56 protein-coding genes and 3 tRNA genes (1 of these 59 cut by a window edge) are annotated in these 54,545 nt (G+C 69.9%); 30 read left to right on the top strand and 29 right to left on the bottom strand.

Going from position 1 to position 54,545, the window contains the following annotated elements; translation table 11 throughout:
• The 3 genes in view from D7D94_RS12875 to D7D94_RS12885 are tightly spaced (at most 46 nt apart) and all read left to right on the top strand, a layout consistent with a single transcriptional unit that may run on beyond the window.
• Positions 1-632: the 3' portion of a class I SAM-dependent methyltransferase gene (locus tag D7D94_RS12875; protein WP_281349292.1), read on the top strand. The gene continues 130 nt to the left of window position 1, outside the view; 632 of the gene's 762 nt are visible here — the last part of the coding sequence; the start codon falls outside the window, past its left edge; the stop codon is at positions 630-632.
• A 46-nt stretch (positions 633-678) separates the two neighbouring features.
• Complete coding sequence (locus D7D94_RS12880) at positions 679-1,740, top strand: polyprenyl synthetase family protein (protein WP_156242998.1); 1,062 nt, start codon at positions 679-681, stop codon at positions 1,738-1,740.
• 35 nt (positions 1,741-1,775) lie between these two features.
• Positions 1,776-3,146, top strand: a complete 1,371-nt coding sequence (locus tag D7D94_RS12885; protein ID WP_156242999.1) for an FAD-dependent oxidoreductase — start codon at positions 1,776-1,778, stop codon at positions 3,144-3,146.
• Positions 3,147-3,167: 21 nt separating this feature from the next.
• On the opposite strand, the gene D7D94_RS12890 is transcribed toward D7D94_RS12885, so the two are convergent.
• Complete coding sequence (locus D7D94_RS12890; RefSeq protein WP_246171805.1) at positions 3,168-4,193, bottom strand: LacI family DNA-binding transcriptional regulator; 1,026 nt, start codon at positions 4,191-4,193, stop codon at positions 3,168-3,170.
• 33 nt (positions 4,194-4,226) lie between these two features.
• Positions 4,227-5,867 (bottom strand): glycoside hydrolase family 13 protein, encoded by a 1,641-nt coding sequence (locus tag D7D94_RS12895; protein WP_156243001.1) that lies wholly within the window; start codon positions 5,865-5,867, stop codon positions 4,227-4,229.
• A gap of 187 nt (positions 5,868-6,054) precedes the next feature.
• Here D7D94_RS12895 and D7D94_RS12900 point away from each other — a divergent pair, with 187 nt between their 5' ends.
• The 3 genes from D7D94_RS12900 (at position 6,055) to D7D94_RS12910 (ending at position 9,981) form a co-directional block, all read left to right on the top strand.
• Complete coding sequence (locus D7D94_RS12900) at positions 6,055-7,296, top strand: sugar ABC transporter substrate-binding protein (RefSeq protein ID WP_156243002.1); 1,242 nt, start codon at positions 6,055-6,057, stop codon at positions 7,294-7,296.
• A 145-nt stretch (positions 7,297-7,441) separates the two neighbouring features.
• Positions 7,442-9,064: an ABC transporter permease subunit gene (locus tag D7D94_RS12905; RefSeq protein ID WP_156243003.1), complete on the top strand. Its 1,623-nt coding sequence runs from the start codon at positions 7,442-7,444 to the stop codon at positions 9,062-9,064.
• A complete protein-coding gene (locus tag D7D94_RS12910) occupies positions 9,061-9,981 on the top strand; it encodes a sugar ABC transporter permease (RefSeq protein ID WP_156243004.1) in 921 nt (306 codons plus the stop codon). The genes D7D94_RS12905 and D7D94_RS12910 overlap by 4 nt, the downstream gene beginning before the upstream one ends.
• A gap of 253 nt (positions 9,982-10,234) precedes the next feature.
• On the opposite strand, the gene D7D94_RS12915 is transcribed toward D7D94_RS12910, so the two are convergent.
• On the bottom strand, positions 10,235-11,797 hold the full coding sequence (locus D7D94_RS12915) for a DEAD/DEAH box helicase (RefSeq protein ID WP_156243005.1): 1,563 nt from the start codon (positions 11,795-11,797) through the stop codon (positions 10,235-10,237).
• Positions 11,798-12,070: 273 nt separating this feature from the next.
• Between D7D94_RS12915 and D7D94_RS14390 the strand changes: the two genes are divergently transcribed.
• Complete coding sequence (locus D7D94_RS14390; RefSeq protein ID WP_216648667.1) at positions 12,071-12,355, top strand: hypothetical protein; 285 nt, start codon at positions 12,071-12,073, stop codon at positions 12,353-12,355.
• A 233-nt stretch (positions 12,356-12,588) separates the two neighbouring features.
• Positions 12,589-13,566, top strand: coding sequence for an acetylxylan esterase (locus tag D7D94_RS12925; protein WP_156243006.1), 978 nt, complete (start codon positions 12,589-12,591; stop codon positions 13,564-13,566).
• Positions 13,567-13,804: 238 nt separating this feature from the next.
• Here D7D94_RS12925 and D7D94_RS12930 read toward each other — a convergent pair whose 3' ends face one another.
• Entirely contained in the window at positions 13,805-14,149 is a 345-nt protein-coding gene (locus tag D7D94_RS12930) for a helix-turn-helix domain-containing protein (RefSeq protein WP_173024336.1), read from the bottom strand.
• A gap of 119 nt (positions 14,150-14,268) precedes the next feature.
• Between D7D94_RS12930 and D7D94_RS12935 the strand changes: the two genes are divergently transcribed.
• Entirely contained in the window at positions 14,269-15,105 is an 837-nt protein-coding gene (locus D7D94_RS12935) for a GAF domain-containing protein (RefSeq protein WP_156243008.1), read from the top strand.
• A gap of 11 nt (positions 15,106-15,116) precedes the next feature.
• Positions 15,117-15,284, top strand: coding sequence for a hypothetical protein (locus tag D7D94_RS12940; protein ID WP_156243009.1), 168 nt, complete (start codon positions 15,117-15,119; stop codon positions 15,282-15,284).
• A 69-nt stretch (positions 15,285-15,353) separates the two neighbouring features.
• On the opposite strand, the gene D7D94_RS12945 is transcribed toward D7D94_RS12940, so the two are convergent.
• The 13 genes from D7D94_RS12945 to D7D94_RS13005 form a co-directional block, all read right to left on the bottom strand.
• Positions 15,354-15,527, bottom strand: a complete 174-nt coding sequence (locus D7D94_RS12945) for a hypothetical protein (protein WP_156243010.1) — start codon at positions 15,525-15,527, stop codon at positions 15,354-15,356.
• 260 nt (positions 15,528-15,787) lie between these two features.
• Positions 15,788-16,570, bottom strand: coding sequence for a hypothetical protein (locus D7D94_RS12950; protein WP_173024337.1), 783 nt, complete (start codon positions 16,568-16,570; stop codon positions 15,788-15,790).
• 16 nt (positions 16,571-16,586) lie between these two features.
• Complete coding sequence (locus D7D94_RS12955) at positions 16,587-16,859, bottom strand: hypothetical protein (RefSeq protein WP_156243012.1); 273 nt, start codon at positions 16,857-16,859, stop codon at positions 16,587-16,589.
• The gene (locus D7D94_RS12960; RefSeq protein WP_156243013.1) at positions 16,856-17,086 is read right to left on the bottom strand and encodes a hypothetical protein; all 231 of its coding nucleotides are present in this window, start codon (positions 17,084-17,086) and stop codon (positions 16,856-16,858) included. Before D7D94_RS12960 ends, D7D94_RS12955 begins: the two co-directional genes overlap by 4 nt.
• An 8-nt stretch (positions 17,087-17,094) precedes the next feature.
• Positions 17,095-17,487, bottom strand: a complete 393-nt coding sequence (locus D7D94_RS12965; RefSeq protein WP_156243014.1) for a hypothetical protein — start codon at positions 17,485-17,487, stop codon at positions 17,095-17,097.
• Positions 17,484-18,095, bottom strand: coding sequence for a hypothetical protein (locus tag D7D94_RS12970; RefSeq protein WP_156243015.1), 612 nt, complete (start codon positions 18,093-18,095; stop codon positions 17,484-17,486). Before D7D94_RS12970 ends, D7D94_RS12965 begins: the two co-directional genes overlap by 4 nt.
• Positions 18,096-18,466: 371 nt before the next feature.
• Positions 18,467-19,624: an AAA family ATPase gene (locus D7D94_RS12975; protein WP_156243016.1), complete on the bottom strand. Its 1,158-nt coding sequence runs from the start codon at positions 19,622-19,624 to the stop codon at positions 18,467-18,469.
• 89 nt (positions 19,625-19,713) lie between these two features.
• Complete coding sequence (locus D7D94_RS12980) at positions 19,714-20,097, bottom strand: hypothetical protein (protein ID WP_156243017.1); 384 nt, start codon at positions 20,095-20,097, stop codon at positions 19,714-19,716.
• Positions 20,084-20,335 (bottom strand): hypothetical protein, encoded by a 252-nt coding sequence (locus D7D94_RS12985; RefSeq protein WP_156243018.1) that lies wholly within the window; start codon positions 20,333-20,335, stop codon positions 20,084-20,086. The genes D7D94_RS12980 and D7D94_RS12985 overlap by 14 nt, the downstream gene beginning before the upstream one ends.
• The gene (locus D7D94_RS12990) at positions 20,332-20,706 is read right to left on the bottom strand and encodes a hypothetical protein (protein ID WP_156243019.1); all 375 of its coding nucleotides are present in this window, start codon (positions 20,704-20,706) and stop codon (positions 20,332-20,334) included. Before D7D94_RS12990 ends, D7D94_RS12985 begins: the two co-directional genes overlap by 4 nt.
• On the bottom strand, positions 20,703-21,296 hold the full coding sequence (locus D7D94_RS12995; RefSeq protein ID WP_173024339.1) for a hypothetical protein: 594 nt from the start codon (positions 21,294-21,296) through the stop codon (positions 20,703-20,705). The genes D7D94_RS12990 and D7D94_RS12995 overlap by 4 nt, the downstream gene beginning before the upstream one ends.
• Complete coding sequence (locus D7D94_RS13000; RefSeq protein WP_156243021.1) at positions 21,244-21,549, bottom strand: hypothetical protein; 306 nt, start codon at positions 21,547-21,549, stop codon at positions 21,244-21,246. The genes D7D94_RS12995 and D7D94_RS13000 overlap by 53 nt, the downstream gene beginning before the upstream one ends.
• Positions 21,546-21,737 (bottom strand): helix-turn-helix domain-containing protein, encoded by a 192-nt coding sequence (locus D7D94_RS13005; RefSeq protein WP_156243022.1) that lies wholly within the window; start codon positions 21,735-21,737, stop codon positions 21,546-21,548. Before D7D94_RS13005 ends, D7D94_RS13000 begins: the two co-directional genes overlap by 4 nt.
• Positions 21,738-21,846: 109 nt before the next feature.
• Between D7D94_RS13005 and D7D94_RS13010 the strand changes: the two genes are divergently transcribed.
• Positions 21,847-22,407, top strand: coding sequence for a helix-turn-helix domain-containing protein (locus D7D94_RS13010; RefSeq protein ID WP_156243023.1), 561 nt, complete (start codon positions 21,847-21,849; stop codon positions 22,405-22,407).
• Positions 22,404-23,615 (top strand): tyrosine-type recombinase/integrase, encoded by a 1,212-nt coding sequence (locus tag D7D94_RS13015; protein ID WP_216648668.1) that lies wholly within the window; start codon positions 22,404-22,406, stop codon positions 23,613-23,615. The genes D7D94_RS13010 and D7D94_RS13015 overlap by 4 nt, the downstream gene beginning before the upstream one ends.
• 5 nt (positions 23,616-23,620) lie before the next feature.
• Here the strand turns inward: D7D94_RS13015 and D7D94_RS13020 are convergent, their stop codons facing one another.
• Entirely contained in the window at positions 23,621-24,109 is a 489-nt protein-coding gene (locus D7D94_RS13020) for a YajQ family cyclic di-GMP-binding protein (protein WP_156243024.1), read from the bottom strand.
• Between the two features lie 81 nt (positions 24,110-24,190).
• On the opposite strand from D7D94_RS13020, the gene D7D94_RS13025 reads away from it, so the two are divergent.
• Both D7D94_RS13025 and D7D94_RS13030 read left to right on the top strand, forming a co-directional pair.
• Positions 24,191-24,682: an FBP domain-containing protein gene (locus D7D94_RS13025; RefSeq protein WP_156243025.1), complete on the top strand. Its 492-nt coding sequence runs from the start codon at positions 24,191-24,193 to the stop codon at positions 24,680-24,682.
• Positions 24,683-24,760: 78 nt separating this feature from the next.
• On the top strand, positions 24,761-25,156 hold the full coding sequence (locus D7D94_RS13030; protein ID WP_156243026.1) for a DoxX family protein: 396 nt from the start codon (positions 24,761-24,763) through the stop codon (positions 25,154-25,156).
• 29 nt (positions 25,157-25,185) lie between these two features.
• On the opposite strand, the gene D7D94_RS13035 is transcribed toward D7D94_RS13030, so the two are convergent.
• A complete protein-coding gene (locus D7D94_RS13035) occupies positions 25,186-26,208 on the bottom strand; it encodes a zinc-dependent alcohol dehydrogenase family protein (RefSeq protein WP_156243027.1) in 1,023 nt (340 codons plus the stop codon).
• 98 nt (positions 26,209-26,306) lie between these two features.
• Entirely contained in the window at positions 26,307-26,876 is a 570-nt protein-coding gene (locus D7D94_RS13040) for a MarR family transcriptional regulator (protein WP_173024340.1), read from the bottom strand.
• A 135-nt stretch (positions 26,877-27,011) separates the two neighbouring features.
• On the opposite strand from D7D94_RS13040, the gene D7D94_RS13045 reads away from it, so the two are divergent.
• From D7D94_RS13045 to D7D94_RS13060, 4 genes are all read left to right on the top strand, one after another.
• A complete protein-coding gene (locus D7D94_RS13045; RefSeq protein ID WP_156243029.1) occupies positions 27,012-27,350 on the top strand; it encodes a DUF7882 family protein in 339 nt (112 codons plus the stop codon).
• Positions 27,347-27,598, top strand: a complete 252-nt coding sequence (locus D7D94_RS13050) for a hypothetical protein (RefSeq protein ID WP_156243030.1) — start codon at positions 27,347-27,349, stop codon at positions 27,596-27,598. The genes D7D94_RS13045 and D7D94_RS13050 overlap by 4 nt, the downstream gene beginning before the upstream one ends.
• Before the next feature lie 206 nt (positions 27,599-27,804).
• Positions 27,805-29,253, top strand: coding sequence for an MFS transporter (locus D7D94_RS13055; RefSeq protein WP_216648669.1), 1,449 nt, complete (start codon positions 27,805-27,807; stop codon positions 29,251-29,253).
• A 99-nt stretch (positions 29,254-29,352) separates the two neighbouring features.
• The gene (locus D7D94_RS13060; protein WP_246171806.1) at positions 29,353-30,504 is read left to right on the top strand and encodes a PQQ-dependent sugar dehydrogenase; all 1,152 of its coding nucleotides are present in this window, start codon (positions 29,353-29,355) and stop codon (positions 30,502-30,504) included.
• A 74-nt stretch (positions 30,505-30,578) separates the two neighbouring features.
• On the opposite strand, the gene glgB is transcribed toward D7D94_RS13060, so the two are convergent.
• The 3 genes from glgB to treS are packed head-to-tail and all read right to left on the bottom strand — an operon-like array spanning position 30,579 to position 36,042.
• On the bottom strand, positions 30,579-32,837 hold the full coding sequence (glgB, locus tag D7D94_RS13065) for a 1,4-alpha-glucan branching protein GlgB (RefSeq protein WP_156243032.1): 2,259 nt from the start codon (positions 32,835-32,837) through the stop codon (positions 30,579-30,581).
• On the bottom strand, positions 32,834-34,276 hold the full coding sequence (locus D7D94_RS13070; RefSeq protein WP_156243033.1) for a maltokinase N-terminal cap-like domain-containing protein: 1,443 nt from the start codon (positions 34,274-34,276) through the stop codon (positions 32,834-32,836). The genes glgB and D7D94_RS13070 overlap by 4 nt, the downstream gene beginning before the upstream one ends.
• The gene (gene treS, locus D7D94_RS13075; protein WP_156243034.1) at positions 34,273-36,042 is read right to left on the bottom strand and encodes a maltose alpha-D-glucosyltransferase; all 1,770 of its coding nucleotides are present in this window, start codon (positions 36,040-36,042) and stop codon (positions 34,273-34,275) included. The genes D7D94_RS13070 and treS overlap by 4 nt, the downstream gene beginning before the upstream one ends.
• 345 nt (positions 36,043-36,387) lie before the next feature.
• Between treS and D7D94_RS13080 the strand changes: the two genes are divergently transcribed.
• The gene (locus D7D94_RS13080) at positions 36,388-37,527 is read left to right on the top strand and encodes a glutathione-independent formaldehyde dehydrogenase (protein WP_156243035.1); all 1,140 of its coding nucleotides are present in this window, start codon (positions 36,388-36,390) and stop codon (positions 37,525-37,527) included.
• 48 nt (positions 37,528-37,575) lie between these two features.
• On the opposite strand, the gene D7D94_RS13085 is transcribed toward D7D94_RS13080, so the two are convergent.
• Positions 37,576-37,657 (bottom strand) — tRNA-Tyr (locus D7D94_RS13085).
• Between the two features lie 201 nt (positions 37,658-37,858).
• Between D7D94_RS13085 and D7D94_RS13090 the strand changes: the two genes are divergently transcribed.
• From D7D94_RS13090 to D7D94_RS13115, 6 genes are all read left to right on the top strand, one after another.
• Positions 37,859-38,842 (top strand): hypothetical protein, encoded by a 984-nt coding sequence (locus D7D94_RS13090; protein WP_156243036.1) that lies wholly within the window; start codon positions 37,859-37,861, stop codon positions 38,840-38,842.
• Between the two features lie 125 nt (positions 38,843-38,967).
• Positions 38,968-39,759 carry an inositol monophosphatase family protein gene (locus D7D94_RS13095; RefSeq protein ID WP_156243037.1) on the top strand — a complete coding sequence of 264 codons (792 nt, stop codon included), beginning with the start codon at positions 38,968-38,970 and terminating at the stop codon, positions 39,757-39,759.
• Between the two features lie 206 nt (positions 39,760-39,965).
• Entirely contained in the window at positions 39,966-41,174 is a 1,209-nt protein-coding gene (locus D7D94_RS13100; protein ID WP_156243038.1) for a M23 family metallopeptidase, read from the top strand.
• An 83-nt stretch (positions 41,175-41,257) separates the two neighbouring features.
• A tRNA-Thr gene (locus D7D94_RS13105) sits at positions 41,258-41,329 on the top strand.
• Between the two features lie 23 nt (positions 41,330-41,352).
• Positions 41,353-41,426: transfer RNA gene (locus tag D7D94_RS13110), tRNA-Met, on the top strand.
• A 158-nt stretch (positions 41,427-41,584) separates the two neighbouring features.
• Entirely contained in the window at positions 41,585-42,403 is an 819-nt protein-coding gene (locus tag D7D94_RS13115; RefSeq protein ID WP_156243039.1) for a hemerythrin domain-containing protein, read from the top strand.
• Positions 42,404-42,485: 82 nt separating this feature from the next.
• Here D7D94_RS13115 and D7D94_RS13120 read toward each other — a convergent pair whose 3' ends face one another.
• The 5 genes from D7D94_RS13120 to D7D94_RS13140 form a co-directional block, all read right to left on the bottom strand.
• Positions 42,486-43,124, bottom strand: a complete 639-nt coding sequence (locus D7D94_RS13120; RefSeq protein ID WP_216648670.1) for a DUF2238 domain-containing protein — start codon at positions 43,122-43,124, stop codon at positions 42,486-42,488.
• The gene (locus tag D7D94_RS13125; protein WP_156243040.1) at positions 43,121-43,951 is read right to left on the bottom strand and encodes an endonuclease/exonuclease/phosphatase family protein; all 831 of its coding nucleotides are present in this window, start codon (positions 43,949-43,951) and stop codon (positions 43,121-43,123) included. Before D7D94_RS13125 ends, D7D94_RS13120 begins: the two co-directional genes overlap by 4 nt.
• The gene (locus D7D94_RS13130; protein WP_246171807.1) at positions 43,948-44,754 is read right to left on the bottom strand and encodes a glycosyltransferase family 2 protein; all 807 of its coding nucleotides are present in this window, start codon (positions 44,752-44,754) and stop codon (positions 43,948-43,950) included. Before D7D94_RS13130 ends, D7D94_RS13125 begins: the two co-directional genes overlap by 4 nt.
• 258 nt (positions 44,755-45,012) lie before the next feature.
• On the bottom strand, positions 45,013-46,197 hold the full coding sequence (locus D7D94_RS13135; protein ID WP_156243041.1) for an NAD(P)/FAD-dependent oxidoreductase: 1,185 nt from the start codon (positions 46,195-46,197) through the stop codon (positions 45,013-45,015).
• 75 nt (positions 46,198-46,272) lie between these two features.
• Positions 46,273-47,781, bottom strand: coding sequence for a PucR family transcriptional regulator (locus tag D7D94_RS13140; protein WP_156243042.1), 1,509 nt, complete (start codon positions 47,779-47,781; stop codon positions 46,273-46,275).
• An 84-nt stretch (positions 47,782-47,865) separates the two neighbouring features.
• Between D7D94_RS13140 and gabT the strand changes: the two genes are divergently transcribed.
• Genes gabT through D7D94_RS13165 form a run of 5 tightly spaced genes read left to right on the top strand, consistent with a single transcriptional unit; the run spans position 47,866 to position 54,530 of the window.
• Positions 47,866-49,221: a 4-aminobutyrate--2-oxoglutarate transaminase gene (gabT, locus tag D7D94_RS13145; protein ID WP_173024341.1), complete on the top strand. Its 1,356-nt coding sequence runs from the start codon at positions 47,866-47,868 to the stop codon at positions 49,219-49,221.
• Positions 49,222-49,247: 26 nt separating this feature from the next.
• Entirely contained in the window at positions 49,248-50,606 is a 1,359-nt protein-coding gene (locus tag D7D94_RS13150) for a flavin monoamine oxidase family protein (protein WP_156243044.1), read from the top strand.
• Positions 50,603-51,478 (top strand): universal stress protein, encoded by an 876-nt coding sequence (locus D7D94_RS13155; protein WP_156243045.1) that lies wholly within the window; start codon positions 50,603-50,605, stop codon positions 51,476-51,478. The genes D7D94_RS13150 and D7D94_RS13155 overlap by 4 nt, the downstream gene beginning before the upstream one ends.
• A gap of 5 nt (positions 51,479-51,483) precedes the next feature.
• Positions 51,484-53,031 (top strand): APC family permease, encoded by a 1,548-nt coding sequence (locus D7D94_RS13160; RefSeq protein ID WP_156243046.1) that lies wholly within the window; start codon positions 51,484-51,486, stop codon positions 53,029-53,031.
• A gap of 32 nt (positions 53,032-53,063) precedes the next feature.
• Positions 53,064-54,530 carry an NAD-dependent succinate-semialdehyde dehydrogenase gene (locus D7D94_RS13165; protein WP_156243047.1) on the top strand — a complete coding sequence of 489 codons (1,467 nt, stop codon included), beginning with the start codon at positions 53,064-53,066 and terminating at the stop codon, positions 54,528-54,530.
• Positions 54,531-54,545: the final 15 nt, after the last annotated feature.

Raw genomic sequence — 54,545 nt, forward strand, 5'->3', positions numbered from 1 at the left:
CGCTGTGGCGTGCGGCGACGACCCGCGCCGTCGCACCGCAGCCGGGGGAGCGGATCCTCGATCTCGCCGCCGGCACTGCCTCGTCGTCCGCGTCGCTCGCGCGCAGCGGCGCCGAGGTCGTCGCTGCCGACTTCTCGCCCGGCATGCTCGCCGAGGGGCGCCGTCGTCACGGCGGGCTGCGCAACCTCTCGTTCGTGCAGGCCGACGCGACCGATCTGCCCTTCGCCGACGGCGAGTTCGACGCGGTCACCATGTCGTACGGCCTCCGCAACGTCGAGCGCCCGAAGAAGGCGCTCGCCGAGCTCTTCCGCGTGACGAAGCCGGGAGGGCGTCTCGTCATCAACGAGTTCTCCACGCCGCCTGACCGCCGGTTCCGCGGGCTCTACCGGTTCTACAACGACCGCGTCCTGCCGCGCGTCGCGCGGGTGATCGGCTCCAACGGCGAGGCGTACGACTACCTCAACGAGTCCATCCGCCACTGGCCCGACCAGAAGACGCTCGCGGCGTGGATCCGCGACGCCGGCTGGACCGACGTGCGGTACCGCAACCTGACCTTCGGCATCGTCGCGCTGCATCATGCCGTCAAGCCGTCGGATGGCCAGGGCGCGTCCGCGGAAGATGCCTCGGCGTAGAGGCATCCATGACCGTCGTCCCGACCGCGACAGGTAGGCTTGACGGGTGACTCCGAGCCCCACTGCGCCGGGTTCGCAACTGGCGAGCCGTTTCGGTCTGAGTGACCGCGTCTTCGCCGGTCCCCTCGCGCGGCGCCTGGCCGCCAAGATCGAGCAGGGTCTCGAGCAGGTGGAGAGCGAACTGGCGGTCGAGCTGAAGGCCGCCGACCCGCTCGTCGACGCCACCAGCCGCTACCTGTACGAGGCCGGCGGCAAGCGCGTGCGCCCCATGCTCGTGCTCCTCACCGCCCAGCTGGGGAGCGGTGCGAACCAGCGCGTCGTCGACGCCGCGAAGGCGCTCGAGCTCATGCACCTGGGCTCGCTGTATCACGACGACGTCATGGACGGCGCCGACCGCCGCCGCGGCGTGCAGGCCGCGCACCAGGTGTGGGGCAACAGCATCGCCATCCTCACCGGCGACCTCCTGCTCTCGCGCGCGAGCGTCATCATGTCGCGGAACGGCGACGAGGCCATGCGCCTGCAGTCGGAGACCTTCGAGCGCCTCGTGCTCGGCCAGATGCACGAGACCGTGGGTGCGCAGCCGGGCGACGACCCCATCGACTTCTACATCCAGGTGCTCGCCGACAAGACCGGCTCGCTCATCGCGGCGGCCGCCCAGGCCGGCGCGTTCTTCTCCGACGCCGACGAGAAGTACACCGAGCCGCTGCGCGTCTACGGCGAGAAGGTCGGCGTCGCCTTCCAGCTCGCCGACGACGTGATCGACCTGTCCGCGAACCCCGCCGACACCGGCAAGGTGCCCGGCACCGATCTGCGCGCCGGCGTCCCCACCATGCCGTATCTGCTGCTCGCGCGCCGTGAAGACGAAGAGTCGCGGGCGCTGCTCGCCCGCATCGACGAGGGCGTCGCGCGCATCGCCGACGGGGCCGACCCGGCCATCCTGGACGCACCGCTCACGGAGCTGCGCGACCATGACGTGACCGAGGCGACGCGCGAGCTGTCGCTGAAGTGGACGCGCGACGCGGTCGACGCGCTCGACGTGCTCCCGCGCGGCACCGTGCGCGAGGCGCTCACGCGCTTCGCCGAGAGCCTCGCCATCCGATCCAGCTGACGCCCGCGCCCGCGGTGCGAACGAAGGGGACCGAAATGACCAAGCTCCGTCTGGCGATCGTGGGCGCAGGCCCCGCCGGCATCTACGCGGCCGACATCCTGCTGAAGACCGAGCGCAGCTTCGACGTGTCGATCGACCTCTTCGAGCAGCTCCCCGCGCCCTACGGCCTCGTCCGCTACGGAGTGGCCCCCGACCATCCGCGGATCAAGGGCGTCATCGGCGCCCTCCGCGAGGTGCTCGACCGCGGTGACATCCGCATCTTCGGCAATGTGCGCTTCGGCGAGGACATCACGCTCGACGACCTCAAGCGCCACTACAACGCCGTGCTCTTCGCCACCGGCGCCATCCGCGACGCCGACCTCGCGATCCCCGGCATCGACGCCGAGGGCTCGTTCGGCGCGGCCGACTTCGTGAGCTGGTTCGACGGACACCCCGACGTGCCGCGCACGTGGCCGCTTACGAGCTCGTCGGTGGGCGTCATCGGCAACGGCAACGTCGCGCTCGACGTCTCGCGCATCCTCGCGAAGCACGCCGAGGATCTGCTGCCGACGGAGATCCCGCAGAACGTCCACGAGGTCCTCGAGGCATCGCCGGTCACCGACGTGCACGTGTTCGGACGCCGCGGCCCCGCGCAGGTGAAGTTCACCCCGCTGGAGCTCCGCGAGCTCGGCGAGCTGCGCGACGTCGACATGGTCGTGTACGACGAGGACTTCGACTACGACGAGGCCTCGAAGGCGGCGATCGCGTCGAACAAGCAGGTCAAGGTCATCGACCGCGTGCTGCAGCAGTGGCGCACCCGGCCGAGCGCGAACAACGCGGGCGGCACGGCCTCGCGTCGCCTGCACCTGCACTTCTGGGCGAAGCCGCTCGAGGTGAAGACCGACGCCGAGGGCCGCGTCGCCGCGCTCGTCTACGAGCGCACCCGGCCGGATGGCCAGGGCGGTGTGGCGGGGACGGGCGAGCTGCGCGAGGTTCCCATGGGGCAGCTGTACCGCGCCGTCGGCTACTTCGGGTCGCCGCTTCCGGGCGTGCCGTTCGACGAGAAGCACGGCGTCATCCCCAACCACGAGGGCCAGGTGCTGCACGAGGAGTCGAACGAGCGCTTCCCCGGCCTGTACGCCACCGGCTGGATCAAGCGCGGGCCCGTCGGCCTCATCGGGCACACGAAGTCCGACGCGATGGAGACCGTGCAGCACATCGTCAACGACCAGGGCTCCTGGTGGCAGCCCGAGGACCCGTCGGATGAGGCCATCCCCGCGCTCCTCGCCGAGCGCGGCGTCATCTGGACCGACCTCGAGGGGTGGCATCGGCTCGACGCGCACGAGATCGCGCTGGGCCAGCCGCACGGCCGCGCGCGCGTGAAGGTCGTGCCGCGCGACGAGATGGTGCGCATCTCGCGCGACTGACGGCCCGAGCGCCGGGTCGGCTCAGTCGCGCGGGCGCGACGTCGACGAGCGCACGACGAGCTCGAACGACAGCAGGATGTCCGCGAGCGGCTCGGAGCCGTCGCGCGGCTCGAGCTGCTCGAGCAGGATGTCCACCGCGCGCGCTCCCTGCTTCCGCGGGAACTGCGCGACCGTCGTGAGCCCGAAGAACTCGGCCTGGTCGTGGTCGTCGATGCCCACGACCGAGACGTCGTGGGGCACGGCGAGCCCGAGGTCGCGGGCCGCGAGGATGGCGCCGATCGCCATCTCGTCGGAGGCCGCGAAGATCGCCGTCGGACGGCTGCGCGGGGGAGCGCCGAGGAGCTGCTTGGCCGCGTGGTACCCGCCCTGCACCGTGAAGTCGGCGTTCGCCACGAGGTCGGCGTCGAACGGGATGCCCGCCTCGTCGAGCGCCGCCTCGTACCCGTGCCGGCGCTGGACAGGCAGGTGGAAGTCGGAGTCGAACTCCGCTCGGCCGCCGAGGTGGCCGATCCGCGTGTGCCCGAGCCCCGTGAGGTGCTCCGTCGCGAGCTTGGCGACCGCGACGTCGTCGATCGCGAGCGTGCGCACCCCCGGGATGGGCCCGCCGACGCCGACGATGGGCTTGCCGAGCGCGTGCAGGCGGGCGACCTCGTCCTCCGTGAGCTCGAGCGACACGGCGATCACGGCATCGACGCGCTGGCGCAGGAGGAAGTGCTCGAAGACGCTCGCGCGCTCCTCCCCGCCGCCGGAGAGGTTGTAGAGCGTCACGTCGTAGCCCGCCCGGAGGAGCGCCTGCTGAGCGCCCTCGAGCACGGAGGCGAAGTACCACCGGTTGAGGAACGGCAGCACGACGCCGACGTTGCGCGTGCGCCCGCTCGCGAGGCTCGAGGCGTTCGATGAGACGACGTACCCGAGCGCGTCGGCCGCCGCGAGGACGGCCTCCTTCGCTGCCGCCGACACGCGGCCGCGGCCGGAGAGGGCGCGCGAGACCGTGGCGGTCGAGACGCCTGCGCGCTGCGCGACCTCGGCGATGCTCACGGAATGCACGCGTTCATCGTAGGAGACGCGGGGCATCCCGCGTCATCCTGCGATGAACCAGGCGGCCGTGTCGACGGGGACGACGCCCTCGCCGAGCGGCCCGCTCGCGCACAGGACCCGCATGCCCTCGGGTGCGGGGACATCCTCTGATCCCGTGTTCGCGATCACCGTCACACGCCCGTTGCGGAACGCGAGGACGTGCATCGGCCATCCGTCGACCCACTCGAGGTCGCTGCTCGCGAGGGACTCCTCGCGGCGCAGCCGCAGGAGGTCGTGGTAGAGCGAGAGCGTCGACGCGGGATCGTCGCGCTGGACGTCGCGCGCGAGCGCCCGCCACTCGGCCGGCTGGGGGAGCCACGACGCCCCGGTCGCGCTGAAGCCGAACGCCGGCGCGCCGGCCTCCCACGGGATGGGAACGCGGCACCCGTCGCGGCCGTAGCGCTCGCCGTTCGTGCGGAACCAGGTCGGGTCCTGGCGGGCTTCGTCGGGAAGCTCGATCGCCTCGGGGAGCCCGAGCTCCTCGCCCTGGTAGATGTAGGCGCTTCCCGGCAGCGCGAACATGACGGTCGTCGCCGCTCGGGCGCGGCGGAGGCCGACGACGGGGTCGGGCTTGCCCGGGGAGAGCGGGCCGATGCCGTGGCCCTGCGGGCTGTCGGCGCCCAGCGCGAGTCGCGAGGCGTGCCGGATGACGTCGTGGTTCGACAGGACCCACGTCGCGGGCGCGCCGACGGCCGGGAAGGCCTCGAGCGAGCCGGCGATGACCGTGCGCAGGGCCGCGGCGTCCCACTCGGTCATCATGTACGGGAAGTTGAAGGCCTGGTGCATCTCATCGGGGCGCACCCACAGCGCGGTCTCGCGCGCGGTCGGACGCCACGCCTCGGCGCACAGCGCGCGGTCGCCGTCGTACTCCTCGAGCAGCGCGCGCCACTCGCGGTACACCTCGTGGACGCCGGGGCGCCCCCAGTAGGGCACGTCGTCCTCGGCCTCGCCGCCCATCGAGTCGGCGTCCTCGGGCTGGATGTAGTCGGGGAGCCCGTCCTCCTTGATGAGGCCGTGCGCGACGTCGACGCGGAAGCCGTCGACGCCCCGGTCGAGCCAGAAGCGCAGGATGTCGAGGAACTCGTCGCGCACCTCGCGCTGCGTCCAGTCGAAGTCGGGCTGGCTCGAGTCGAAGAGGTGCAGGTACCACTGACCGGGAGAGCCGTCTGCCTCAGTGACGCGCGTCCACGCGGGGCCGCCGAAGATCGACTGCCAGTTGTTCGGCGGCTCGTGGCCGCCCGGGCCGCGGCCGTCGCGGAACAGGTAGCGTGCGCGCTCGCGGCTGCCGGGCGCGGCGGTCAGCGCCTCCTGGAACCAGACATGCTGGTCGGAGGAGTGGTTCGGCACGAGGTCGATGATGACCCGGATGCCCCGGGCGTGCGCGGCCTCGAGCATCGCGTCGAAGTCGGTCAGCGTCCCGAAGAGCGGATCGACGTCGCGGTAGTCGGTCACATCGTAGCCCGCGTCGCGCTGGGGCGAGGTCATGAACGGCGAGAGCCAGATCGCGTCGATGCCCAGCTCGGCGAGCGCGTCCATGCGCGACGTCACGCCCGCGAGGTCGCCGACGCCGTCGCCCGAGGCGTCGGCGAACGAGCGCGGGTAGATCTGGTAGATCGCGGCGGTGCGCCACCATTCAGGGGTCATGGTCGCCCACTCTAGAGGATTTCGGCCTCGGTTGTAAGCGTTTGCAGTTCAAGGGCGCGTAACTCGGCCCGCGATTCGTATCGAATCGGTCACGCCCGCAGATTCGCGGTTTTCGAATCGATGCTCGACGGTGTATACCTGTAAACGCTTGCACAGTTGCGGGCTCATCAACCAGGAGGACACACCAATGAAGGTGAACAGCAGGGGACGCTTCGCGGCCGTCGTCGCGATGGCCGGCGTGACGGCACTCGGGCTCGCGGGTTGTGCGAGCGACAGCGCGAACGAAGGCGCTTCGGGCGGCGGAGACGCCGAGGCGCCCTCGTCGACGCTCACCGTGTGGGTCGACGCCGAGCGCGTCGACGCGCTGCAGGCGGTGGCCGACGCGTACACCGAGAAGAGCGGCGTCGAGGTCGAGCTCGTCGGCAAGGACAACGCGACGATCAAGGACGACTTCATCCAGCAGGTGCCGACCGGTGAGGGCCCCGACATCACGATGGGCGCGCACGACTGGCTCGGCGAGCTCGCGACGAACGGCGTCGTGGCGCCGCTCGAGCTGGGCGACGCCGCGGGCGACTTCCTCGACGTCGCCGTCGAGGCCTCGACGTACGACGGCACCGTCTACATGCTCCCGTACGCGGTCGAGAACATCGCGATGCTGCGCAACGCCGAGCTCGTCCCCGAGGCCGCGACGAGCTTCGACGACATGATCGCGAAGGGCCAGGCCGCCGGCCTCGAGACCCCGTTCGTCGTCGAGCAGGGCGCGGAGGGCAACCCGTACCACCTCTACCCGTTCCAGACCGCGTTCGGCGCTCCCGTCTTCGGCACGAACGAGAACGGCTACGACGCGACGGACCTGCAGCTGGGCAGCGCCGGCGGCGAGGAGTTCGCGACGTGGCTCGGCGAGCAGGGCGGCAAGGGCGCGTTCAACACCGACATCGACGGCGACATCGCCAAGCAGGCGTTCCTCGACGGCACGGCGGCCTTCTGGCTGACCGGCCCGTGGAACGTCGGCGCAGCGGTCGACGCGGGCATCGACGTCGCGATCGACCCCGTCCCGAGCCCGACCGGTCAGCCGGCATCGCCGTTCGCGGGCGTGAAGGGCTTCTTCGTGTCGGCCGAGTCGGACGACAAGGTCGCTGCGAACGACTTCCTCGTGAACTACCTCGGCAGCGAGGAGGCGCAGCTCGCGCTCTTCGAGGCCGGCAACATCCTCCCCGCGCTCTCGTCGGCCGCGGAGACCGCCTCGAGCGACCCGATCATCGGCGGCTTCGCGACCGTCGGCGCGGAGGCCGTGCCGATGCCCGCGATCCCCGAGATGGGCGCCGTGTGGCAGTACTGGGGCATCGCGGAGGCCGAGATCATCAACGGCGCCGACCCCGTCGCGACGTGGCAGAAGTTCGCCGCCGACGTGCAGGCCGCGATCGGCTGACGCACCCGCTCGGATCGCGGACGCGGGCGGGCCGCCCCCTCGACGGGGCGTCCCCGCCCGCGGCCGCGGACCATCCGAGCGCACCGCAGCGGTCCGCCCGCCCTGGCGACCGGCCGCTGACCTCACGAGACAGCGATAGGAACCCATGACCGACACCCTCTCCGGCGCCGAGACGGCGACCGAAGACCCGAAGCCCACGGCGCGCCAGCGGCGCGCGCGGTCGATCGCCGACCAGGCCGGCGGCGGACTGGCCTCCGTGATCGTGAAGATCGCGGCCCTCGCGATCGTCGACGCGATCGCCGTCTACGCTGCTCTCGTGCTGTTCGGCCACGAGCAGTGGATCGTCCTCGCGGCGGTCGTGCTCGTGGCGGGAATCGTCAACTGGGTCTACTTCTCCCGCCGCGCGCTCGCGGCGAAGTACCTCGCGCCCGGCCTCATCTTCCTGTGCCTGTTCCAGGTCTTCGTGCTCGTCTACACGGGCTACGTCGCCTTCACGAACTACGGCACGGGCCACAACGGCTCGAAGGAGCAGGCCGTCGCCTCGCTCATGGCCTCGGCCCTCGAGCGCGTGTCCGACTCCGCGAGCTACCCGACCACGGTGGTCGAGGCCGGAGGCGAGATCGGCCTCCTCGTCACCACGCCCGACGGCGAGGCGCTCCTGGGGACCGCCGAGCAGCCCCTCGCGCCGGTCGACGCCGGCTTCGACGGCGACAAGGCCGTGTCGGCGCCCGGCTGGACGACCCTGCAGTTCGCCGACGTGCTCGAGCGCACCGACCAGATCACCGAGCTCGCCGTGCCCTTCTCGGACGACCCGAACGACGGCGCCCTCCGCACCCCCGACGGGGCGAGCGCGTACCTCTACACCTCGACGCTCGAGTACGACGAGGCGGCAGGCACGCTCACCGACCTCCGCAGCGGCACCGTCTACTCCGACCTCGGCACCGGCGCGTTCACGGCGCCCGACGGCACCGAGATCCTTCCCGGGTGGCAGGTGACGGTCGGCTTCGACAACTTCATCCGCGCCGTCACGGACGCGCGCCTCGCGAGCCCGCTCGTCTACGTCACGATCTGGACGTTCGCGTTCGCGCTCATCTCGGTCGCGTCGACGTTCTTCCTCGGCCTCTTCCTCGCGATCGCGTTCAACAGCGCGCGCATGCGGGGGCGCCGCACCTACCGCGTGCTCATGATCCTCCCGTATGCGGTGCCGTCGTTCCTGTCGGCACTCGTGTGGGCCGGCATGATGAACCAGAGCTTCGGGTTCCTCAACGAGGTGATCTTCGGCGGCGCCGACATCCCGTGGCTGACCGACCCCGTGCTCGCGAAGGTGTCGGTGCTTATCGTGAACCTCTGGCTCGGCTTCCCCTACATGTTCCTCGTGTGCACGGGAGCGCTGCAGGCCATCCCCGAGGAGCTCCAGGAGGCCGCGACCGTCGACGGCGCGAAGCCATGGGCCGTTTTCCGGCTCATCAAGCTGCCGCTCCTGCTCGTGAGCGTGGCGCCTCTGCTCATCGCGTCGTTCGCGTTCAACTTCAACAACTTCAACATCGTCTACATGCTCACGAACGGCGGTCCGCGCGACAGCGAGGCGCCGATCCCGGTCGGCCACACCGACCTGCTGATCTCGATGGTCTACAAGGTCGCCTTCACGGGGCAGACCCGCGACTACGGGCTCGCGAGCGCGTACTCGATCATCATCTTCATCATCGTGGCGGTCATCTCCGTGATCGCGTTCCGCCGCACCAAGTCCCTCGAGGAGCTGAACGGATGACCGCCTCACTCGACACCGTCGCCATCACCGGCGGCAGCCGCGGCGCGTACGCGCCCCGCCGGCGCGGCTTCGGGCGATGGTTCGCCGACACCGGATGGCGCCACCTCGTCGGCGTCGTCATGGTCGCGTTCTCGCTCCTGCCGATCGTCTTCGTCATCTCGAGCTCGCTGAACCCGAACGGCACCCTCACCGGCTCGAACGCGCTCTTCTCGAAGATCGGCATCGACAGCTACGTGCGGATCCTGAGCGACCCGAAGGTGCCGTTCGTGGCCTGGTTCGGCAACACGCTCATCATCGCGGGCATCACCGCCGTCGCGACCGTGTTCCTGGGCGGGCTCGCGGCGTACGCGTTCTCGCGCATGCGGTTCGCGGGCCGCCGGTTCGGGCTCATCGCGATCGTCGTCGTGCAGATGTTCCCGCAGCTGCTCGCCGTCGTCGCGATCTTCCTCCTCATGAGCGCGATCAGCGACTGGTTCCCCGCGATCGGCCTGAACACCCGCATCGGCCTCATCCTCGTCTACCTGGGCGGCGCGCTCGGCGTGAACACCTACCTGATGTACGGGTTCTTCAACACGATCCCGCAGTCGATCGACGAGGCCGCGAAGATCGACGGCGCAGGGCATGCGCGCGTGTTCTTCACGATCATCCTGCCGCTCGTGGCGCCCATCCTCGCGGTTGTCGCGCTGCTGTCGTTCATCGCGTCCGTGAACGAGTACGTGGTCGCGTCGGTGCTGCTCATCGACACCGACGTGCAGACGCTCGCGGTCGGCCTCACGAAGCTCGTGTCGAACCCGCGCTACGCCGACTGGAGCGCGTTCTCGGCGGGCGCCGTGATCGCGGCGCTGCCCGTCGTGGCGCTGTTCCTCTTCCTCCAGAAATACATCGTCGGAGGACTGACGGCGGGCGCCGTGAAGTAGGCCGTACCGCTCGTCGAGGGGCTCGCGCTGGGGCGCGGGCCCCTCGACGTGTCTGCGGTCCCGCGCCTGGGCGCAGTCTGCCCTGCGGGACACATTGCAGGAGTTCCTTCGGGGTGCGGATGGCTGCGCCCCGGATTCCTGCGGGTCGCGGTGCGCGCGGGGCCGGGATCTCCTGCGTTCTGTCCCGCATCGGGAGTGAACGACAGAGCCCCGGCCATCCGAGAGCGGATGGCCGGGGCTCTGTCGACGGGGATCAGCCCTGGGTCGACTGCGCGGGAGCCGAGACGCGGCGCGGCTGCCGACGGCGCGGCGGGCGCGAAGGGGAGCTCTCGGCGGCTGCGGCGTGCGTGCGGGGAGCGGTGTCGCCCGACGAGGTCGAGTACATCGGCTGCGAGCCGCCCTGCGCGCGCCCGCGGCCGCCCTGACCGCGCGCCGCGCCGCCGTTGCGACCGCCGCCGTTGCGACCAGCCGAAGCACCGCCGCGGCCGCCCGCGCGCTCGGCCGACTGCTGGCCGCCCTGGCCCTCGCGGGCCGCGCGCTTGCGACGGGCGTTCGCCCCCTGCGACGTGCCGGGAGCCGACGGCGCGGGAGCGTTGCCCGAGCCCGGGCCGCCCGGGACGGGTGCGACGCGCGGAGCGATCTCGCCGACGAGGGCGGCGACCGCCGCGCTCTCGGGCGTCACACGCTGCGGCTGGGCCGCGATGCCGGCCTTGCGGAGCAGCTGCTTGGTGTCCTGGCGCTGCGAGGGGAGCATGACCGTGACCACGTCGCCGGCCGAGCCCGCGCGGGCGGTGCGGCCGGAGCGGTGCACGTACGCCTTGTGCTCGGCGGGCGGGTCGACGTGGACGACGAGCTCGACCCCGTCGACGTGCACGCCGCGAGCGGCGACATCCGTCGCGACGAGCACGCGCACGCGGCCGGTCGAGAAGTCGGCGAGGTTGCGGTCACGCGCGTTCTGCGACAGGTTGCCGTGCAGGTCGACGGCGGGGATGCCGCGCGAGGTCAGCTGCTTGGCGAGCTTCTTCGCCTGGTGCTTGGTGCGGGTGAAGAGGATGCGGCGCGCGACGCCGGAGGCGAGGGTGCGCACGAGCTCGTTCTTGTCCTCGTCGGCCACCTCGAACACGTGGTGGGTCATCGCGGGCACCGGCGACTCCGCGGAGTCGATCGAGTGGCGCACCGGGTTCTTGAGGAACCGCGTGACGAGCTTGTCCACGCCGTTGTCGAGAGTCGCGGAGAAGAACATGCGCTGGCCATCCGCCGGGGTCTTCGCGAGGATGCGCGTGACGCCGGGGAGGAAGCCCAGGTCGGCCATGTGGTCGGCCTCGTCGAGGATGGTCACCGCGACGCGGGAGAGGTCGACGACGCCCTGGCTCATGAGGTCCTCGAGGCGGCCGGGGCACGCCACGACGATGTCGACGCCGCTGCGGAACGCGGTCTCCTGCGGCTTCTGCGAGACGCCGCCGAAGATGGTCGTCACGGTGAGGTTCGACGCGGTCGCGAGCGGCGTCACGACGCGGGCGATCTGCGTGGCGAGCTCGCGGGTCGGCGCGAGGATGAGCGCGGACGGGCGTCCGGCCATCCGCTTCGGCTTCGCCTCGGTGAGACGCGCGACGAGCGGGATGGCGAAGGCCAGCGTCTTGCCGGAGCCCGTCTTGCCGCGGCCGAGCACGTCGCGGCCGGCGAGGGTCGAGGGCAGCGTCTCGCGCTGGATGGGGAAGGGAGTGGGGCGGTCCTCGGCGACGAGCACGTCGATGAGGTGAGCGGGAACGCCGAGGTCGGCGAAGGTGGTCTCGGGCTGCGTGGTCGCAGTGGTCACAGATGACTGCTTTCGAGAGGGTGCCGTCGCGCGCTTCGAACGCGGATGATCGTGGGCGCTTCGGCAGATGGCGAACTCGGCGGGTGCCGGATCCGTTCGCCGCGGCAGGATGTTCGCGAGGCGCTGGGCGGGATGTTCCCGCTGGCGCGATCAAGACACGACGACGCACGACAGAAGTCGCGCAGACCCCGACTGTAACACCCGCCGCTGTGAGGCGGCCTCGCATGGTCGGTACTGTGCAGGAGACAGCAGTCCACTGACGAAGGGGGTCCCATGTACCAGGACGACTATGGATGGATGGCCGGATTCGGGGTGGGAGTGCTGATCTTCGGGATCATCCTCTACCTCGCGATCCTGGCGCTCGTGCTCTGGATCGGCTACCTGATCATGCGCACGGCCGTGAAGAACGGCATCCTGCTCGCCGACGAGGCGCGCGCCGCGCGCGGCATCCCGCAGCGACCGGGTGGGCAGTACCCGCAGCATCCGGGCTACCCGGGTGGTCCTGTCGGACCGGGCGCTGGGCCTGCGGGCGGGCCATCCGCGCCGCCGACGCGCTGAGCCCGGAAAGAGAAGGAGCGGGACGCTGTCCCTGATCAGCGTCCCGCTCAGCAGCCTCGGCACCCGAATCCGTGAGCTGCAATAGGTGAGGTCCCCCCGGACCAACCCCTCATGAAGGACTCTACGAGACGACGTGGATCCCGTGCCGGGGCTTTCCTTCGCGGGGGAGAGGTGCTACACGGCCCGGGCCGACCGTTGCCGGGGAGGGGGCGCCCATCCCGTAGGAGGTTCGCATGGCTCATCCGTACGCCGAATGGTTTCCCGACGCCGTGCGCGACGGGACGTACGGCTACCACCTGGACTCCCTGCGCGCCGTGGAGCCCATCGCGCCGCGCACCGGGTTCGAGGACTTCTGGCGCAGCCGGTATGCCGATGCCGTCGGCGCTCCCGCCGACGCTGTGCTGACACCGCTCGGCCATCGCGCCGGGCGCGAGGTCTTCGAGGTCGAGCACGCGGTCGCCGGCGGGCTGCGGCTGCGCGGATGGCTCGCGCGGCCGGTCGACGGAGTGTCACCTCGGGTGGGCGTCGTCTTCGGGCACGGCTACGGCGGCCGCGACGCCCTCGACTTCGACCGCGTGCCGGACGACGCGGCTGTGTTCTTCCCGGTCGCGCGCGGCCTCGGCGCTCTGAACGCGCGCGTCGGCGCGCCGCTTCCGGAGGAGGGCCACGTGCTCTTCGGCATCGAGTCCGTCGCGGACTACGTGCTCGGCTGGTGCGCCGCCGATCTCTGGCACGCGGCGAACGTGCTGCAGGAGCTCGTCGGCGAGGTGCCCCTCTACTACCTCGGCGAGAGCTTCGGCGGCGGCATCGGCGCGCTCGCCGTGCCGTGGGACGACCGCTTCGTCGGCGCGACGCTCATCGTGCCGAGCTTCGGCCAGTACGACCTCCGGCTGCAGCTGCCCTGCGAGGGGAGCGGCGAGCTCGTCCGCGAGCACGTCGCCCAGCACCCCGAGGCGCGCGAGGTGCTGCGGTTCTTCGATGCGTCGACGGCGGCGCTGTTCGCGCGCATCCCGGTGCGCGCGGAGTGCGCGCTGTGGGATGGCGTGGTGCCGCCGCCCGGGCAGTTCGCCGTCGCCAATGCGCTTGCCGACCTCGACCTCGAGGTGCTCCCAGCGGGGCACGCCGAATATCCCGGGCTCGAGGAGACCCTTACCCGCTGCCACGCGGCGACCCGCCGGCACATCGAGACGAGCCTCCGACCGACGCGCTGAGTGCGCCGGGGTCGCCCCCGGCGCTCGTGCCTCAGCGGAAGTTGATGAACAGAGCCAGCATGCTCGGGGCTGCTTGCGGATTACCGCGATCCCTGTCGGCGGCTGGTTTCCAGTGACGTCGGTGATAGGCGTGGAAGGGCCGTTTCGGAGCCTTTTGCGGACTCTCAGCGGACTCTGCCGCACGACCGCGTGGCGCTGAATCGCAAGAGTGCCTGCGTGCATTGCTCGAAGCTGACCTTCACTCGTGGGATTTCCGCCTTCGTCTTGATCCCCGCGGCTGTTCCCAGGGATCGGGCTTCGACTGAAGGGCCTCGTCGTCCTTCGAGTGCACTCCTGACGCGATGCGGCTGCCGAAGTTCGCAGACTCCATGAGATCGCCCGTGGTCATCCCGAGGAACGTGGCAATCTTGCGAAGCTCGTCGAGCGTGAAGGACGAGTAGCCGTTGAGTCGATTCGACACGGTGGGGTAGCTCAAGCCGAGGGGCGCGGCGAGATCCCCGAGCTTCCTGCCCTGCCTCGCCACCTCTGCTCGAACCGCTGCGACGATATGTGCCTCGAACACGTCCGACATGACGACCATCATGGGGCTCATGCTCACTTGGTCAGAGGTTCGAGATCTGCTCTCGGTAGCCGGCGCGACAGACGTAGACGAGCTGATCGCGATGCTGCACGAGTACCTGGACCGACCTCTAAGCTGACGGAATGCTGAGAGCTATCGTCGGGCTGTTCGAGCGCGCCTGGCTGCATCTCGTGACCGTGGCTGCGACGATCTTCCTCGGACTCAGTCCGCTCCATTTGGATGGCCTGCGCCACTGGGGAGCGCACCACCAGCTCGGCAACTGGGTCATCGGAGACTGGGCTGCCGGGGTGTGGCTCGGATTCCTGGGGCTGTGCTCCATGGCGGGCGTGTTCCTCGGCGTCGCGCGGTACGAGAAGGCGAGCCGCGGGGTGCAGGCCGAGCTCATGATCGCGCTACGGACTTCTCTGATTCCTGTGGCCGAACGCTTCATCAAGCTTCGCCGGCCAGTCAACGCAGACAAGTTCGAAGACGTCGTCACCGAGTTGACGACCCGGTGCGTGCTGTTCGCGAAGAAGGACGGTGACCGGTGCGATGCGAACGTGTACCAGCTGTCGGGGGACCGCCTGATCCGCGTGAACCGCGCTGCTGACACCGCGCGCGATGAGTTCGTGAAGTCGCGAAAGACCACCCCTCGGGCAGTCGAGGAGAGTCATGTCGTGGACCGCGTGAAGTCTGGTGAGCTCGCCATCTGTGAGGACGTGCAGTCCGCGGACAGCCGGGCGACGTTGAAGCTCGCTGACGGTGAGCGCAACTACCGCTCGTTCATCGCCGTACCGATCCTTCGCAGCGATAGAAGCGTCTACGGGATGATCTCGCTGAACAGTCAGAAGAAGAACGGTCTCAGCGACGTGCACTTGCAGTACCTCAACAACGTCGCGCGTCTCATCGCCGCGCTTGATTCTGTGAATACTTCATCCAATAATGCCAACAACGCTTCTGTCCGACAGAATGGAAGCTAGGAGGCAAGCAGATGACTGCAGGACGCTACACCGCCGCTGACATCGCTCGTTACAACGAGCTCGAGCGTGAGTTTGAGATCATCCGCGCCGAGGAAGAGCGGCGCGTGAGTGAGAACCCCTGGGGCCGACTGCGCACCGGAGTGCGACGCATCGGCTTCCAGCCCAACCCCCAGAACTAGAACAACGGAAGAAGCCCCCGACCACGCGGGTCGGGGGCTTCTCTGTGGACGCTTAGCGGCTGGGCGGCGTCAGTCGGAGTCCTTCTCGATCGTGACGACGAGCCTCGCTGCCACGGCGAAGACCTTCCGGTCCGTGTTGTCGACGAAAACGAAGTACTCCCCGTCCTGCCTGAATGACTTCGCCTCGATCGTCTTGTACAGGCTCGCGCCGCTGATCTCGTCGTTGATCTTGAACTTGGCCATCTTCGTTCCTTCTGTTGGGGGTGTGACGGGTCACGGTGATGCTTCCAGCGACCTCAGACACCGTGAGAAAAAAATGTCAGGGAGGGACACCGCCAAGCCCCCGAGGTCCGGAAGGGCTCGGCGAGGGGGGACCGTGCCCTGGGTGGCTGTGCTGGTTCCTCTGTGTGTGAAAGCCGACAGGCCCCGGAGGTCCGGCTGTGTGCTGCTTGGGGGACCGGGCGTGGGGCTCTGCGGTGTCGTGTGCAGAGCCCCACGCTGTGTCACTTGATGGCGCCGCCGGTGAGGTAGTTGATGCGGGCTGCTCGGTCCTCTTCGGCGGGGCGGGCTGCTCGTTCCTCTCGCTCGCGTGCGAGTCGTTCGGTGCGCGCGTTGATGGTGTCTCGGCTGATGGCGAGGTCGAGGGTGACGCCTTCCACGGTCATCTGCCATCCGTCCTTCGATCGGCGTACGCGCTCCCACGTGTCGACGTCGGGGTCAGCCCAGCGGGTGGCGTACTCGGGGTTGGGGCCAGCGAAGTGGGTGAGGCCGTTGAGTCCGGTCCACCCGTTGTCGATGACGCGGACGATGCGGCGTGCTTCCTTCGCGTCCTGGTGAGCCTGTACGGCGACGGGGCCGAGCTGGAAGATCGCGGTGGTGTCGTCGATGTTCGTCTTCCCGAGGATGTTGAACGACTTGCGGAGGGTCTTGCCGGCGTCGTCGAACGCTTTCTTGAACCGCTTGAGGATGTCGTCCTGAACGTCGGCGACGGCTCGGACTGCTCGGTTCTCGACGGCGTTGAGCGCTGCGTACTCGAGGTCCCCGCCTTCGAGGAGCACGTTGGTGAGGACGGCGCGGAACACTTCGCGGTCTTCGGCCGGGTCGCGTCCATCGAGGACGGCATCCGCCCAGGTGCTCGCCATCGCGGCGTAACCGTGGTTGCGGTACTTGCGGACTTCCTCGCGGATGCGGTCGGATTCGTCCTCGGCGTTGGTGATCGCCTCGGGGATGGTGTCGCCGGTGGCCTTGAGGGCGTTGACGACGAACGTCAGGTTCGGGTTTCGCATGTTCATGAGGTGCCTTTCAGTCGAAGGTGTCGAGGGGGTGGGAGGGTTCGTTGAACAGCTCGTTGACGTAGGTCGCGAACCGCTGCTCGCTGCTCGAGCCCGGGGAGACGTACTGACCTTCCCGGCGTGCGACGTTGCCCTTGGTGAGGTCGCGGGGCGGTTCGAGGTAATCCGCCTGCGCGAGGAGGGTGGTCTCGTCGGTGCCGGTGAGGAGGAGGTCGCGGTCTTCGTCGCTGATGCCGCGTTCGGCGGCGAGCTTGTCTCGGAACGCGAAGTGGTCGTCGGTCATGGTTGTTCCTTTCGTCGGGCTCGAATGGTGATCTGTGAGGAGCGGGCGTGGACGGAGACGTCCCACCCGTTGACGAGCAGGAAGCCGAGGTCTCGGACGCCGCGGGGTGAGAGGAAACCGGATCGGTAGGTCCACTGGTTCTCGCCGGTCTGCTCTTCGGAGTCCGCCCACGGTGGGCGGCCCAGCCCGAGGGCCTGCAGTTGGATTACGGGGGTGTTGTCGGGCATGGGGTCTCCTAGCCGCCGTGCGCGCGCATGGCAGGGTCTGCGGGGGAACCGTCCGGGTGCGGGCGATTCGAGTCGTCTGGGTCGACGCTGCGGAGCAGTTGTCCCAGTGCGCCAGGCTCGGAAATCGGCGCGAGATGGAACGTCGGCCAGGATGCGATTTCCGCGTTGCTCACGATCACGTTGGCCGGCTCGGTGGTGGTTCCGAGGTGCAGCGGGTTCCCTTCGAGGCTGATCGCCGTGTCGTTGAGGATCAGAACGGGCGCAGCGCCCTCAAGGGGAGCGAATGCAGCGCGAGCAGAAAGCCCGGACGTCGGCGCGATCGTCATCGAGCCTTGGACGACCTCCTGGCCCTTGTAGAGGACACCGTCCTCTATGCCGCGAACGAGGTGCCAGTACCTCATCGCGCTGGCTCCTCGGTCTTGAACCACAAGCTTCGCTGGGGCTTTCTGCGGGCTGTGAGGTGACCGAACCCCTGCTCCATGTAGTGACGCCGTTCGGGGCTGTCGGGTAGCTCCTGCACAGTGACGCCCATGTTCGGGAGGGTCGCGACCGGTCCATGGTCGAAGACCACCAGCCACGACGGGTCGATGATCCACTCCCACCCGTTGATGACCGCGAGCACTCGCTCAGCGGGAACGACGGCTGAGAACAGGCGAGCGTTGGGATGCTTGACGAGGGCGCTGCTGCCACCCTTTGCGAAGCAGTCGACGAGGTCGCCGACGTTCGCTGACCAGAACATCGAAGCCTCGCGTCCGGGGTCGCACACCCGGAACAGCCGCACGGAGACGCGTGGACGTGACTCGGAGAAGTCAACCATTCCCAGCATCGTCGGCTCGCCGTCGAGGTCTGCGAATGCCCCTATGACCGCAGAGAAGAACCCGATTTCGCGAAACTCGCCCACCCATGCGCTGGTATCGCGGAGGTCGGTGGGGCTCGCCTTCTGGTGGCGCGTGACCTGTAATGCGAGGTTGATGGCTGATCGTTCACGGCTGGTCAGATGCTCGAACATGCGAAGTCCTCTCTTTCGTACTCCTCCGCGCCTGCAGTGCGGCTCATGGTGTTCTCCTCGGAGCGGTCCTGTCCGGGGTTGGTGTTCTGTACCCGTCCTGTTCGAGCTGCGAGTAGTACCGCGCGAGCTCGGCGGCGAAGCGCTCAGGGTTGTTCCACGCGTTGCTCAGGGCGTCGAAGTTGTTCGGCTTCGGGGTGAGGTCGCGTCGGATCATCGGCGGGCCTCTCGTGCTCGGAGGGTGGGGCAGGTGTCGTCGTGCACGACTTGCAGGACGGTGATCTTCGGCGCGATCTCGACGGTGCGTGATTCGGGGTTGCAGTCGGGGCAGAGACCGGTGGCGAGGCGTCCGAAGGTGTCTCGGTTAGCGCGCGTCATTGGGTGTCACCTCCCCGGCGGGAGGCGAGGTCGATCACCGGTGCGGGGTCAAAGGTGCCAAAGGTGCCTGCGCTCTGCGCCCGTGCATGTTTGGAATCTTTGGGTGCATCTTTGGTCAGATCGAGGGTCCAGACCCAAGCGCCCTGGTAGCCGGTCTTCTTCTTCTCGACGACCTTGCGGCTCCACTTCTGGACCGTTCGCCACTCGAAACCGTCTGCGAGAGCTGCCTTCCGGATGTCGCCGGCCGGTGCCGATCCGCCCTTGTCCTCGAGGTGTCCGATGAGCCAGCGTTCGGCCTCGCTGCGGTCGTCGGACTCGTCATCGTCGGAGCGGTTGATGATGCTGTCGACGGTCATGTCGGTCTCGCCGAGGTCCTGCACCCGGCCGATGTGAAGGACGTCGCCTTCTGCCGTTTCGACCGTGGTGTCGACCATCGCGAACGCCCACGACTTCCCGGTGTATGGGCCGTAATTGGCCTTGTCGACCGTGATGATGCGCTGGTCGGTCTCGTCATCTCTGGCGACGAGCAGGACCGAACGAACGGCATCGCGGAGAGCGTGCGACCCCGAGATCTTCTCCGAGGCCCTGCCCCTGCCCTTCGCGAGGTGCATGACGAGCACGATCGCGACGTCGAGCTCCTGCGCGAGCGCGGAGAGCGCGTCGAGCGAGCGGCGAGCGTCCTCCCTCTTGTTGAGGTCGCCGGACATGAGGCTCGAGGCTGGGTCGAGGATGAGCAGTTTCGCGCCGGACTGCAGCAGTGCGTCGCGGAACGCTCCGATGTCAAGCGGAAGGCTGGGGATCGTCTCGCGCGTGATCTCGTCTACGGTGCTGTCGATAGTGAGGAACAGGACCTTGTCGAGGTTCGCTCCGGCTGCGGTGAGCCGGGGAACCTGCACGCGGCTGGGGTCGTCCTCGATGTTCGTCCAGATGGTCGTGATGGGGACGCCGTTGAGGTCACCGTCGAGATGTCCGAGCGAACCAAGAGCCGTGACATGCACGAGCCAGGACGACTTACCTTCGCCCGCGTATCCGGCGACAAGCGTGACGGTGCCGAGCGGGATGCGGGAGGTGAACAGCTCGCGCTGTCGGGTCATGAAGACGTTCGACGCTGCCGTGAGGCGTGCGCGTCGGGTCTCCGTAGCGGTTTCGGTCATATGGGTCTCCTCTGGGGAGTGGAATGTGATGGAACGGGTGCCGGGCACTCGGAAGCGCAGTTGCAGCAGCGGAGCCGGCGGCGATGTGGTTAGGCGGCGCGGCGGAGCGGTCCGCGGTCCTGAGCCCCCGGTTGCGGACCGGACCGGACCGCTTCGGGACTGTCGTGGAGGGTTGAGATCCACTCGCGGTAGGCGGCGAAGAGGTGGTCGTCGACTTCAGCACTGTCAACGACTTCGGCGGCATGATCGAGGCGTGCCAGCACGACGTCACGCCGATCGTCAGGCTTCTGCGCGAGCAGCCACCACCTGTCGACTTCGATACGCAGGGTCCGGTTCTCAGCCTGCAGACGACGGATCTCCTCGAGCAGGAACGCGACGACTCCGGTCGGTCGAGGATCGGCGGCTGGTGCGACGAAGGCCGCCCCCAAACCGGGAACGGCCTCCGCTGTATGCGTCGAGCTAGTCGAGCGCACGAAGATGGGTCTCCGTGTCCACGACGCGCTTGATCAGCCTCGGGGGCTCAGGTAGCTGCAGGGCGAGCGCTTGGATGCGTTCTGCTACAGCGAGAGCAAGCTCACGATCGAGGACGTGCGCGACCTCGTCGGTGTCGTCGAGCAGGACGACCGAGTTCGGAGTGTCCGAGCGCGCATCCCGTCCCAGCGTGACGATGTCGACGGCGTTCTCCGCGTCGAACTGCTGGAAGCTGATCATGCGGTCACCTCCGAGCTGAGGTCGACGTACTTCGTGATCTCGGCGAACGCCTCGTCGACGTCGATCTTCCTGCCGATGGCGATGCGGAACCGGTGCTTGCCGTCCTCGAGCCGGCTGCGGGTTCCGGCCGGGCCGAACCACCACCCTCCTCGAGCGGCGACCCTCAGGAGGTACCGCATGACGCGCTCTGTTTCTTCGGCGGGCGCATCGGCGAAGATCTGCGCGTAGAGCAGTCTCCGTGACGGAATCCGGGTGACGGACGCCACGTTGCGGACCAGCTCGCCGCTCGGATTCCGAGAAACGAACATCTTGTGGTCGCACGTCTCAATGGAAACCGTCCAGCCGTGCGCTTCGACCTCCGCGAGGATCATGCCGCCACCTCCTCGGCCTGCTCGAGGCGCTGTGCCGCGACGAGCATGGTGATCGCACGATCCCGAAGCACGCGCGCGAGAGGCTTCCGCTTCGTCGCCTTGAAACCGTTCTCGACGCCGGGGAACCATCCCTCCGGACCCGACATGGAGGATCTGTCGACATCCCCGTCTCGCCATATCGCGACGTCAGCGACCTCGAAGTCCCCGAACGTCGTCTCCATCGTGATCCAGACGCTTCCGTCGATCGCGACGTGGGACACGTACACCTCGTCCGCCCATGCCGGGACGATCGCGCTGATGTCCGGCCGGCGAGCGATGAACGCTGCGCCCCACTCCTGATCGCTGTCGGGGTCGATCTCCCAAGTCTCGGTCAGGGCCGAGTGCTCGGTTCCGTCGTGGCCGGGTTCCTTCAGGCACCTGGTGCCGCGCTCCGGGCGCTGGGAAAGGCAGAACCGGTGCAGATCGCCCACCTGCTCCGTCGAGTCGACAACGTCCGGGGTCTGCGGAATGATGGTGTCAGTCATCTTCTTCTCCTTGCTAGGGGTGGATGCCATCGCCCTCGCGAGCTGCTGCAACAGCTCCGGGGGCATTCTTCTTGTGAGCGCGGATCGTGTTACGGCCGCGGCGTGTGAGTGTGAAGTGCAGGAAGGGCAGGAGCGCTGCCAGCACGTTCGGCTTGATGCGGAAAACGACGTTCCCGCGACTGTCGACGACAGCGAAGTCGTCCGACTTGGTGCTCGCCATGAGGTTGCGGACGGCGGTCTCACCGGTGGGGTCCGCGTACCAGAGGCGGGAGAGATCCGGGCCCGAAGCAACCGGATCGACGATCCGCTGTTCGTTCACCCGGCCTCCGAGAAAAACTCTTCGATCTGCTGCTCAGTGACCACGCGCCGACCACCGATCTTCGAGCTCTTGAGTGCTCCGGTGTGGATGAGCCACCGGGTCGCCTTTTCCGAGCGGCGGATCGCGGCTGCCGCTTCGGGGACGAAGTAGAACCTCTGACGAACGGGAGACTGTGCTGTCTGCTCCATCGCTTCTCCTGACTCTCGTTTCTGCAAGCAATCGCTTGCAAGGACGAAGGTAGCACAGCATTCCCGGTTCTGCACGAGACTTCTGTCAAATCTGTGAGAGGCTGTGCGCATGGCTCCGGAAGAGAAGTCGCCGTTCGATGTGCGCTTCGGCGGGCGCATCCGCAGCGTTCGCGAAGAGCGCGGGAAGACGCAAGCAGAAGTCGTGGCTGACATGAGGCGGCGCGGCATTGAGTACATGAACACCTCGACCTTGTCGCGGATCGAGGCGGGCTCCCGTCCCGTTCGCCTCGAGGAGGCGCGTGTCCTGGCGAGAATTCTGGCCGTCTCCCTCGACGGAATGATCGCCGAGGGGGAGACCATTGCTCTCGTCTCCGCTCGCCATCGCGTCGCGCGTGAGAAGTATGTCGCGCTGAGGGAGGCGGTGGTCAACGTCACACTGGCGCAGCTCGACATCAAGCACGACGTCGAGCTGCTCGAGGATGAGCTGAAGCTCATGGAGCGCGACGAGTTCGCTTTCGAGGCGGAAATCCTCAAGGAGAACCTCGAGAGCTTCGGTCGAATTGACATTCTGAAAGACGCGCGCGAGCTGCGGGATGAGACATTGAAGGCCCACAAGAGCCTGTCTGGAAGTCGAGCGGGTCGCTTCATAGCGACGCGTCTGCGCAAATGAGCAAGCTCACGAAGTCAGTGGCTCAGTACGAGCTCCGCCGACCGCTCAAGGGGCCTGACGGCACGATCCTTTTCGATCCGAACACGGGCAAGCGGATGTCGGAGAAGACGGGCAAGGTCGTCTGGCGCGCTCGATACCGAGTCGACGGCGGCAAGGAACACGTACGCCACTTCCCCACCAAGAGAGCGGGTGAGGCCTGGCTCAATGAAGCGACCGCCGCGATTGTTACTGGCTCGTGGGCGGACCCTGTGGCAGGGCGGCTCTCCTGGTCCGACTGGGTGAAGGTGTGGGAGTCCGGGCAGGTGTGGACTGAGAGTACGTCCGCGACTGTCGAGACTGCGATGCGGAGCGTCCCCTGGGGCGACAAGGCGATGCGCGAGATCAAGCCGTCGGAGGTGCAACGCTGGGTCGCCGACGAATCCAAGCGAGGGCTCGCCCCGGCAACGATCAAGACGCGCCTCAACTTTGTGCAGATGTGCTTCCGGGCCGCTGTGAACGAAGGCGTCATTCCGAAGAATCCGGCGACGACCGCCAAGGCACCTCGCGGCCGCAAGAAAGACGTCGCCATGAAGCTGCTGACAACGGAGCAGCTGGCCGCGTCGCTGGAGGTCGCCGAGCACTTTCGCCCGTTCGTGGCTGTGTGCGCATTCGCCGGCTTGCGCCTTGGGGAAGCGGCGGGGTTACAGCTGTCGGACATCGATCTCGATGCGAACACGATCGCCGTCAATCGACAGGTGCAAGGCACCTCGATCCCGTCGACGAAGATCGTGCCGCCGAAGGCAGGTAGCGAGAGGACGGTCTACGTGCCTCAAGAGCTGTCCGAGATGCTCCGCGTTCACGTCGAGCGTGAGGGCATCACCAGGCCGGATGAGCACCTGTTCGTGACGCCGCTAGGAAGGCTCTACAACCGCAACAACGCCGGGGACGAGTGGCGCAGGATCCGCACAGAAGCAGAGCTGCCCAGCGACGTCACCCTGCACGCGCTTCGCCACACTTTCGCGTCCAACCTGATCGCAGCCGGGTGCGACGTTGTCACCGTGCAGCGCGCTCTCGGGCACTCGCAGCCGTCGATCACGCTCAACGTCTACAGCCACCTGTGGCCGTCCGCGGAGGACAAAACGCGGACGGCCACAGCGGTGTTCATGGGGGAGGTGCTGGCTTCTGCGGACTCCCAGCGGACTCCTGACAACAAACCCCAGGTCAGCTAACTCTCTTACCGGAAGTTGATGAACTGCAGGTCGACGTCGAGGTCCGCCGCCTTCAGCAGGCGGATGACCTCCTGCAGGTCGTCGCGGCTCTTGGACGACACCCGCAGCTCCTCGCCCTGGATCTGCGACTTCACGCCCTTGGGGCCCTCGTCGCGAATGATCTTGCCGATCTTCTTGGCGTTCTCCTGCGAGATCCCCTCCTTGAGCGTGGAGGTGAGGCGGTACTCCTTGCCCGAGGCCTGCGGCTCGCCAGACTCGAGGCTCTTCAGCGAGATGCCACGCTTGATGAGCTTCGACTGGAAGACATCCAGCACCGCGTTGACGCGGTCCTCGCTGTTCGCCTTGATGACGATCGACTCGCCGCTCCACTCGATGGAGGCGCCGGTTCCCTTGAAGTCGTAGCGCTGCTCGACCTCCTTGCGCGCCTGGTTCAGGGCGTTGTCCGCTTCCTGACGGTCGATCTTGGAGACGATGTCGAATGAGCTGTCGGCCATGGGGAAAAGCCTACCCACCCGGCCCCGTGCGACGGGGGCTTCGTAGAATAGCCCGCGAGATCTCAGGCGAGGAGGATGGCCATGCGCCCGCTCACACAGGAGGATGTGCTCGGATCGTTCGTGAACGCGGATGACCGGGAGCTCAAGCTCGTCGAACTGCCGCACGACTTCATGCTGACCGAGTGGGACCACCTGGACTTCCTGGCCTGGCGCGACCCGAACACCCGCAGCCGCGGCTACATCGTCGCGGAGATCGACGGCGAGCCGACGGGTGTCGTCCTGCGCGCGGCGTCGACGACGTCGAGCGCCCGCCACGGCATCTGCAACATCTGCCGCACGATGCAGCCCGGCAATCAGGTGACGATGTTCACCGCGCGCAAGGCCGGGCCCGCGGGGGAGAAGGGCGACAGCGTGGGCACGTACATCTGCGCCGACCTCTCGTGCCATGAGAACGTGCGGCTCGCGCTGCCGCTCGCGCCCAACGAGTACCGCGCCAGCGTCGACCGCAAGATCGACGGAACCGCCAAGCGCTCCCGCGCGTTCGTCGAGCGCGTCCTCGAGGAAGCGGCCTAGGCCATCCCGATCGCTCGTGACGTGAGCGGATGGCCGCCCGCGGGCACCGCGAGGAAGTCGCGTGAATAGAATCGCGGCATGACCTCGACTGCCCGGGCCATCGGCCGCGTCGCGCTGGGGGCCGCCCTCGCCTTCGCCGGCATCACGCACCTCACCGTCGCGCGCCAGGAGTTCCGTGCGCAGGTGCCCGACTTCGTGCCGCTCGATCCCGACACGACCGTCGTCGCGTCGGGTGTCGTCGAAGTCACTCTGGGAGCCGCGCTCCTCTTCGCGCACCGTCGTCGCAGCCTGGTCGGGAAGATCGCCGCGCTGTTCTTCACGGCGATCTTCCCGGGCAACGTCGCGCAGTGGCTGCACCGGCGCAGCGCCTTCGGGCTCGACACCGACGGCAAGCGCTTCGGCCGGCTGTTCTTCCAGCCCGTGCTGGTCGCCCTCGCCCTGTGGTCGACGCGCACCCCGCGACGCCGCGCCTGAGTCCCCCAGCAGCCCCGCGCGAGTGCGGCTCAGACCGAGAGCAGCACCTTCGTGGCGCGGCGCTCGTCCATGGCGCGGTATCCCTCCGCGGCCTCCTCGAGCGGCAACTCGAGGTCGAAGACGGCGCCGGGGTCGATCTCGTCGGCCATGATCAGGTCGATGAGCTCGGGCAGGAAGCGGCGCACCGGCGCCGGGCCGCCCAGCAGGCTCACCGTCGCGTTGAAGAGGTCGCGGCCATCGAGCTCCACTCCGTGCGAGACGCCGACGAAGCCGACGTGCCCGCCGGGACGAGTCGAGCGGATGGCCTGCATCATCGACTCCTGCGTGCCCACGGCCTCCACCGTCGAGTGCGCGCCGTAGCCGTCGGTGAGCTCCTTCACGCGGGCGACGCCCTCGGCGCCGCGCTCCTCGACGATGTCGGTCGCGCCGAAGCGGCGGGCGAGGGCCTGCCGGTCGGCGTGACGCGACATCGCGATGATCCGGTCGGCGCCGAGGCGCTGCGCGGCGAGGATGGCCAGCAGGCCGACCGCGCCATCGCCGACCACCGCGACCGTCTTCCCCGGCCCCGCCTCCGCGGCGACGGCGGCGAACCAGCCCGTGCCGAGCACATCCGACGCTGCCAGCAGGCTGCGCATCTGCGCGGGCGTCGGCTCGCCCGGCACCTTCACGAGCGTGCCGTCCGCCAGCGGGATGCGCGCGAACTCGGCCTGCGTGCCGACCGACCCCATCATCACCTGGTGCTTGCAGCGCGACTGGAACCCCGCCTGGCAGATCTCGCAGGTGTTGTCGGAGGCGACGAACGACCCGACGACGAGATCGCCGACCGCCACCTCGCGCACCGCGTCGCCGACCTGCTCCACCACGCCGACGTACTCATGGCCCATCCGCGCCGGCCCGCGGGACTTCTGCGCCCCGCGATACGGCCACAGGTCCGAACCGCAGACGCAGGTCGAGGTGACGCGGATGATCGCGTCCGTCGCCTCGACGAGGGTCGGCTTGTCGACGTCCTCCACGCGGACGTCGCCCGGGCCGTGCATGATGACTGCGCGCATGATCGCTCCTTCGAGTGGGGGGTCGCTGAGATCCATCAGACCCCGCGGCGTCCCGACGCGGTACCCCCTGTCGTCGGGGCGCGCACCGCGGTAGGGGATCAGGCGGACCGCGCGGGCTCCTCGCGCGCCGGCTCCGCGCGAGCGCTGTCGCCCGGCACGGTGGGGTTCGCCTGCGTCGCGACGAGGATGTCCTGCACGGAGCGCGTCATGTGCTTCAGGAACTTCATCGCGCCCGCGATCTCGTCGGGTGCGAGCTCCTCCACCGCGCGGATGATCCCCTCATGCACCCCGGAGAGCGTCGCCCGCGCGTCGGCATGCGACGTCGGGGCGAGGGCGAGCTTGCGTCGATCGGATGGGTGGGGTCGCCGCTCCACGTATCCCGCCTTCTCGAGGCGGTCGATGAGGCCGGTGACGGAGGCCGTCGACAGTCCGAGCAGCCGTGCGAGCTCGCCCGGCTGCAGGAGGTCGCCGGCCTGCGCCGACCGCGCGACGATGCCGACGGCCAGCAGCTCGTTGTCGCTGAGGCGCATCTGCGCCTGGGTGCGCCGCTGCAGGTCCGCCTCGGCGGCTCGATAGTCGCGCAGCGCGGCCAAGAGGGCGGCCGCGGTGTGCTCGTCGTCGCCGGAGCCGTACCAGTACGACGAGGCAGCAGGATCCGCGGTCACCATGTACCCCATCGTAATGAACATCTCAAGCCCCGAAACACTAATTGCCCGATTAGCTAGTCACGGAAGTAATGTCATCTCGGCCCCGCTCGCTGACGACCGGAGCCGATGAGGATTTCGAGGAGCGGGAGGATGGGCATGGGCAAGTTGTTCTACGGGACGAGCGAGCAGGTCGTCGAGGTCGACGACATGCTCCTCGCTCACGTGCAGAAGGTGATCATCACGAAGCTGCGTCGGGGGGAGTCGTTCCCGCTGACATGGAAGACCGCCACGGGCGGACGAGAGACCCTCTGGGTCCACGCCTCGCTGCTGCTGCGGTTCGTCCTCGGCTGCGACGAGGCGAGCGAGCGAACCGACGCCCAGTTGCTGCGGCACCTCGCCGACGGGGCGAACTCCCACCACGGCATGGACCTGACCGACGACGCCGTGCGCCGCCTCTCCCGTCCGGCTCGTCCGGTGCTGAGGGCAGCAGCATGAGGCGCCAGAACCTCAGCGAGCGTCTGCGCACCCGTCCCACGACCTGGGCGGTGGTCGACGCCGGCTTCCACGTGGCGAGTCGCCGCGGCGAGTTCGTCGGGGTCGTCGACACCGACAGCGAGGGCCGTTTCCTCGCGTTCGACGGGCGCGGGCAGATCATCGGCGCCTTCGTCGACATCGCCGAGGCGATGGCCGAGGTCGAGGCGCACGCGAGCGACATGCCGACCAGGCAGCTCGCCGGCGTCTGAGCGAGGACGATGCGAGAGGGGCGCCGCGAGGCGCCCCTCTCGCATTTCCCGGGGGCTCTGTAGCCCGTCGCCGTGACGGCGTCAATCGCTGGTTTCGCGCGGGAACCCGCCGATAGGACAAATGGGCGGCCCGATGCCGGGCCGCAGAAAGGGGCGCGGCGCACATGTCGCAGGTCAAAGAGGTCCGGTCGCTCGTACCGGCGCGGATGGATCGGCTCCCGTGGTCGAGGTTCCACTGGCTGATCGTCGTGGGGCTCGGGTTCTCGTGGATCCTCGACGGCCTCGAGGTGCAGATCGTCGCGGCCAACGGGTACGCGCACACCCTCGGGATGGGTCCCGTCGAGGTCGGCCTCGCCGGCACGTTCTACCTGCTGGGGCAGGTGTTCGGCGCGCTCGTCTTCGGACGCCTCGCCGACAGCCTCGGCCGCAAGAACCTCTTCCTCGTGTCGCTGGCGGTGTACCTCGTCGGCAGCGCCGTCGCGGGCTTCGCCTTCGCACCCTGGTTCTTCTACATCTGGCGCTTCGTCGCCGGAGCCGGCATCGGCGGCGAATACGCCGCCATCAACTCGGCGATCGACGAGATCATCCCCTCCAAGTACCGCGGCCGCGTCGACATCGCGATCAACGGCACCTACTGGGGCGGCGCCGCGCTCGGCGCCGTGGCCAGCATGTTCTTCCTCAACACCGAGGTGTTCGACCAGGACCTCGGATGGCGGCTGAGCTTCTTCGTCGGACCGGTCCTCGGTCTGCTCCTCATCTACCTGCGCCGGCACATCCCCGAGAGCCCCCGGTGGCAGATGACGCACGGCCGCGAAGAGGAGGCCGAGCGCAACGTCGACGCGATCGAGCAGCGCATCCGCGAGGAGGGCCACGAGATCGGCCCCGTCGACGAGTCGCGTGCGATCGTGGTCAAGGAGTACGGCCGCGTGCCGTTCCTCGTGATCGCGAAGGTGCTGTTTCGCCAGTACCCGCGGCGCACCCTCGTCGGCATCACGATGATGGTGACCCAGTCGTTCCTCTACAACGCGATCTTCTTCACCTACGCGCTCGTGCTGGAGAACTTCTACGACGTGCCGCCGGCGTCGGCGTCGCAGTACTTCATCGTGTTCGCGATCGGAAACCTGCTCGGCGCCCTCGTGCTCGGCCACTTCTTCGACACGTGGGGGCGCCGGCGGATGCTCTTCGGCACGTACGTGCTGGCGGGGCTCATCCTGCTCACGAGCGCGTTCCTGTTCCACGCGGGCGTTCTCAACGCGACGACCCACACCCTGTTCTGGTGCCTGTCGTTCTTCTTCGCATCGGCCGGCGCGTCGGCCGCGTACCTCACGGTGAGCGAGATCTTCCCGCTCGAGCTGCGCAGCCAGGTGATCTCGTACGTCTTCTCGATCGGCCAGTTCGTCGGCGCCATCGCACCGACGCTCTACGGCTCGCTCATCGGCGACGGCACGGATCGCGGTCCGCTCTTCTGGGGCTACGTGCTCGGATCGGGCGTGATGATCGCGGGCGGCGTCATCTCCGGCGTCTTCGGCGTCAGCGCCGCCGGGAAGTCTCTCGAGGACATCGCCGACCCCCTCTCCCTCGTCGAGCAGGCGAAGGGCGGGGTCACGCCAGATGGCGCGGTGCCGGAAGCGAAGGGGAGCTCGAGACGCGAGTAGCCCGGTCGGGCGGCGAGCGACCCCACCTCGCGCAGGAAGGCCTCGGTCCTCAGGATCGGGGCCTTCCGCATGCACGGGGAGGCGCCTAGGGTCAGGGGCATGATGAGGTTCGCGCCCTTCGCCGGTCTCGCGCTCGCGGCAGTGCTGCTGGCGGCCTGCGCACCTGCCGTGCCACGCGCGGCGGCGCCGCCCGCGGAGTCGTCCGCTGCGGCGGACCCCTCCTCCCCGCCGCCCTCCTCGTCCGAGGCGCTTGCCACTCCCTCTCGCGACGCGGCGGCGCCCGCAGCAGCTTTCGCCCTGAACGCCGCTCCGCGCGTCGTCACCGAGAAACTCGTCGCTCCCTGGTCGATCGCCTTTCACGGCGACTCTGCGCTCGTCAGCGAGCGCGACACCGCGCGCATTCTCGAGGTCCAGCGCGACGGCGACGTACGCGAGGCGGCCCTCATCCCGGGTGTGCTGCATGAGGGCGAGGGCGGACTGCTCGGCCTCGCCGTGCGCGAGGGCTTCCTGTACGTCTACTCGACGGGAAGCGGAGAGAACCGCATCGAGCGCTACCCGATGACGGGGGAGCCCGGGGCGCTCGGCGTCGGGCAGCCTGAGAAGATCCTCGACGGCATCCCCGCCTCGCACAACCACAACGGAGGCCGCATCGCGTTCGGGCCGGACGGCATGCTCTACGCCACCGCGGGCGACGCGGGAGAGGGGGGCCTCGCGCGGGACCTCGGCTCGCTGGGCGGGAAGATCCTGCGGATGACCCCGGACGGCGAGGTGCCCGAGGACAATCCCTTCCCCGGCTCGCTCGTCTACAGCTACGGCCATCGCAATCCGCAGGGCATCGCCTGGGCCGACGACGGCACGATGTACGCCAGCGAGTTCGGCCAGGAGACGTGGGATGAGCTGAACGTCATCACGCCGGGAGGCGACTACGGGTGGGACGAGGAGGAGGGCATCGCCGAGCGCGACGGGATGATCGACCCGATTCTGCAGTGGCCGCCATCCGAGGCGAGCCCCAGCGGCATCGCGATCGTCGGCGGCACCCTCTATATGGCGAACCTGCGGGGGGCGCGTCTTCGCGCGGTCCCGCTCGCCGATCCCGATGCGGCCGTCGATCACCTCGTGTCCGAGGTCGGACGCATCCGTGACGTCGCTCTCGCACCGGACGGCGACCTGTGGATCCTCACGAACAACACCGACGGTCGGGGAGCGGCAGGTGAGGACGACGACCGGATCCTCGCCTTCGCGCCCGAGTGAGCGGGACGCGATGAAGACGCGAGGGGCGCGGTCCCTGGGATCGCGCCCCTCGCGTCATCCGAGCGCTCTGCATGTCACTCGGTCGGTTGCGCGCACTTCCCAGCGCCCTCCTCGAGCGGCGCTGCCACCGACTCGCGGAAGCGGAACCAGACCGTGCCGAGCGGCGGGATCGCGACGAGCGCATGGCCGTCCGGCGCGACCTCGACCCGGCCGAGGTTGCCGACGCCGGAGCCGCCGTAATCGGCGGCGTCGGTGTTGAGCACCTCATCCCACACGCCGGAGGCGGGGAAGCGGAGCCGGTAGTGGGAGTGCGGCGCGGCGGAGAAATTGCTGACGCAGACGAGCATCGAGCCCTCGGCGTCACGGCGGACGAAGGCGTAGATGTTCGCTCCGGCGTCGTCGGCGACGAGCCATTCGAAGCCCGCGGGCTCCGCGTCGAGCGCCCACAGCGCCGGGGTCTCCCGGTACCGGGCGTTCAGATCGCGCACGGCCTGGTGCACCCCGCGGTGGTCGGGCAGGTCCAGCAGCCACCAGTCGAGCTCCCGCGACTCCGCCCACTCCGACTCCTGGGCGAGTTCGCTGCCCATGAAGAGCAGCTGCTTGCCGGGGTGAGCCCACATGAACGCGAGGTACGCGCGCAGAGTGGCCAGCTGACGCCACCGGTCGCCGGGAGCCTTGCGCAGCAGCGACCCCTTGCCGTGCACGACCTCGTCGTGCGACAGCGGCAGCACGTAGTTCTCGCTCCACGCGTAGGTGAGCGCGAACGTCATGTCGTGGTGATGGTGCATGCGATAGACGGGGTCACGGCCGATGTAGTCGAGCGTGTCGTGCATCCACCCCATGTTCCACTTGAAGCCGAAGCCCAGCCCGCCCGTCGATGTCGGCCGAGTCACGCCGGGCCACGAGGTGGACTCCTCGGCGATCGTGACGACGCCCGGCACGCGACGGTAGACCGTGGCGTTCATCTCCTGCAGGAACTGCACGGCCTCGAGGTTCTCGTGCCCACCGTGGACGTTCGGCGTCCACTCCCCGTGCTGGCGCCCGTAGTCGAGATAGAGCATGGAGGCGACGCCATCGACCCGCAGTCCGTCGGCGTGGAACTCCTCGAGCCAGTACAGCGCGTTGGCGTAGAGGAAGTTGCGCACCTCGCGGTGGCCGAAGTCGAAGATGTGCGATCCCCACTCCTTGTGCCAGCCGCGCTGCGGGTTCGGGTCCTCGTAGAGGGGAGCGCCGTCGAAGCGCGCGAGCGCCCACTCGTCGGTGGCGAAATGTCCGGGCACCCAGTCGAGGATGACCCCGACGCCAGCCTGGTGCAGCCGGTCGATGAGCAGGCGCAGGCCGTCGGGGTCGCCGAAGCGGCTGTCGGGAGCGTAGTAGGAGGTGACGTGGTAGCCCCAGGAGCCGCCGAACGGGTGCTGCATGACGGGCATGAGCTCGACGTGCGTGAAGCCGAGGTCGCTGACATAGGCGACGAGCTCGTCCGCCAGCTGCTCGTAGGTGCGGTCGCGGCGCCACGAGGCGAGATGCATCTCGTAGATCGCCATGGGGCGGTCGACCTGGCCCCGGGCCGCGTTCTCCGTGCGCTGCCGGATCCACTCGTCATCGCCCCAGGTGTACGACGAGTCGAACACCACGGAGGCGGTCAGGGGCGGCTTCTCGGCGTACCGCGCCATCGGGTCGGCCTTCTCACGCCAGACGCCGTCGACGCCGAGAACCTCGTACTTGTAATGGGTGCCGCTGCCGACGTCGGGCACGAACAGCTCCCAGATGCCCGACGACCCGAGGCTCCGCATGGGATGGCCACGGCCATCCCAGTCGTTGAAGTCGGCCTTCACCCGCACCGCGCGAGCGCGCGGCGCCCAGACGGCGAACGCCGTGCCCGTGACGTCGGGCGCGACGCCCAGTCCGTCGAAACGCCGCACGTGCGCGCCGAGCGCCTGCCACAGCGTCTCGTGGCGGCCCTCGCCGATGAGGTGAAGGTCGACCTCGCCCAGCGTGGGCAGGAAGCGGTAGGGGTCGTCGCGGACGTGCGCGCCGCCATCCTCGTAGGTCGTCGCCACGCGGTACGTCGGGACGTCCTGCTTCGCGCCGGGCGGCAGGGGGAGCACCCCGGCCCATACGCCCTCGTGCTCGTGCTGCAGCGCGAGGTCCGCCCAGCCCTCGGCGGTCGCGTAGCGGACGGTGACCGACGCGGCAAGCGGCCGGACCACGCGGAAGGTGACGCCGCCCTCGTGCGGGTGCGGTCCGAGCACCGCGTGGGGGTCGTGGTGCGCTCCGGCGGCGACCGCCGCCAGGGTGTCGCGGTCGATGGGCAGGGCCTGCAGGGTCGTCATGCTCCTCCGATCCGTTCCAGCGTGGCCAGCGGGATCCCGATCCAGGATGGCCGGTTGCGCTTCTCGTAGACGGCCTCGTAGACCGCCTTGTCGGCCACGTACGCCTGCAGCAGCGTGTGCTGCTCGGCCGTCAGCTCTGCGCCCTCGCCATCCGCGCCTGCGGTCTGCCCGAGCGCGGCGACGTACGAGCGGAGGAGACGGCTGCGCGCGCGCTCGGACCACTCCTGCGCGCGCTCCGCGCGCAGGGCCTGCTCGTCGTCTTCGCTGCCGTGGCTCGCGAGCGACATCTCGACGACGCCGGGGGCGTAGTCGAACGAGCGCAGCATGCCGGCGACGTCGCGCCATGGAGAGTCGGGAAGCGCGCGCTCGTCGAAGGGACGGCCGGGCTCGCCCTCGAAGTCGACGATGCGCCATCCGTGCGAGGTGCGGAGCGTCTGACCGAGGTGCAGGTCGCCGTGCACACGCTGGATGTCGAGGCCGTCGAGCGCGGCGACGGCGTCGTACGCGGCCTGAAGGCGGGCGGCGTAGGGCTCGAGCTCGGGCACCGTGCGCCGGGCGCGGTCGAGCCGGTCCGACATCGAGCGGGCGAGCTCGGCGGTGCTCTCGGGGCCGCGGTGCTCGGCGGGGAAGCGCTCGCGCAGGACCCCGTGCACCTCGGCGAGTGCCTCGCCGAGGCGTGCCGCCTCGCCGGCGAAGTCGCCGCCGGACTCATCGATGCTCTGCTCGGGGTCGGCGAGGAGCGTGCGGACGCTGCCCGTCGCGAGCTCGAAGCCGTCGGCGGCGGTGCGGAGGAACTCCTGCAGCATGGCCAGGTGCATGACCTGGCCGTCGACGTCGGCCTCCACCCACCCGTACAGCTCCGCGATGTGCTCGGATCCGGCGCGCGTGAGCTCGGCGTGGATCTCGATGTCGGGGTTGATCCCGGGGCTCACTTTGCGGAAGAGCTTCATGATGGCGGTGTCGTCGAAGCGCAGCGACGAGTTGGACTGCTCGCCGGTCAGCGGCGACGACCGAAGCGCCGGGTCGAGCGCCGGCCCGGCCGACACGCGTCGGAAGCGGATGCTCCCGCTGCCGGCGACTCCGTCGCCCTCCGCGGCCACGAAGCCATCCAGCCAGAGGGCCATCGCCTCGCGGTCGTGGACCGCGTCGTAGAGATGGCGCACGTGGCCGTCCGTCTCGATGGGGCCCACGTACGCGTGCCCGATCCGCTCCTCGATCTCGTCATAGGAGGACAGCGGCACCTGGTACTGCTCCGTGCCGCCCTCCTCGTCGGAGTACGCCACGGTCACCAGGTACAGCGCGGTGTCGGGTCGCCGCGCGCTGCCGAGCAGCTCGGCGATGGTGTGGACGTCCGTCACCTGGAACGGCCGGCCCTTGCCGCCGAACCAGCGCGTGCGTACCAGGTATCCCTCCAGAAGGGCATGATCGATCGCAGTCACAGCAGCCCCACCTCCTCCGTGTCGTCCGCCGGTGCGTGCAGCTGGAACCAGTAGAACCCGTGTCCGCCCAATGTCAACAGGTAGGGCAGCTCCCCGATGCGCGGGAACGGGACGCCGCCGACCAGCTCGACCGGGACCATCCCCTCGAAGCGGCGCAGGTCGAGCTCGACCGGCTGGGGGAACTGCGACAGGTTGTTGACGCACACGATCACGTCGACCGTGCCGTCCTCGTTCGTGTGCTCGCGCGAGTACGAGAGCACCGAGGGGTTCGAGCCGCCGAGGTCGTTGAAGCTGCCGAGGCCGAACGCGGGGTGCCGCTTGCGCGCCTGGATCATCTGCCGGGTCCAGTGCAGCAGCGATGAGCGGTCCTCCTGCTGCGCCTCGACGTTGACCGACAGGTACCCGTACACGGGGTCCTGCACGATCGGGCGGCTGAGCTTGCCGGGGTTCGCGGTCGAGAAGCCGGCGTTCCGGTCCGACGTCCACTGCATGGGCGTGCGCACGCCGTCGCGGTCGCCGAGCCAGATGTTGTCGCCCATCCCGATCTCGTCGCCGTAGTACAGCACCGGCGATCCGGGCAGCGACAGCAGCAGGGCCGTGAACAGCTCGATCCGGTCGATGTCGTTGTCGAGCAGGGGCGCGAGGCGCCGACGGATGCCGATGTTCGCCTTCATGCGCGGGTCCTGCGCGTACTCATTCCACATGTAGTCGCGGTCCTCGTCCGTGACCATCTCGAGCGTGAGCTCGTCGTGGTTGCGGAGGAAGATGCCCCACTGACAGCCCGAGGGGATGGCCGGGGTGTCGGCGAGGATCTCGCTGATCGGGTACCGCGACTCGCGTCGCACGGCCATGAAGATGCGCGGCATCACGGGGAAGTGGAAGCACATGTGGCACTCGTCGCCGCCGACCTCGGCGTCGCCGAAGTAGTCCACGACGTCGGCCGGCCACTGGTTCGCCTCTGCCAGTAGCACGCGGCCCGGGTAGTTCTCGTCGACGAAACGGCGGACCATCCGCAGGAAGTCGTGCGTCTCCGGGAGGTTCTCGCCGTTCGTGCCCGGGCGCTCGTAGAGGTACGGCACGGCGTCGAGGCGGAAGCCGTCGAGGCCCATGTCGAGCCAGAACCGCATGGCCTCGAGCATCGCCTCGTGCACCTTCGGGTTGTCGAAGTTGAGGTCGGGCTGGTGCGAGAAGAAGCGGTGCCAGAAGTACTGCTTGCGCACCGGGTCCCAGGTCCAGTTGCTGGGCTCGGTGTCGACGAAGATGATGCGCGCGTCCTCGTAGAGCTGGTCGGTGTCGCTCCACACGTAGAAGTCGCCGTAGGGGCCGTCCGGATCGTTGCGGCTGGCCTGGAACCACGGATGCTCGTCGCTGGTGTGGTTCATGACGAAGTCGATGATCACGCGGATGTCGCGCGCGTGCGCGGCGTCGAGGAACTCCTGGAAGTCCGCCGTGGTGCCGAGGTCCGGCTGCACGCCGGTGTAGTCCGCCACGTCGTAGCCGCCGTCGCGGAGCGGCGACGGGAAGAACGGCGGGATCCACAGGCAGTCGACGCCGAGCCACTGCAGGTAGTCGAGCTTGTCGATGAGGCCTCGGAAGTCGCCGATGCCGTCGCCGTCGCCGTCCTTGAACGAGCGCACGAGCACCTCGTAGAACACCGCGGTCTTGAACCACTCGGGTTCGGGTCTTCCCGGGGTGTCGGGGAACGGCTCCTGCGTCAGGATCGGGATCGACGCGGTGTAGGGCGCGGGCTCTGGGGCGGCGGTCATGCGGTTCTCCTCACGCTCCGGTCGAGGCCGCGGCGGTCATCCGGCGCCGACGAGCGCACGTCGTCGACAGGGACCCGTCCGGCCATGTGCCCAACTTGGCACATGCCTCCGAGGAGGGCCAGCATCCGATCACCCCTTGCGCCCGCGCTCGGCGAGGGTGTAATCGGCGCGGACCCCCTTCCTCGAAGGCGCGAACGATACGCTCCCGCGGACGTCCGCGCAACCCCCTCCGCAGGATCCGCCGATGCGGCCCCGCACGGCCATCCGGCGCGAAGAATGAGAGCGTGCCGCTGCGCATGATCCACTGAGCCGACCGAGGTCGGGAACCGCATGGAGGAGGACATCATGAAGGCTGTCGTGTACAAGGGACCGTACGAGGTCGCCGTCGAGAACGTTCCGGATCCGAGGATCGAGGGGCCGCTCGACGCCGTCATCCGCATCACCTCGGCGAACATCTGCGGATCCGATCTGCACCCCTACGAGGGGCGCGTCGAGTTCGAGTCCGGCATGGTGTTCGGGCACGAGAACATGGGCATCGTCGAAGAGGTCGGCGCGGGCGTCGACCGCATCAAGGTCGGCGACCGGGTGTCGGTGCCCTTCAACCTCGCCTGCGGTACCTGCCGAAACTGCAACCAGGGCTTCACCTCCGCCTGCCTGCGGGCGAACCCCTCAGGCCAGCCCGGCGCCGGCTTCGGCTACCCGGCCATGGGTCCCTACTGGGGCGGTCAGGCCGAGCTGCTGCGGGTGCCGTGGGCGGACTTCAACCTGCTGAAGCTGCCAGAGGGCACCGAGCACGAGCTCGACTACACGATGCTGTCCGACATCTTCCCCACGGGCTATCACGGCACCGAGATGGCGAAGGTGGCGCCGGGGAAGACGGTGGCGGTCTTCGGCGCGGGGCCGGTGGGGCTCATGGCCGCGCACAGCGCGTACCTGCGCGGTGCCGCCCAGGTGTTCGTCGTCGATCACCAGAAGGACCGGCTCGCGCTCGCCGAGAAGTACGGCGCGACATCGGTCGACGCCGGTGAGGTCGATGTCGTGGAGGCGATCATGGACGCCACCGGCGGGTTCGGCGTGGATTCGGGCGTCGAGGCCGTCGGCTACCAGGCCCACGATCCTGCCGGCAACGAGCACCCCGCCCTGGTCATGGACAACCTCGTCAGCGTCGTCCGCGCCACGGGCGCCATCGGCGTCGTGGGCGTCTACAACCCCGTCGACCCCGACGCCGCGACGGAGGAGGCGAAGGATGGCCGCATCGCCTTCGACTTCGGCACCGCCTTCACCAAGGGCCTCAGCATCGGCACCGGCCAGTGCCCGGTGAAGGCGTACAACCGCGAGCTGCGCGACCTCATCACGCAGGGGCGCGCGACGCCGGGCGACATCGTCTCGCACGAGCTGCCGCTCGATGACGCCGTCCGCGGCTTCGACCAGTTCGACAAGCGCGTCGACGGCTGGACGAAGGTGGTCCTCCACCCGAGCCACTGACGCGGGAAACGGCGAAGGCCCCGGTCCGAGGACCGGGGCCTTCTGCTGTGGCAAGTGAGGGATTCGAACCCCCGAAGCATGACGCGGCTGATTTACAGTCAGCTCCCTTTGGCCGCTCGGGCAACTTGCCAGTGCGCGCCCGCCCGACTTTCACCAGACGACCGGATGCGCGAGACACGATGTTACCCCGTGTGGCGGGCAAGGTGAAATCGCGTGGAACTTCGGGCAACCGGGCGCGTTGCGTCCCCCGCCGCGCAAGCCCCGGGCAGGGCGCGGCGGCTCGTGGAAGGATGGCCGCATCGGAGCGCCGGCTCCGGTGAAAGGGGAGCTGATGTCCGCACCGCACGCTTCGCACGAGCAGCCGCACGGCGACGCCGCCGCTGTGGCCGCACCGGGTCCGCGACCGGCGTCCCGCCTCATCCGCGGCGCCATCTGGATCGCCATCGGCGCGCTCATCGCCGCCGCCGTGATCTGCGTCGTCTGGGTGCTCGTCGGCGACCAGAACGGCATCATCGGCAAGGCGTTCCTCACCGTGCTCCTCCTCGCCGGGTTCGCGGGCGTCGTCCTGCTCGACGCGAGCCTGGCGCCCAAGCGCCCGGACTGGTTCGTGCTGGCCAGCATGGCGTCGTGGGTGGTCGTCCTTCTGGTCGGCGCGGTGAAGATCTGGCTCGACGTGGTGCCGGATGGCTGGAGCGAGTCGGACTACTCCTCTTACGGATACGACGGCGAGGGCATCGAGCGGTTCTTCGAGTTCCTGCTGGTCGTCGCGGTGCTGCAGCTCGCGCTGCTGCACCTGCGCCTCTTCTGGCGTGCGCACGCTCGGTACGTCACCACCTTCACGCGTGCCATCGCGATCGCGACGACGGTCTTCCTCCTCGCGCTCGCGGCGATGCTCGTCTTCTTCCTCACGTTCCCCGACTCGTTCGACTATGAGGAGCTGTACTGGCGCATCGTCGTCTCCTTCGCGATCCTCGCCGCCGTCGGCACGACGCTCCTGCCGCTTCTCAACGCGCTGTTCGCGCCCAAGCGGCCGCGGCCATCCCTGCCGCCGCAGGCGTACGCGCCGCAGCAGTACGGCCAGCAGCCGTACCCGCAGCAGTACGGGCAGCCGCAGCAGTGGCCGACGTACTACGACGGCGTGACGCCGCTTCCCGTGATGCCCGACGGCAGCCCGGACTGGAACGCCTACTACACCGGCTACCCCACTTACCCGCAGGGCGGGTGGCCGGCGGCTCAGTCCCAGCCGTCGTCCGCGGAGCAGCCGGCCGATCCACCGCAGATCCCGCCGCGCCCGCCGCTGCCGCCGGTGTCCTGACGCTCGCACGGAGATCCCGTGAATCCCGGACGCTCTGGCCCGAGGGGTCCGGGATCCGCGGGATCTCCGGCGCCAGGGGCCGGAGCGCCTCGGAGTTCGGGCGGGCGTCCGGCTAGCGTGGAGGGATGACTCTCGAACTCGAGCTCCGCGACCTCGCCGTCGACATCGCCCGCGAGGCCGGCGATCTCGCGCGGCGCCGCCGGCAGGAGGGCGTCGCGATCGCGGCGAGCAAGACGACGCTCGCCGACATCGTCACCGAGGCCGACCGCGAGGTGGAGACCCTCATCCGGTCGCGACTGGCGCAGGCGCGGCCGGAGGACGGGTTCCTCGGCGAGGAGTCCGGCGCCGAGGAGGGCACCTCGGGCATCACGTGGGTGGTCGACCCGATCGACGGCACCGTGAACTACGCCTTCGGGCAGCCGGCGTATGGCGTGAGCATCGCCGCGGTGAGCGGACGCCCCGAGCCCACCGAATGGGAGGCGCTCGCCGGAGTGGTCGTCGCACCGGTGCTCGACGAGGTCTTCTCCGCCGCCCGCGGGCACGGCGCCCACTTGGGGGAGCGGCGCCTGTCGGTCACCGCGGAGACGCCTGCCGGCGCCCTCATCGCGACGGGATTCGGCTACGACCCGGAGACGCACGCGGGGGCCCTCGACGAGCTGCGCAAGGTCATGCCGATCGCGCGCGACATCCGCCGAGCGGGTGCGGCGTCGCTCGATCTCGCCTACGTCGCCGCCGGTCGCCTCGACGCGTATTACGAGCGCGGGCTCAAGCCGTGGGACATGGCAGCCGGCGCGCTCCTGGTCACCGAGGCGGGCGGCCGGGCCGGATGGCTGGGCGTCGATTCGTGGGGACGCCGGCTGCTCGTCGCCGCCGGAGAGCCGCTGTTCGAGCGGCTTGCGGGGGTGCTCTCCGACTGACCGCACGTCTCGTGCACAGGGGGTTGACGGGACCTTCGTCCTGTGGGATCGGGCGCACGGATGGCGCTCTCAGCCATCATCCGGTAGGTTGTTTACCGGATCGTTACTTTCGCGGCCCGAACCGCGAAGCGATGATCGCCCCCCGATGACGTTTCTCGCTGTCCCTCGCAGTGACCTACGGAAAGCACTCCTCCTTGCCGCTTGACATGCCCACGGCCGAAGCCGCGCACCAGCGCCGCTCGCGTCGCACCCCCGGTGCCGCGCTCACGCCGAACCAGCAGGGTCAGACGATGCGCACCGCCGACGTGGCGACGACTCTTCCCGAGCCGCCGCTGACCCGTCGCCGGCTGCGTGAGCTCGCCTCCGCAACTCCTGCCCCCGAGATCATCGACGACGGCGACGCCGACTTCGGCGAGCCACTCAAGGTCGCCGAGCACGTGGCCGGCTCCGCTCCCGCGACCGGCGCCATCCCGCTCGGCTCCACCGAGTCGGACGAGTTCCTCGCCGCGGCCCGCGCGCTGCAGTTCACGGGCGAGACGCCCGTGACGCCGGCACCCGAGCCGGTCTCGGCCGGCATCCCCGCCCCCGCTGTCGAGGAGCACGTCGCACCGCGTCGAGGCCGGGGCTTCCGTCGCATCGCGACGACCACCGCCTCGCTGGGCGCCATGGGCGTCATCGGACTGCTTGCGGTCGGCATGACGACCCCGCTCGGCGCCCTCGCTCAGGATGGCGGCTCGTCCGCCGCCGCCGTGTCCATCGCGGCCGGCGCGGGTCAGGAGCTCGGCGACGAGGAGATCCAGGCCTTCGTGGCGTCGTCGGATGTGCAGAACGCCGACGTCGAGCGCGCCCAGGGCTACTCCGCCGAGACGGTTCCGACCGTCGCCTCGGCCGACGGCATCAGCACGTCGGGTGCGTTCTTCACGAACGACGCCTCCGCCGACATCCAGTGGCCGTTCGCGGTCGGCACGAGTATGAGCTCGGGCTACGGCCCGCGCTGGGGTCGCCTGCACGAGGGCGTGGACTTCACGCCCGGCGACGGGGCGCCCGTTCAGGCGATCGCCGACGGCGTCGTGCGCATCGCGACCGAGTCGGGCGGCGCCTACGGCGTCACCGTCTACGTCGACCACGTCATCGACGGCCAGGTCGTCACGAGCCATTACGCGCACATGCAGTACGGCTCGCTGCGCGTCACGCAGGGCCAGCGCGTGCAGGTCGGCGACGTCGTCGGTCTGACGGGCAACACCGGCCGCTCGTACGGTGCGCACATGCACTTCGAGATCATCATCAACGGCGCGACGACAGACCCGCTGCCTTGGCTGAAGGAGCACGCCAACACGCGCTACTCCGACGACGAGGCCGCTGCCGCGCAGACCGCCATCGGCGACCTGCTCGGCTCGGAGATCGCGGCGGGCTGACCGACGCGCGCGGCGGTCGCCCCGGTTCGGGGAACCGCCGCGGAGATGGTATTCTCTTCTGGTTGCCTGTTGCAGGCAGCATCGCCCCGATAGCTCAGTGGCAGAGCACTTCCATGGTAAGGAAGGGGTCGTCAGTTCAATCCTGACTCGGGGCTCGCGGCATCCACGGATGCATCGCGGCAGGGTAGCTCAGTTGGTGAGAGCGCACGACTCATAATCGTGAGGTCGCGGGTTCAAGCCCCGCTCCTGCTACAAGACCTGAAGTCCCCTCGGCGCCGCCGGGGGGGCTTTCTCGTCGTGCAGGCGCAGCTCCCGGGCGCCGCACTGCCTTGTCGCCGACCACCTGCAAGGGGGCCGACACCGGCGACGCCGTCTTCCACCAGGCTGACAGGCCACCGGAGGAGGAAGCCATGAAGTCCGTCGCCGAGCAGAGCGTTGAGGAACTGGGCGGGCGCCCGAGCGTCCTCGCCCGGCAGAAGAGCGACCACGTCGCGTTGGACCTTCTGCTGCACCGACTGGGGGAATCGACGCACGAGGAGCAGCTGCCGGTCCTCCTCGATCTCTACCGGCTGGTGTTCCCGCACGCGTTCGCCGAGGAGTCGGTCCTCTGGCCGGTCATGCGGCGGGTACTGCCCGATGGAGAGGCGCTGACGCTCCAAGTCGAGCAGGAGCACCAGGAGGTGAACGAGCTCGCCACCCGGCTCGAGGGCCTCGAGCTGAACACTCCCGAGCGTCAGGCCGCGATCGACCGTCTCGTCGAGGTCCTGCGCGAGGACGTCCGTGACGAGGAGGACGAGCTCTTCCCACGTCTGCAGGAGCGGGTGTCGGCCCGGCAGCTGCGCCTGCTCGGGCTCGCGTGGGAGGTCGTCGACCGCATCGCGCCGACCCGCGCGCATCCGATCGTGGCGCGGCGCCCGCCGGGGAACGTCATCGCGGCGCTTCCGCTCACCGTGCTCGACCGTACGCGCGACCGACTCGACGCGATCCGGCTGCGCGGCGCGGGCGGCGCGGAAGGGGCCATCCGCTCGACGACAGACGCGCTGAGCCGAGCCGCGCGTGCGATCGAGCACCTCCCGGCGATGCGGCGCGGCGAGGACGCGTCGACGCGCGTCGACGCGAAGCCCCGCCGCCCCTGGCTGGTCATCGCCGGTGCGGTAGTGGCCGCCATCGCCATCCCGGTCGCCCTTGCGCGGCGGGGGCGGAAGCACGCCGACACACGCCGACGATGACCGGCTGGGGTCCGGACGCGACCCCCTGGCTCGCCGACGTCGTGCGTGAGGGCGACGGCGGACGGGCCGGATGGCGGCGAGGTCAGTCCAGCGCCACGTGGCGGCGCGGCTGACCGGCGGGAAGGACGGCAAGCGCCGCCGGCGTCGCATCCGCCCGCTCCACGCGCACCACCGCGAGCAGCATCCCGGCCACCACGCCGCCCAGGGCGCCGAGGATCATGTCGCCGATCGTGTCCTGGTAGGCGACGTAGATCGTGTCGCTGATGTACCGCCATCCCGCCCATTCGAGCATCTCCCACAGCGCGCTGATCGCGAGGGCGATGATCGGCACGACGAACGCCGGCACGCGCCGCCGCACCACCCCGCCGCGGAGGTCGGGCAGCACGCCGGCCCGCGCGAGGCAGACGTAGGCAATCAAGGACAGCACGCCCGTGCACAGCATGTGCACCGCCAGGTCCCACCGTGGCACCGACGTGTAGAGCCCGAACACGTTGCTCCACGCCGCCACGAGCACGATCGCGCCGTGAGCGAGGTCGAACCCGGCCCGCATCCCGAGGATGCGCGGCAGCATCACCGCGGGCGACGCGAGCGCGACGATGCCGACGTCGGTCGGCGAGAAGACGAGCGCGGCCACGAGGATCCCCAGCACCGCCATCGCTCGCAGGCCGTCGGCCATCCACTCGGTCGTCGTCACTGGGCGACGGAAGAAGTTCTCCTTCATGACGCGCCTCCGGGAATCCGCACGACGGCCGATACGGGCAGATGATCGGATGGCCAGCGCCCGTCGACGGGGCGGCCGTCGATCGCGATCTCCCGCACGTCGACGTCGGGGGTGGTGACGATCCAGTCGATGCGCTTCCCGTTCTCGCGAGGGGAGCGGTACGCGCCGTACGTTCCCCAAGCCGGCGTGAGACGGATGGCCGCGCCGCGCCACGCGTCGACGAGGCGGCCGTTCTCGAGCAGGGTCGTGATGGCCGGCGAGCCCTCCGGAGCGTTCATGTCGCCCATCACGAGGGCGGGGAGCGGCTGCGTGGCGACGCGCTCGCGGATTGCTCGGGCTGCCCGGACCCGTGACCGTGCGGAGAAGACGTCGAGGTGCGTGTTGACGGCGAGGAACCGGGCGGAGGTCGCGAGGTCGCGGAAGACGGCGGCGACGAGCACCCGCGGGATGCGATTGCCCCAGCCGATCGAGCCGGCGGTGTGCGGCCGATCGGAGAGCGCCTCCTGCGACCAGGACTCGGCCTCCAGGCGCTCGGCGTCGTACACGATCGGCACGCCCTCGCCCTGCCCCTTGGCGTTGCGGCCGCGCCCGAGGAGGCGGTACCCATCGCCGAGTGCGGCCCGGACCGCCTCGCCCGCGCGGGGGAGCGCCTCCTGGACCCCGACGAGCGTCGGGCGCTCGAGGTGCAAGAGCGTCTGGAGAGCCGGGAGGCGATGGCTCCAGCGGTCCGCGCGCGAGGTGAGCCGGCCATCCATCGCGCGTCGGATGTTGAACGTCATCACAGCGAGATCGGGCGCCGGCCGCGGGCCGATGAGCGGCGTGGTCATGTCGGCGCTCCGGCCCGCGCGCGCCGCCGCGCTCGCCCTCGCACCGTGCGCAGCGCTCGCCGCGTGCAGCGGACGGGCGGCAGGTCGTCGGGCCAGTGGCGGAAGACGGTGCGGAACCCGCGCGGCACGCGCCGGAGGAGGAAGTCGCGGCGGTCGCGGAAGGGCCGCATCGACATCCCCACGGCCGGATGGCCGACGCGGCGGATGCGGTGGTGCTCACCGAGGTGGAAGGAGAGGTCGAAGTCGTCGTGGATCTCCGGGTCGTCGCGGTGCACGCGCGCGGACACCCGGCGCCATGCCTCCCGGCGGAAGCCCATGTTCGACCCGAACAGCGGACGATGGCCGAGGGCGAGCGCGCTCGCCGCCGTGTACGAGCCGAGGTACGCGGCGAGGAGCGGGGCGCGCAGCGCGGGCGGCCCGTCGATGAAGCGCGCGGCGCCGGTGACGGCGGCGACCTCGGGGTCGTCGAACACCCGCGTCATCGCCTCGACCCAGTCGGACGGCGGGACGCAGTCGGCGTCCAGGCGGAGAATGAGGCCGCCGGTCGCGGCATCGTATCCGGCCGCGGCCGCTGCGGGGATGCCCGGCATGGCGCAGGCGACCACCCGCGCTCCCGCCTCCCGGGCCACGGAGGCGCTGGTGTCGCGGGACCCGTTGTCGACGACGATGATCTCGTCGGGCCTGCGGGTCTGCGCGGCGAGCGCCTGCAGGCATCGCCGCAGCATCGGCGCGTCGTCCTTCACGGGGATGACGACCGAGACGCGGGCGTCGCCGGCGGGGGAGCGAGGGGCGGCTGACGGCACGGGTTCTCCGATCGGGGGTGTGCTTCAGTCCTATCCCGGGCGGTCGCGGCGTTCCAGCCCTTGCCAGGGCGCCGGTTTCACGCAAGCGGGTCTGCGCGCGCGTCGGGCTAGCGCTCGGGGCACTGGTCCTAGCGCGGGGAGCGCCAGGACTAGCGTTCGTCGCCGAGGCTGGTGTTCGGAGCACTAGCTTCGACGACGAACGCTAGTCTCGCGGTCGCACTGTCACGCTCACGAGGCGTCTCGAGGCCGTAGCCCTCCTCAGAGCCGCCCCTTCACGATGCCGTGCCAGTACAGCTGCGGCAGCAGGTAGCGGTCGAGCACGTACCACCAGGGCCGCGGCGCGAACGTGTCGAGCAGCGGGATGGTGCTGACGGCGCGATGTGTGCGCGCGTCGTACTCGCCGAACACCAGCGAGCGGCGCGACGTCGTGATCGGCGCGACCGTGTACCCGTCGTAGTGCGACAGCGCCCGCCCCGTGCGGCGGCGCTGAATGTTCTCCACCAGGGTCTGGGTCTGATGGCGCAGCGCGCCGCCCGTGCGCGCGTCGTCGAGGTCCGCGGCATCGCCGATCGCCCACACGTGCGGGTGCGCGCGGTGCTGCAGCGTCTCCCGGTCCACCGCGACGAAGCCGCCGGTGTCGGGAGCGTCGAGTCCCGACGCGCGAACGAGCGGATGGCCGGTGTACGGCGGCAGCAGGTGCAGCAGATCCGGTCGCATCGTCGCCGTGCCATCCGGGCCCGACAGCGTGACGTCGCCGCCCTCGATCCGCTCGACCCGGGTGCGCAGCCGCAGCGTGACGCCGTACCGCCGCAGCTCGCGACGCACGGCCGACTCGATCTCCGCCACCGGGTGCAGGCCCTCGCCGTCGTGCACCAGAATGACGTCGATCGCCGCGAGCACGCCCATCCGACGCCAGTGATCGCAGGCGAGGAAGAGCGGCTTCAGGGCGGTCTCGCGCCCGGAGGCCGGCTGCTCGTGGAAGGTGAAGACGGCGGTGCCGGCGGTGAGCGCCGAGATCCGCTCCCACGTCTGCTCCAGGAGCGACGACTCGAAGGTGGAGCAGGCGGGGCCGTTCTCGAGCGCCTCTCGCGCACCCGGCAGGGCGTCCCAGTCGGTGGGCGCCCCGCAGGCGATGACGATGTCGCCGCCGCGGATGGTGCTCCCGTCCGACAGCACGACCTCGCGCCGCTCGGCGTCGATGCGCTCCGCGGCCGCGCGATACCAGTGCGCGCCCTTCGGCATGACCTTCGCCTGCGGGCGGGTGAGCGCGGACGGCTTCGCGAGCCCCGCTCCCACGTAGTTCTGCAGCGGCTTGTACACGTGCTCCTCGGCGGGCTCCACGATCGCCACGTCGCGGGAGCCGCGCTTGAGAAGCCGAGCCGCGGCCGAGACGCCGCCGTTGCCGGCGCCGACGACCACCACATCATGCCTGGGGATGTCCATGCGGGCACCCTAGGACGACCTCGAGTCGACGGGCGCGGGCTTGCGGACCGGCGACATCCGGCATAGTGACGACGCTCAGCGCGCCGCGAGCAGCGCGACCCAGATCTCCGCGCGCGCGGCGAACGACTGCAGGTCGCGGTCGAGCAGGCGCTCGGCGAGCCGCACGCGGGTGCGGACGGTGTGCCGATGCACGCCGAGGGCTCGCGCGGCATCGTCGAACCGCGCGTCGTGCAGCAGCCAGACGCGCAGGGTGTCGAGGATGGCCGTGCCGTGGGTCTCATCGTGCGTCGCGATGGGCAGGAGGACCGTCCGCGCGACGCTCGCCGCATCGGGGGAGAGCGTGCTGAGCACGCCGGCCGACGCGACGTCGCCGAACCGGACCACGCCGGCGCCGCGGTCGCGGGCGATCCGCGCCTCCTCGAGCGCGGGGGCGAACGACGCCAGCGCCGTCGGCTCCGACAGTCCGATCGCCACGTCGAAGCGCTCCGCGAGATCATCGAGCGCGAGCGGCGCGGCGGCCGACTGCACGAGCGCGATGCCGCCGGACGCGTCGGGCCCGAAGAAGAAGCTGCCCTGCTCGCGGCCGGCGCGCAGCTCCAGGAACGCCGCGAGGGCATCCGGAGCCGCGCTCGTGAGGCCCACCACGACCGGATCGGCGGGGAACCCGCCCCACGTGGCGTCGGCGATCTCACTGGCGAGGACCGTGTCGCCGGTGAGGAGCGCGCGCACCACCCCCGCGCGCAGCGTGCCACGGGCACGGGCGAGCGCCTCGTTCTGCTCGAGCGCGAACCCCGTCATCGCGACGACCGCCGTGACGACGCTGCGCGCCTCCTCGTCGAGCCCCTCGGTCGCCACGGCCAGCACACCGCGAAGGCTTCCGCCCGGGCCGAGCGTCTGCAGGGTGACCGACCGCTCCGCGACGCGCACCACGCCCGCCGCGCTGGCCCCGCGCGCGAGCATCACCTCGCACTCGCTCTGCACGCGGTCGGCGATCTCGCCCTCGAGCGCCCCGGACGCGCGGACGAGCGCGCCGGCGGAGTCGAACAACCCCGTCCAGACACCCAGCTGACGGGACAGCTCCGAGACGGCCGAGCCCAGGCCATCCCGCCGCAGCGCGGCCAGTGCGACCGCGCGCTGGGCCGACAGCGCCCACGTGCGGCGGGCGTATGCCGCCGCGGCGATGGCCTCGGCGACCGCGCGCGCGACGGCAATGAAGGGGGTGCGGTAGGGCACCTCGAACAGGGGGACGGCGTGCTCCTCGCACGCCTGCGCCAACGCCTCCGGAATGCCGGCGCGGGCGACCTCGGTGCCGAACCCGAGCGCGACCACGCCGCGGTGCGCCAGCCGCCGCACGTACTCCTCGTACTGCTCGCGCTCGTCTCCGGAGAACTGCGTGCCGGTGGTGAGGATCACCATCTCCTCGGCGAGGAAGGGGGTGGGGTCGGCGAGATCCGAGCTGTGCACCCAGCGGATGGGCTGCTCGATCGCGGCGGACGGGCGCTCTCCGGGGGCGAGGCGCAGGCCGAGGTCCGCGCGGGAGAGCAGAGCGCGGAGCGTGGGGGCGGATGGCGCGGGCTGAGACATCGTGTACAGAGCGTATAGCGAGAAGGGCGAAAGTGTACGGAACGGCGAATGCAGGCGTCGGGGGCACGGTCGTACGCTCGCCGCATGAGCACCACTTCCCTCGCCACCACCGCTGTCGGCGGACCGGCCCTGCCGCAGGAGCGCCGCCTCGTCACCTCGATCCCCGGACCGCGCTCGCAGGAGCTGCTGGACCGCAAGGCCGAGGCCGTCGCCGCAGGTGTGGGCCACACCGCGCCGATCTCCGCGGTCGCAGCCGGCGGCGGCGTGGTCGTCGACGCCGACGGCAACTCGCTCATCGACCTCGGCTCCGGCATCGCCGTGACCACGGTCGGCAACGCACACCCGAAGGTCGTCGAGGCCGTTCAGGCGCAGGTCGCCGCGTTCACCCACACCTGCTTCATGGTCTCGCCGTACGAGTCCTACGTCGCCGTCGCGGAGGCGCTCAACCGCCTGACCCCCGGCGACCACGCCAAGAAGTCGGCCCTGTTCAACTCCGGCGCGGAGGCCGTCGAGAACGCGGTCAAGATCGCCCGCAAGCACACCGGCCGCTCGGCCGTCGTCGCCTTCGACCACGGCTACCACGGCCGCACGAACCTGACGATGGCGCTCACCGCCAAGTCGATGCCGTACAAGAGCGGCTTCGGTCCGTTCGCCCCCGAGGTCTACCGCGCACCGGTCTCATACCCCTACCGCGACGGCCTGACCGGCGCCGAGGCCGCCAAGCGCGCCATCCAGCAGATCGAGAAGCAGATCGGCGCCGACAACCTCGCCGCCGTGATCATCGAGCCCATCCAGGGCGAGGGCGGCTTCATCGTCCCCGCCGAGGGCTTCCTCCCCGCGCTCGTCGACTGGTGCCGCGCGAACGGCGTCGTCTTCATCGCCGACGAGGTGCAGACCGGCTTCGGCCGCACCGGCGCCATGTTCGCCAGCGAGCACTTCGGCATCGTCCCCGACCTCATCACGACGGCGAAGGGCATCGCCGCGGGCCTGCCGCTCGCGGCCGTGACCGGCCGCGCGGAGATCATGGACGCCTCGCACGCGGGCGGCCTCGGCGGCACCTACGGCGGCAACCCGATCGCGTGCGCGGCGGCGCTCGCCGCCATCGAGGCGTTCGAGAACGACGGTCTCGTCGAGCGCGCCCGCGAGATCGGCGCGCTCATCACCGGCCGCTTCGGCGAGCTGCAGGCGAGCGACCGCCGCATCGGCGACGTCCGCGGTCTCGGCGCGATGGTCGCGGTCGAGTTCGTCGACCCCGCCACCGGCGAGCCCGACGCCGCCCTCACCGGCGCTGTCGCGAAGGCGGCCATCGCCGCGGGCGTGATCGTGCTCACCTGCGGCACGTTCGGCAACGTCATCCGCTTCCTCCCGCCGCTCTCCATCGGCGACGAGCTGCTCGCCGAGGGCCTGTCCGTCGTCGCCGACGCGCTCGCCGCGGCCTGACCTCCCCCTCGACCAAGGAGCACGACATGACTGAGATCACACGCGACGTCGTCATCGTGGGCGCGGGCGCCGCCGGCACCACCGCGGCGAACGAGCTGAAGAAGGCCGGGCTGTCGGTCGCCGTCCTCGAGGCACGCGACCGCGTCGGCGGGCGGCTCTGGACCGACGTCGTCGACGGCGCCACCCTCGAGATCGGCGGCCAGTGGGTGTCGCCCGACCAGGACGCGCTCAAGGAGACCATCGCCGAGCTGGGGCTCGAGACGTACAGCCGCTACCGCGAGGGCGAGAGCGTCTACATCGGTCCCGACGGCGAGCTCACCCGCTTCACGGGCGAGATCTTCCCCGTCGCGCCCGCCACCGAGAAGATCATGGTGGAGCTCATCGAGAAGCTCGACCGGATGACCGCCGAGATCGACCCCGCTCACCCCTGGTCGCACCCCGACGCGGAGGAGCTCGACACGATCTCGTTCGAGGGCTGGCTCGCGCGCGAGACCGACGACCAGGAGGCGCGCGACAACATCGCGCTCTTCATCGCCGGCGCCATGCTCACCAAGCCCGCGCACGCGTTCTCCACCCTGCAGGCGCTGCACATGGCGGCGAGCGCCGGCAGTTTCTCCAACCTCGTCGACGCCGACTTCATCCTCGACAAGCGCGTCGTCGGCGGCCTGCAGCAGGTGCCGCAGCTCCTCGCCGAGCGCCTCGGCGACGACGTGCACCTCGATGCTCCCGTGCGCACGCTGCGGTGGGGGGCGGAGGGCGTCGTGGCGGAGGCCGAGGGGATCACCGTCCGCGCGAAGTACGCGATCCTCGCGCTCGCGCCCGTGCTCTACGACCGCATCTCGTTCGTCCCGCCGCTCCCGCGTCGCCAGCACCAGATGCACCAGCACCTCTCGATGGGCTTCGTCATCAAGGTGCACGCGGTCTACGACCGTCCGTTCTGGCGCGAGCAGGGTCTGTCGGCCACGGCCTTCAGCCCCTACGAGCTCTGCCACGAGGCGTACGACAACTCGAACCACGGCGACGAGCGCGGCACCCTGGTCGCCTTCGTCTCCGACAAGCACGCCGACGGCGTGTTCGAGCTGAGCGCCGAGGAGCGCAAGGAGCGCATCCTCGAGTCGCTTGCGCACTACTACGGCCCCGAGGCGAAGAACCCCGTCGTCTACTACGAGAGCGACTGGGGCACCGAGGAGTGGACCCGCGGCGCGTACGCGGCGAGCTTCGACCTCGGCGGTCTCCACCGCTACGGCAAGGACCAGTCCGCGCCGGTCGGCCCGATCCACTTCGCGTGTAGCGACCTCGCCGGCCTCGGCTACCAGCACGTCGACGGGGCGATCCGGATGGGCCGCCTCGCCGCCGCCGACATCGTCGAGCGGTCGCGGTCGTGACCGCGTCGCTCGTCGTCGGCTACACCGCCACCCCCGCGGGCGCAGACGCCGTCGCGCTCGCGGGGCGTCTCTCCGCCGCCACCGGCGCGGCGATCGAGATCGTCCTCGTGCTGCCGGCGGAGGGGCGCAACGCCCTCACGCCGCCGAACGCGTCGTACGACGAGTACGTCCGCGGTCAGGCGCGGGACTGGCTGCGTGACGCCGCGGCCGCGCTCCCTGCGGGCGTCGACCACCGCGCGCACGTGCGCACCGCGGAGTCATTCGCGGAGGGGCTCCACTCGGCCGCGCGCGAATTCGGCGCCTCGCACATCGTCGTCGGGGCGGCCGACGGCGGACGCCGCGGGCGCCATCGGGTGGGGTCGGTTGCCAACGAGCTGCTGCACTCCTCCGACATCCCCGTCGTGCTCGCGCCCGCGGGCTCGGCCGAGGTCGACGCTCCGCTCGACCGCGTCACGGCGGCGATCGGCACGCGGCCCGGCGCCGACGTGCTCCTCGACGACGCGGTCGCGCTGGCCGCGGCGGCGGGCGTCCCGCTCCGTCTGGTCTCTCTCGTCACCGTCGACCTGCCGGCCGGCGTCCAGACCGCGGCCATCCGCGTCGTCGGCGACACCCACGCCGACGAGGTGCTCGTCGCCGCGCGCGCCGAGCTGCCTGCCGACGTGCCGGTCGAGGTGGTCGTCGCCGAGGGCGACTCCATCGAGAGCGCCGTCGCTCAGCTCGACTGGCTCCCCGGCGAGGTCGTGCTCGTCGGCTCGAGCCGGCTCGCGCGCCCGCGCTTCCTGTTCCTCGGCTCCACCGCGGCGAAGATGCTGCGCGAGCTCCCCGTCCCCTTCATCGTCGTCCCGCGCACCCGAGCGCCCGAAGAATCCTGAGTCACATGACCTCGAACCCGCACACCGTCGTGTCTGACCCCGTCACCACGGGGATCTCCAGCAAGGGCCTCAGCGCCGGCACCCTCGGCCTCATCGGCGCCGTCGTGATGGGCGTCTCGACCGTCGCTCCCGCATACACCTTCACGGCGGCGATCGGCCCGACCGCCTCCGAGGTCGGCACCCAGGTGCCCGCGATCATCATCGTCGGGTTCATCCCGATGCTCCTCGTCGCGCTCGGCTACCGCGAGCTCAACAAGGTGATGCCGGACTCCGGCACCTCCTTCACGTGGGTCACGCGGGCCTTCGGACCCTGGATCGGCTGGATGGCCGGATGGGGCCTCGTCGCCGCGACCATCCTGGTGCTGTCGAATCTCGCCGGCATCGCCGTCGACTTCCTCTTCCTCCTCATCAGCCAGATCACCGGCAACGGCGAGATCGCCGAGCTGACGCGCAACCCCTTCATCAACGTCGGAGTCTGCCTGCTGTTCGTCCTCGCGGCGACGTGGGTGTCGTACCGAGACCTGCAGACCTCGCAGCGCCTGCAGTACGTGCTCGTCGGCTTCCAGGTCGTCGTGCTCGTCGTCTTCGCCGTCACGGCCATCGTGCGGGCGTCGTCGGGCGAGGCCTTCGACCCGACCCCCTTCGACGCGAACTGGTTCAACCCGTTCGCGGTGCCGTCGTTCAGCGCCACGGTCGCGGGCCTGTCGCTGTCGATCTTCATCTTCTGGGGCTGGGACCTCGTCCTCACCATGAACGAGGAGACGAAGAACCCCGAGAAGACGCCCGGCCGCGCGGCGACCGTCGTCGTGCTCGTGGTGGTGTTCCTCTACCTGCTGCTCGCGATCGGCATGATGATGTTCGCCGGTGTCGGCGAGGGCGAGCTGGGCCTCGGCAACCCCGACATCCAGGAGAACGTGTTCTTCGCCCTGTCGAACCCGATCATGGGCTCGCTCGGGTTCCTCGTCTCCCTCGCGGTGCTGACCAGCTCGGCGTCGTCGCTGCAGGCCACCTTCGCCTCGCCGACGCGCACGCTCCTCGCGATGGGGCACTACGGCGCCCTGCCGAAGCGCTTCGCCGCCGTGCACCCGCGCTTCTTCAGCCCCGGGTACGCGACCATCGTTGCGGCCGTCGTGACGAGCGTCTTCTACGCCGTGATGCGCTTCGTCAGCGAGAACACGCTGTGGGACACCATCCTCGCCCTCGGCATGCTCATCTGCTTCTACTACGGCCTCACCGCGTTCGCGTGCGTGTGGTACTTCCGCCGCCAGTGGTTCGACTCCGTCCGCAACTTCTTCTTCATGCTGCTGTGCCCGCTCGTCGGCGGCGCGATCCTGGCCGTCCTGTTCGTGACCACCCTCATCGACACCATGGACCCCGCCTACGGCAGCGGCTCCGAGGTGGGCGGCATCGGTCTCGTGTTCATCCTCGGCATCGCCGTCATCGTCATCGGCGTCGTGCTGATGATCTGGCAGGCCGTGCGCGAGCCCGCGTTCTTCCGCGGCAGCGTGCTGACGATGGACGCCCCGCCGAGCCGCCGCCGCGCGCGTCGCTGAGACCCCCAGACATCACCACCGGAAGGAAAGACATGACGAACGACCGCGAGAACACGCTGCTGGCCTCCGTCCCGACCCGTCTGTTCATCGGAGGGGAGTGGGTCGACGCCCCCGAGGGCGCGACCTTCGACGTCCGCGACCCCGCCACGAACGAGGTCATCGCCCGCGTCGCCGACGCCTCCGCCGATGACGCCACCCGCGCTCTCGACGCCGCCGTCGCCGCGCAGGACGCGTGGGCCGCCACCGCTCCGCGCACCCGCGGCGAGATCCTCCGCCGCGCGTGGGAGCTCGTGCAGGAGCGCAAGGAGGACATCGCGCTCCTGATGACCCTCGAGATGGGCAAGCCGCTCGCCGAGGCCCGCGGCGAGGTCGGCTACGGCGGGGAGTTCCTCCGCTGGTTCAGCGAGGAGGCCGTGCGCATCACCGGCCGCTACGGCCTCAACCCCGAGGGCACCGGCCGGATGGTCGTGTCGCAGCGACCGGTCGGGCCGTCGTTCTTCATCACGCCGTGGAACTTCCCGTTCGCGATGGCCACCCGCAAGATCGCCCCGGCCCTCGCGGCCGGCTGCACCGTGGTCATCAAGCCCCCGCAGCTGACCCCGCTCACCACGCTGTTCTTCACGCAGCTGCTCGCCGACGCCGGCGTGCCCGCCGGCGTCGTGAACGTCGTGACCTCGGCGTCGTCGCGCCGCGTGTCGGAGCCGATCATCTCCGACCCGCGCCTGCGCAAGCTGTCGTTCACCGGCTCGACCGAGGTGGGCCGCAAGCTCATCGCGCAGGCTGCCGAGGGCGTGCTGCGCGTGTCGATGGAGCTCGGCGGCAACGCGCCGTTCGTCGTCTTCGAGGACGCCGACCTGGACAAGGCCGTGGAGGGCGCTCTCGCCGCGAAGTTCCGCAACATCGGCCAGGCCTGCACGGCCGCCAACCGCTTCATCGTGCACTCCTCGGTCGCCGAGGAGTTCGCCGCGAAGATCACCGAGCGCGTCCAGGAGATGCGCATCGGCCGCGGCACCGAGGACGGCGTGGCCATCGGCCCGCTCATCGACGGCGACGCCGTGGCGAAGGCCGACGAGCTCGTCACCGACGCCACCGAGCGCGGCGCGACCCTGCTCACGGGCGGCGACAAGCTCGAGGGCCCCGGCACGTTCTACGCGCCGACCGTCATCACCGGCGTGCAGCCGGGCAGCGCCATCCTGCGCGAGGAGATCTTCGGCCCCGTGCTGGCGATCGCCACGTTCGACACCGAGGACGACGCCGTTCGCCTCGCGAACGACACCGAGTACGGCCTCGTGTCGTACGTCTACACGCAGGACCTCGCGCGCGGCCACCGCATGATCGACCGCCTCGAGACCGGCATGATGGGCCTGAACGCGGGCGTCGTCTCGAACGCCGCTGCGCCGTTCGGCGGCGTCAAGCAGTCCGGCGTCGGCCGCGAGGGCGGCTTCGAGGGCATCCACGAGTACCTCTCCACGAAGTACACCCTCATCCCCAACGACTGATCGCCGCGAGAGGAG

Source organism: Microbacterium oryzae, assembly GCF_009735645.1.
Lineage (GTDB): Bacteria > Actinomycetota > Actinomycetes > Actinomycetales > Microbacteriaceae > Microbacterium > Microbacterium oryzae.

Coding starts and splice junctions, on each gene's coding strand:
- D7D94_RS12900 (WP_156243002.1), top strand. CDS start 6,055: ATGAAGGTGAACAGCAGGGGACGCTTCGCGGCCGTCGTCGCGATGGCC.
- D7D94_RS12955 (WP_156243012.1), bottom strand. CDS start 16,859: ATGACCGACGACCACTTCGCGTTCCGAGACAAGCTCGCCGCCGAACGC.
- D7D94_RS13015 (WP_216648668.1), top strand. CDS start 22,404: ATGAGCAAGCTCACGAAGTCAGTGGCTCAGTACGAGCTCCGCCGACCG.
- D7D94_RS13010 (WP_156243023.1), top strand. CDS start 21,847: ATGGCTCCGGAAGAGAAGTCGCCGTTCGATGTGCGCTTCGGCGGGCGC.
- D7D94_RS12895 (WP_156243001.1), bottom strand. CDS start 5,867: ATGACCCCTGAATGGTGGCGCACCGCCGCGATCTACCAGATCTACCCG.
- D7D94_RS13100 (WP_156243038.1), top strand. CDS start 39,966: ATGCCCACGGCCGAAGCCGCGCACCAGCGCCGCTCGCGTCGCACCCCC.
- D7D94_RS13045 (WP_156243029.1), top strand. CDS start 27,012: ATGGGCAAGTTGTTCTACGGGACGAGCGAGCAGGTCGTCGAGGTCGAC.
- D7D94_RS13160 (WP_156243046.1), top strand. CDS start 51,484: ATGACCTCGAACCCGCACACCGTCGTGTCTGACCCCGTCACCACGGGG.
- D7D94_RS13030 (WP_156243026.1), top strand. CDS start 24,761: ATGACCTCGACTGCCCGGGCCATCGGCCGCGTCGCGCTGGGGGCCGCC.
- D7D94_RS14390 (WP_216648667.1), top strand. CDS start 12,071: ATGTACCAGGACGACTATGGATGGATGGCCGGATTCGGGGTGGGAGTG.
- D7D94_RS13080 (WP_156243035.1), top strand. CDS start 36,388: ATGAAGGCTGTCGTGTACAAGGGACCGTACGAGGTCGCCGTCGAGAAC.
- D7D94_RS12940 (WP_156243009.1), top strand. CDS start 15,117: ATGACTGCAGGACGCTACACCGCCGCTGACATCGCTCGTTACAACGAG.
- D7D94_RS13055 (WP_216648669.1), top strand. CDS start 27,805: ATGGATCGGCTCCCGTGGTCGAGGTTCCACTGGCTGATCGTCGTGGGG.
- treS (WP_156243034.1), bottom strand. CDS start 36,042: ATGACCGCCGCCCCAGAGCCCGCGCCCTACACCGCGTCGATCCCGATC.
- D7D94_RS13135 (WP_156243041.1), bottom strand. CDS start 46,197: ATGGACATCCCCAGGCATGATGTGGTGGTCGTCGGCGCCGGCAACGGC.
- D7D94_RS12910 (WP_156243004.1), top strand. CDS start 9,061: ATGACCGCCTCACTCGACACCGTCGCCATCACCGGCGGCAGCCGCGGC.
- D7D94_RS12935 (WP_156243008.1), top strand. CDS start 14,269: ATGCTGAGAGCTATCGTCGGGCTGTTCGAGCGCGCCTGGCTGCATCTC.
- D7D94_RS12990 (WP_156243019.1), bottom strand. CDS start 20,706: ATGATCCTCGCGGAGGTCGAAGCGCACGGCTGGACGGTTTCCATTGAG.
- D7D94_RS12905 (WP_156243003.1), top strand. CDS start 7,442: ATGACCGACACCCTCTCCGGCGCCGAGACGGCGACCGAAGACCCGAAG.
- D7D94_RS12945 (WP_156243010.1), bottom strand. CDS start 15,527: ATGGCCAAGTTCAAGATCAACGACGAGATCAGCGGCGCGAGCCTGTAC.
- D7D94_RS13165 (WP_156243047.1), top strand. CDS start 53,064: ATGACGAACGACCGCGAGAACACGCTGCTGGCCTCCGTCCCGACCCGT.
- D7D94_RS13025 (WP_156243025.1), top strand. CDS start 24,191: ATGCGCCCGCTCACACAGGAGGATGTGCTCGGATCGTTCGTGAACGCG.
- D7D94_RS12970 (WP_156243015.1), bottom strand. CDS start 18,095: ATGTTCGAGCATCTGACCAGCCGTGAACGATCAGCCATCAACCTCGCA.
- D7D94_RS12960 (WP_156243013.1), bottom strand. CDS start 17,086: ATGCCCGACAACACCCCCGTAATCCAACTGCAGGCCCTCGGGCTGGGC.
- D7D94_RS13050 (WP_156243030.1), top strand. CDS start 27,347: ATGAGGCGCCAGAACCTCAGCGAGCGTCTGCGCACCCGTCCCACGACC.
- D7D94_RS13090 (WP_156243036.1), top strand. CDS start 37,859: ATGTCCGCACCGCACGCTTCGCACGAGCAGCCGCACGGCGACGCCGCC.
- D7D94_RS12975 (WP_156243016.1), bottom strand. CDS start 19,624: ATGACCGAAACCGCTACGGAGACCCGACGCGCACGCCTCACGGCAGCG.
- D7D94_RS12985 (WP_156243018.1), bottom strand. CDS start 20,335: ATGATCAGCTTCCAGCAGTTCGACGCGGAGAACGCCGTCGACATCGTC.
- D7D94_RS12965 (WP_156243014.1), bottom strand. CDS start 17,487: ATGAGGTACTGGCACCTCGTTCGCGGCATAGAGGACGGTGTCCTCTAC.
- D7D94_RS12930 (WP_173024336.1), bottom strand. CDS start 14,149: ATGATGGTCGTCATGTCGGACGTGTTCGAGGCACATATCGTCGCAGCG.
- D7D94_RS13115 (WP_156243039.1), top strand. CDS start 41,585: ATGAAGTCCGTCGCCGAGCAGAGCGTTGAGGAACTGGGCGGGCGCCCG.
- D7D94_RS13060 (WP_246171806.1), top strand. CDS start 29,353: ATGATGAGGTTCGCGCCCTTCGCCGGTCTCGCGCTCGCGGCAGTGCTG.
- glgB (WP_156243032.1), bottom strand. CDS start 32,837: ATGACGACCCTGCAGGCCCTGCCCATCGACCGCGACACCCTGGCGGCG.
- D7D94_RS13020 (WP_156243024.1), bottom strand. CDS start 24,109: ATGGCCGACAGCTCATTCGACATCGTCTCCAAGATCGACCGTCAGGAA.
- D7D94_RS13125 (WP_156243040.1), bottom strand. CDS start 43,951: ATGACCACGCCGCTCATCGGCCCGCGGCCGGCGCCCGATCTCGCTGTG.
- D7D94_RS12995 (WP_173024339.1), bottom strand. CDS start 21,296: ATGCCCCCGGAGCTGTTGCAGCAGCTCGCGAGGGCGATGGCATCCACC.
- D7D94_RS13035 (WP_156243027.1), bottom strand. CDS start 26,208: ATGCGCGCAGTCATCATGCACGGCCCGGGCGACGTCCGCGTGGAGGAC.
- D7D94_RS13120 (WP_216648670.1), bottom strand. CDS start 43,124: ATGAAGGAGAACTTCTTCCGTCGCCCAGTGACGACGACCGAGTGGATG.
- gabT (WP_173024341.1), top strand. CDS start 47,866: ATGAGCACCACTTCCCTCGCCACCACCGCTGTCGGCGGACCGGCCCTG.
- D7D94_RS12925 (WP_156243006.1), top strand. CDS start 12,589: ATGGCTCATCCGTACGCCGAATGGTTTCCCGACGCCGTGCGCGACGGG.
- D7D94_RS13150 (WP_156243044.1), top strand. CDS start 49,248: ATGACTGAGATCACACGCGACGTCGTCATCGTGGGCGCGGGCGCCGCC.
- D7D94_RS12950 (WP_173024337.1), bottom strand. CDS start 16,570: ATGCGAAACCCGAACCTGACGTTCGTCGTCAACGCCCTCAAGGCCACC.
- D7D94_RS12885 (WP_156242999.1), top strand. CDS start 1,776: ATGACCAAGCTCCGTCTGGCGATCGTGGGCGCAGGCCCCGCCGGCATC.
- D7D94_RS13040 (WP_173024340.1), bottom strand. CDS start 26,876: ATGGTGACCGCGGATCCTGCTGCCTCGTCGTACTGGTACGGCTCCGGC.
- D7D94_RS13095 (WP_156243037.1), top strand. CDS start 38,968: ATGACTCTCGAACTCGAGCTCCGCGACCTCGCCGTCGACATCGCCCGC.
- D7D94_RS13005 (WP_156243022.1), bottom strand. CDS start 21,737: ATGGAGCAGACAGCACAGTCTCCCGTTCGTCAGAGGTTCTACTTCGTC.
- D7D94_RS13140 (WP_156243042.1), bottom strand. CDS start 47,781: ATGTCTCAGCCCGCGCCATCCGCCCCCACGCTCCGCGCTCTGCTCTCC.